The organism is Phytohabitans maris (genome assembly GCF_031085175.1).
GTDB lineage: Bacteria > Actinomycetota > Actinomycetes > Mycobacteriales > Micromonosporaceae > Phytohabitans > Phytohabitans maris.
In genome coordinates this window covers 113350-170118 of record NZ_JAVHUY010000007.1, presented here as the reverse complement: position 1 = coordinate 170118, position 56769 = coordinate 113350, and the positions used below count along the sequence as shown (strand labels likewise).

General features: G+C 71.5%; 52 protein-coding genes (2 of these 52 cut by a window edge). 29 read left to right on the top strand and 23 right to left on the bottom strand.

The window, feature by feature from the left end; translation table 11 throughout:
• The 6 genes in view from RB614_RS09595 to RB614_RS09570 are tightly spaced (at most 46 nt apart) and all read right to left on the bottom strand, a layout consistent with a single transcriptional unit that may run on beyond the window.
• A protein-coding gene (locus RB614_RS09595; RefSeq protein WP_308712041.1) for a YesL family protein crosses the window boundary here: on the bottom strand, nucleotides 1–568 show its 5' portion. It extends 188 nt beyond the left edge of the window; the window shows 568 of its 756 coding nt (coding positions 1–568); the start codon lies at nucleotides 566–568; the stop codon falls past the left edge of the window.
• Nucleotides 565–2088 (bottom strand): GH39 family glycosyl hydrolase, encoded by a 1524-nt coding sequence (locus RB614_RS09590; protein WP_308712040.1) that lies wholly within the window; start codon nucleotides 2086–2088, stop codon nucleotides 565–567. The genes RB614_RS09595 and RB614_RS09590 overlap by 4 nt, the downstream gene beginning before the upstream one ends.
• A gap of 2 nt (nucleotides 2089–2090) precedes the next feature.
• Entirely contained in the window at nucleotides 2091–3734 is a 1644-nt protein-coding gene (locus RB614_RS09585) for an ABC transporter substrate-binding protein (RefSeq protein WP_308712039.1), read from the bottom strand.
• 46 nt (nucleotides 3735–3780) lie between these two features.
• A complete protein-coding gene (locus tag RB614_RS09580; RefSeq protein ID WP_308712038.1) occupies nucleotides 3781–4698 on the bottom strand; it encodes a carbohydrate ABC transporter permease in 918 nt (305 codons plus the stop codon).
• Entirely contained in the window at nucleotides 4695–5684 is a 990-nt protein-coding gene (locus tag RB614_RS09575; protein WP_308712037.1) for an ABC transporter permease, read from the bottom strand. The genes RB614_RS09580 and RB614_RS09575 overlap by 4 nt, the downstream gene beginning before the upstream one ends.
• Nucleotides 5681–8065, bottom strand: coding sequence for a beta-xylosidase/alpha-l-arabinosidase (locus tag RB614_RS09570; RefSeq protein WP_308712036.1), 2385 nt, complete (start codon nucleotides 8063–8065; stop codon nucleotides 5681–5683). The genes RB614_RS09575 and RB614_RS09570 overlap by 4 nt, the downstream gene beginning before the upstream one ends.
• A gap of 258 nt (nucleotides 8066–8323) precedes the next feature.
• Here RB614_RS09570 and RB614_RS09565 point away from each other — a divergent pair, with 258 nt between their 5' ends.
• Together RB614_RS09565 and RB614_RS09560 are read left to right on the top strand one after the other, a co-directional pair.
• Nucleotides 8324–9361 (top strand): LacI family DNA-binding transcriptional regulator, encoded by a 1038-nt coding sequence (locus RB614_RS09565; protein WP_308712035.1) that lies wholly within the window; start codon nucleotides 8324–8326, stop codon nucleotides 9359–9361.
• Nucleotides 9361–10332, top strand: a complete 972-nt coding sequence (locus RB614_RS09560; RefSeq protein WP_308712034.1) for an acetylxylan esterase — start codon at nucleotides 9361–9363, stop codon at nucleotides 10330–10332. Before RB614_RS09565 ends, RB614_RS09560 begins: the two co-directional genes overlap by 1 nt.
• Before the next feature lie 59 nt (nucleotides 10333–10391).
• Here the strand turns inward: RB614_RS09560 and RB614_RS09555 are convergent, their stop codons facing one another.
• Genes RB614_RS09555 through RB614_RS09545 form a run of 3 tightly spaced genes read right to left on the bottom strand, consistent with a single transcriptional unit; the run spans nucleotide 10392 to nucleotide 13895 of the window.
• Nucleotides 10392–11747 (bottom strand): tetratricopeptide repeat protein, encoded by a 1356-nt coding sequence (locus tag RB614_RS09555; RefSeq protein WP_308712033.1) that lies wholly within the window; start codon nucleotides 11745–11747, stop codon nucleotides 10392–10394.
• Between the two features lie 7 nt (nucleotides 11748–11754).
• The gene (locus RB614_RS09550) at nucleotides 11755–12246 is read right to left on the bottom strand and encodes a vWA domain-containing protein (protein WP_308712032.1); all 492 of its coding nucleotides are present in this window, start codon (nucleotides 12244–12246) and stop codon (nucleotides 11755–11757) included.
• Between the two features lie 35 nt (nucleotides 12247–12281).
• Nucleotides 12282–13895 carry an NAD-binding protein gene (locus tag RB614_RS09545; RefSeq protein WP_308712031.1) on the bottom strand — a complete coding sequence of 538 codons (1614 nt, stop codon included), beginning with the start codon at nucleotides 13893–13895 and terminating at the stop codon, nucleotides 12282–12284.
• A 197-nt stretch (nucleotides 13896–14092) separates the two neighbouring features.
• On the opposite strand from RB614_RS09545, the gene RB614_RS09540 reads away from it, so the two are divergent.
• The 8 genes from RB614_RS09540 to RB614_RS09505 all read left to right on the top strand — a co-directional run bounded on the left by RB614_RS09540 (nucleotide 14093) and on the right by RB614_RS09505 (nucleotide 22012).
• A complete protein-coding gene (locus RB614_RS09540) occupies nucleotides 14093–14743 on the top strand; it encodes a helix-turn-helix domain-containing protein (protein ID WP_308712030.1) in 651 nt (216 codons plus the stop codon).
• Nucleotides 14744–14948: 205 nt separating this feature from the next.
• Entirely contained in the window at nucleotides 14949–16262 is a 1314-nt protein-coding gene (locus RB614_RS09535) for a M24 family metallopeptidase (protein WP_308712029.1), read from the top strand.
• Complete coding sequence (locus RB614_RS09530) at nucleotides 16259–17236, top strand: thiamine pyrophosphate-dependent dehydrogenase E1 component subunit alpha (RefSeq protein WP_308712028.1); 978 nt, start codon at nucleotides 16259–16261, stop codon at nucleotides 17234–17236. The genes RB614_RS09535 and RB614_RS09530 overlap by 4 nt, the downstream gene beginning before the upstream one ends.
• Nucleotides 17224–18219 carry an alpha-ketoacid dehydrogenase subunit beta gene (locus RB614_RS09525; protein WP_308712027.1) on the top strand — a complete coding sequence of 332 codons (996 nt, stop codon included), beginning with the start codon at nucleotides 17224–17226 and terminating at the stop codon, nucleotides 18217–18219. Before RB614_RS09530 ends, RB614_RS09525 begins: the two co-directional genes overlap by 13 nt.
• Nucleotides 18220–18232: 13 nt before the next feature.
• Nucleotides 18233–19588 (top strand): amidohydrolase family protein, encoded by a 1356-nt coding sequence (locus RB614_RS09520; RefSeq protein ID WP_308712026.1) that lies wholly within the window; start codon nucleotides 18233–18235, stop codon nucleotides 19586–19588.
• Nucleotides 19585–20478, top strand: a complete 894-nt coding sequence (locus RB614_RS09515; RefSeq protein WP_308712025.1) for a cupin domain-containing protein — start codon at nucleotides 19585–19587, stop codon at nucleotides 20476–20478. The genes RB614_RS09520 and RB614_RS09515 overlap by 4 nt, the downstream gene beginning before the upstream one ends.
• Complete coding sequence (locus RB614_RS09510) at nucleotides 20475–21152, top strand: SDR family NAD(P)-dependent oxidoreductase (RefSeq protein WP_308712024.1); 678 nt, start codon at nucleotides 20475–20477, stop codon at nucleotides 21150–21152. Before RB614_RS09515 ends, RB614_RS09510 begins: the two co-directional genes overlap by 4 nt.
• A complete protein-coding gene (locus RB614_RS09505; protein WP_308712023.1) occupies nucleotides 21149–22012 on the top strand; it encodes an NAD(P)-dependent oxidoreductase in 864 nt (287 codons plus the stop codon). Before RB614_RS09510 ends, RB614_RS09505 begins: the two co-directional genes overlap by 4 nt.
• Here the strand turns inward: RB614_RS09505 and RB614_RS09500 are convergent.
• On the bottom strand, nucleotides 22004–23068 hold the full coding sequence (locus RB614_RS09500) for a DNA polymerase ligase N-terminal domain-containing protein (protein ID WP_308712022.1): 1065 nt from the start codon (nucleotides 23066–23068) through the stop codon (nucleotides 22004–22006). The two genes, RB614_RS09505 and RB614_RS09500, sit on opposite strands and share 9 nt — an antisense overlap.
• Nucleotides 23069–23231: 163 nt before the next feature.
• Here RB614_RS09500 and RB614_RS09495 point away from each other — a divergent pair, with 163 nt between their 5' ends.
• On the top strand, nucleotides 23232–23552 hold the full coding sequence (locus RB614_RS09495) for an STAS domain-containing protein (RefSeq protein WP_308712021.1): 321 nt from the start codon (nucleotides 23232–23234) through the stop codon (nucleotides 23550–23552).
• Nucleotides 23553–23653: 101 nt separating this feature from the next.
• A complete protein-coding gene (locus RB614_RS09490) occupies nucleotides 23654–25366 on the top strand; it encodes an ATP-binding protein (RefSeq protein ID WP_308712020.1) in 1713 nt (570 codons plus the stop codon).
• Nucleotides 25367–25426: 60 nt separating this feature from the next.
• Here RB614_RS09490 and RB614_RS09485 read toward each other — a convergent pair whose 3' ends face one another.
• The gene (locus RB614_RS09485) at nucleotides 25427–26581 is read right to left on the bottom strand and encodes a glycoside hydrolase family 12 protein (RefSeq protein WP_308712019.1); all 1155 of its coding nucleotides are present in this window, start codon (nucleotides 26579–26581) and stop codon (nucleotides 25427–25429) included.
• A 75-nt stretch (nucleotides 26582–26656) separates the two neighbouring features.
• Nucleotides 26657–27412, bottom strand: coding sequence for an IclR family transcriptional regulator (locus tag RB614_RS09480; RefSeq protein WP_308712018.1), 756 nt, complete (start codon nucleotides 27410–27412; stop codon nucleotides 26657–26659).
• Nucleotides 27413–27434: 22 nt separating this feature from the next.
• Here RB614_RS09480 and eda point away from each other — a divergent pair, with 22 nt between their 5' ends.
• The 4 genes from eda to ctaD all read left to right on the top strand — a co-directional run bounded on the left by eda (nucleotide 27435) and on the right by ctaD (nucleotide 32292).
• Complete coding sequence (gene eda, locus RB614_RS09475) at nucleotides 27435–28079, top strand: bifunctional 4-hydroxy-2-oxoglutarate aldolase/2-dehydro-3-deoxy-phosphogluconate aldolase (RefSeq protein WP_308712017.1); 645 nt, start codon at nucleotides 27435–27437, stop codon at nucleotides 28077–28079.
• Nucleotides 28079–29173, top strand: coding sequence for a sugar kinase (locus RB614_RS09470; RefSeq protein ID WP_308712016.1), 1095 nt, complete (start codon nucleotides 28079–28081; stop codon nucleotides 29171–29173). The genes eda and RB614_RS09470 overlap by 1 nt, the downstream gene beginning before the upstream one ends.
• 165 nt (nucleotides 29174–29338) lie before the next feature.
• Nucleotides 29339–30448 carry an FAD-dependent monooxygenase gene (locus RB614_RS09465; protein ID WP_308712015.1) on the top strand — a complete coding sequence of 370 codons (1110 nt, stop codon included), beginning with the start codon at nucleotides 29339–29341 and terminating at the stop codon, nucleotides 30446–30448.
• Nucleotides 30449–30534: 86 nt separating this feature from the next.
• A complete protein-coding gene (gene ctaD, locus RB614_RS09460; protein ID WP_308712014.1) occupies nucleotides 30535–32292 on the top strand; it encodes an aa3-type cytochrome oxidase subunit I in 1758 nt (585 codons plus the stop codon).
• 648 nt (nucleotides 32293–32940) lie between these two features.
• Here the strand turns inward: ctaD and RB614_RS09455 are convergent.
• The 3 genes from RB614_RS09455 to RB614_RS09445 are packed head-to-tail and all read right to left on the bottom strand — an operon-like array spanning nucleotide 32941 to nucleotide 37448.
• Nucleotides 32941–33495 carry an isochorismatase family protein gene (locus tag RB614_RS09455; RefSeq protein ID WP_308712013.1) on the bottom strand — a complete coding sequence of 185 codons (555 nt, stop codon included), beginning with the start codon at nucleotides 33493–33495 and terminating at the stop codon, nucleotides 32941–32943.
• 13 nt (nucleotides 33496–33508) lie between these two features.
• The gene (locus RB614_RS09450) at nucleotides 33509–34783 is read right to left on the bottom strand and encodes a nicotinate phosphoribosyltransferase (protein ID WP_308712012.1); all 1275 of its coding nucleotides are present in this window, start codon (nucleotides 34781–34783) and stop codon (nucleotides 33509–33511) included.
• Nucleotides 34784–34793: 10 nt separating this feature from the next.
• Nucleotides 34794–37448: a helix-turn-helix transcriptional regulator gene (locus RB614_RS09445; protein WP_308712011.1), complete on the bottom strand. Its 2655-nt coding sequence runs from the start codon at nucleotides 37446–37448 to the stop codon at nucleotides 34794–34796.
• 221 nt (nucleotides 37449–37669) lie between these two features.
• Between RB614_RS09445 and RB614_RS09440 the strand changes: the two genes are divergently transcribed.
• From RB614_RS09440 to RB614_RS09430, 3 genes are all read left to right on the top strand, one after another.
• Nucleotides 37670–39031, top strand: coding sequence for a hypothetical protein (locus tag RB614_RS09440; RefSeq protein WP_308712010.1), 1362 nt, complete (start codon nucleotides 37670–37672; stop codon nucleotides 39029–39031).
• A gap of 102 nt (nucleotides 39032–39133) precedes the next feature.
• A complete protein-coding gene (gene clpS / locus RB614_RS09435; protein ID WP_308712009.1) occupies nucleotides 39134–39424 on the top strand; it encodes an ATP-dependent Clp protease adapter ClpS in 291 nt (96 codons plus the stop codon).
• 76 nt (nucleotides 39425–39500) lie between these two features.
• On the top strand, nucleotides 39501–39995 hold the full coding sequence (locus tag RB614_RS09430) for a DUF2017 domain-containing protein (RefSeq protein WP_308712127.1): 495 nt from the start codon (nucleotides 39501–39503) through the stop codon (nucleotides 39993–39995).
• Nucleotides 39996–40059: 64 nt separating this feature from the next.
• Here RB614_RS09430 and RB614_RS09425 read toward each other — a convergent pair whose 3' ends face one another.
• The gene (locus tag RB614_RS09425) at nucleotides 40060–40914 is read right to left on the bottom strand and encodes an aldo/keto reductase (protein WP_308712008.1); all 855 of its coding nucleotides are present in this window, start codon (nucleotides 40912–40914) and stop codon (nucleotides 40060–40062) included.
• A gap of 78 nt (nucleotides 40915–40992) precedes the next feature.
• Between RB614_RS09425 and RB614_RS09420 the strand changes: the two genes are divergently transcribed.
• Genes RB614_RS09420 through RB614_RS09405 form a run of 4 tightly spaced genes read left to right on the top strand, consistent with a single transcriptional unit; the run spans nucleotide 40993 to nucleotide 43734 of the window.
• Nucleotides 40993–41868: a LysR family transcriptional regulator gene (locus tag RB614_RS09420; protein WP_308712007.1), complete on the top strand. Its 876-nt coding sequence runs from the start codon at nucleotides 40993–40995 to the stop codon at nucleotides 41866–41868.
• A gap of 29 nt (nucleotides 41869–41897) precedes the next feature.
• A complete protein-coding gene (locus tag RB614_RS09415; RefSeq protein WP_308712006.1) occupies nucleotides 41898–42386 on the top strand; it encodes a M67 family metallopeptidase in 489 nt (162 codons plus the stop codon).
• A 51-nt stretch (nucleotides 42387–42437) separates the two neighbouring features.
• Nucleotides 42438–42758 (top strand): MoaD family protein, encoded by a 321-nt coding sequence (locus RB614_RS09410; RefSeq protein WP_308712005.1) that lies wholly within the window; start codon nucleotides 42438–42440, stop codon nucleotides 42756–42758.
• 10 nt (nucleotides 42759–42768) lie between these two features.
• Nucleotides 42769–43734 (top strand): PLP-dependent cysteine synthase family protein, encoded by a 966-nt coding sequence (locus RB614_RS09405; protein ID WP_308712004.1) that lies wholly within the window; start codon nucleotides 42769–42771, stop codon nucleotides 43732–43734.
• A 216-nt stretch (nucleotides 43735–43950) separates the two neighbouring features.
• Here RB614_RS09405 and RB614_RS09400 read toward each other — a convergent pair whose 3' ends face one another.
• Nucleotides 43951–44373, bottom strand: a complete 423-nt coding sequence (locus tag RB614_RS09400) for a hypothetical protein (RefSeq protein WP_308712003.1) — start codon at nucleotides 44371–44373, stop codon at nucleotides 43951–43953.
• A 266-nt stretch (nucleotides 44374–44639) separates the two neighbouring features.
• Between RB614_RS09400 and RB614_RS09395 the strand changes: the two genes are divergently transcribed.
• The 6 genes from RB614_RS09395 to rdgB all read left to right on the top strand — a co-directional run bounded on the left by RB614_RS09395 (nucleotide 44640) and on the right by rdgB (nucleotide 50207).
• A complete protein-coding gene (locus RB614_RS09395) occupies nucleotides 44640–45386 on the top strand; it encodes an MBL fold metallo-hydrolase (protein ID WP_308712002.1) in 747 nt (248 codons plus the stop codon).
• A gap of 74 nt (nucleotides 45387–45460) precedes the next feature.
• Nucleotides 45461–46603 (top strand): glycosyltransferase family 4 protein, encoded by a 1143-nt coding sequence (locus RB614_RS09390; RefSeq protein ID WP_308712001.1) that lies wholly within the window; start codon nucleotides 45461–45463, stop codon nucleotides 46601–46603.
• The gene (locus RB614_RS09385) at nucleotides 46600–47748 is read left to right on the top strand and encodes a glycosyltransferase (protein WP_308712000.1); all 1149 of its coding nucleotides are present in this window, start codon (nucleotides 46600–46602) and stop codon (nucleotides 47746–47748) included. Before RB614_RS09390 ends, RB614_RS09385 begins: the two co-directional genes overlap by 4 nt.
• Entirely contained in the window at nucleotides 47742–48605 is an 864-nt protein-coding gene (locus RB614_RS09380; RefSeq protein WP_308711999.1) for an SGNH/GDSL hydrolase family protein, read from the top strand. The genes RB614_RS09385 and RB614_RS09380 overlap by 7 nt, the downstream gene beginning before the upstream one ends.
• 183 nt (nucleotides 48606–48788) lie before the next feature.
• Nucleotides 48789–49514 (top strand): ribonuclease PH, encoded by a 726-nt coding sequence (gene rph, locus RB614_RS09375; RefSeq protein ID WP_308711998.1) that lies wholly within the window; start codon nucleotides 48789–48791, stop codon nucleotides 49512–49514.
• 72 nt (nucleotides 49515–49586) lie between these two features.
• On the top strand, nucleotides 49587–50207 hold the full coding sequence (rdgB, locus tag RB614_RS09370) for an RdgB/HAM1 family non-canonical purine NTP pyrophosphatase (protein ID WP_308711997.1): 621 nt from the start codon (nucleotides 49587–49589) through the stop codon (nucleotides 50205–50207).
• Here the strand turns inward: rdgB and RB614_RS09365 are convergent.
• The 6 genes from RB614_RS09365 to hutU all read right to left on the bottom strand — a co-directional run.
• Nucleotides 50134–50595 (bottom strand): GtrA family protein, encoded by a 462-nt coding sequence (locus RB614_RS09365; RefSeq protein WP_308711996.1) that lies wholly within the window; start codon nucleotides 50593–50595, stop codon nucleotides 50134–50136. The two genes, rdgB and RB614_RS09365, sit on opposite strands and share 74 nt — an antisense overlap.
• Before the next feature lie 84 nt (nucleotides 50596–50679).
• On the bottom strand, nucleotides 50680–52215 hold the full coding sequence (gene hutH / locus RB614_RS09360; RefSeq protein WP_308711995.1) for a histidine ammonia-lyase: 1536 nt from the start codon (nucleotides 52213–52215) through the stop codon (nucleotides 50680–50682).
• The gene (gene hutI, locus RB614_RS09355; RefSeq protein WP_308711994.1) at nucleotides 52212–53432 is read right to left on the bottom strand and encodes an imidazolonepropionase; all 1221 of its coding nucleotides are present in this window, start codon (nucleotides 53430–53432) and stop codon (nucleotides 52212–52214) included. Before hutI ends, hutH begins: the two co-directional genes overlap by 4 nt.
• A complete protein-coding gene (locus RB614_RS09350; protein WP_308711993.1) occupies nucleotides 53429–54730 on the bottom strand; it encodes a formimidoylglutamate deiminase in 1302 nt (433 codons plus the stop codon). The genes hutI and RB614_RS09350 overlap by 4 nt, the downstream gene beginning before the upstream one ends.
• A complete protein-coding gene (locus tag RB614_RS09345; RefSeq protein WP_308711992.1) occupies nucleotides 54727–55881 on the bottom strand; it encodes an allantoate amidohydrolase in 1155 nt (384 codons plus the stop codon). Before RB614_RS09345 ends, RB614_RS09350 begins: the two co-directional genes overlap by 4 nt.
• A 76-nt stretch (nucleotides 55882–55957) precedes the next feature.
• Nucleotides 55958–56769 carry the 3' portion of a urocanate hydratase gene (hutU, locus tag RB614_RS09340; protein ID WP_308711991.1) on the bottom strand. It continues 835 nt past the right edge of the window, so 812 of the gene's 1647 nt are visible here — the last part of the coding sequence; the start codon falls outside the window, past its right edge — the gene reads right to left on this strand; the stop codon is at nucleotides 55958–55960.

The window sequence follows — 56769 nt, the reverse complement described above, 5'->3', positions numbered from 1 at the left end:
CCAGGCGGGCGATGTCGACGGTGCGGAACGAGAAGAGCGAGGTGATCACCAGGGCGTTGCCCAGCCACAGGGCCGTCGCGACCGCGATCGCCACGAGCAGCGCCGCCCACCAGCCGGGCACGTCCGCGGCACCGAAGTTGGCGAGGTTGAGCCCGATGACGGCCAGCCACGCCACACCCGGCACCCAGACCTTCAGGCTGGCCAGGACGTTGAGCCGGTACCCGCGCCAGAACGCCCGGGCCGGATGGAGGTCGGTGATGTCACCGCTGCGCCGGCGCAAGGCGTACAGCGCGGCGGAGACGGCCGGGCCGAGCGGGAGCGCGCACGCGGCGGCGAGCGGGATGTTGCTGCTGTCGGCGGTGAGCAGGAGGAGCGGCACGAGGCCGGGGAGCGCGGTGAGCAGGATGAGCAGCTCGACCACGAGCAGCGTGTAGACCAGGGCCGCACCCTGAGACAGGGGACCGTTGCCGAAGTGGCGCCTCGTACTGGCGCGTGCCTGCCACGCTCCGTCGCTCGGCGCTCGTCCGCCGTCGTGGTCCCGGCCCGTAGCCTCGCGACTCCCGCTCATCTCTCTTCCCTTCCGGTGCCCAGTAGCCGGTCCTCGTCCCACCACGGCGGGGTCTCGTCGGCGACGGCGGTGATCTCCACCAGCGTCACCTCGTGGCGGTCGAGGGTGAGGTCGAGGTCGACGCGGCCGCCCGCGATCGGCAGCGCCTGATGCCGGCGGACCGGCTCGGCCAGCTCGCGCAGCAGGTCGAGCTGGCGCTGGTCGGGGGAGCGCGGGCGGCCCATCGCGGACCAGGCCGCCCAGGCGTTGCCCGCCTCCTCGCTCACCGAGGAACGCAGCGCGAACGCCGTCCTCTGTGGAGCATCGAGCGGGATCGACAGCCGCACGGTGTGCCCGGTCGGGGACGCGTCGCGGCCGCTGATGTCCACCGGCGCCCACGCCAGCACCGTCACCCGTCCGGTGGCGTCGCGGGTGACGAGGTGGTCCAGGCCGCGGGTCAGGAGCAGGTCGCCCATCCGGGCCATGAACGCGTACAGGTGGTAGGTCGGCTTCTTGACCTGGCGGTGGGCGAGCAGGCCGAACCCGCCGTGCAACAGCGCCGTCGGTACGCCCACCTCCTCGAAGACGTCGCTGAACGTCCAGTACGAGAAGGAGTCGACCAGGTCACCGCCGGCGGCCAGCACCGGTGCGAGGTACGCGGCGTTGAGCGCGGTGTCGTGGATCGGGTTGTCCGGCCGGTACGAGGAGTTGAACTCGGTGATGTGCACCGGCAGCCCGGCCAGGGCGGTGCCGCGCAGCTTGCGCCCCGGCCCGGCGAACTGCTCCAGCAGGCGGCTCGACGGCGCCAGCCGCTGGTGCGTGCCGAAGGGCACGTGCTGGGCGGAGCCGGAGGTGTACGCGTGCTGGCTGACGAAGTCGACGGGCACGTCGCGGGCGGCCACGAAGTCGGCGAAGCGGAGCAGCCAGTCGCCGGCGCTCGGGGCCAGGGCCGGGCCGCCGACCTGGAGCTCCGCGTCGACCTCCTTGACGGTGTGCGCGGTCAGCTCGTACAGGCGGTGGTACGCCTCCTGGTCCGCGCCGGCCCAGAACTCCTTGAGGTTGGGCTCGTTCCACACCTCGATCGGCCAGCCGCGCACCTCGGCGAGGCCGTACCGGTCGACGAGGTGGGAGATGGTGGCGCGGACCAGGTCGGCCCACTCGGGCCAGGAGCGCGGGGGCGTGACGTTGCCGTTCCACCAGAAGACCGTCTGGTCGCCGGAGGCCAGCTCGGCGGGCATGAAGCCCAGCTCCAGAAACGGCTTGATGCCCAGGTCGAGGTAGGCGTCGACGACCTGGTCGACGTAGGTGAACGAGTGGTGCACGCGGCGGGCGCCCCGGTGCTCGTACGGCCGGTAGATGCCGACGCCGTCGCTGAGCAGGCCGTGCCCGCGGATGTGGCGGAAGCCGATCTCCCGCTGGACGGTCGCCAGGGAGTCCTGGTAGTCGCGGCGCAGGGCGAGCTCGAACCGGCCGGTGCCGACGCAGTAGCGCCAAGCGTCGGACAACCGGCCGGTCGGCTCTTTCGGTACGGAGACCCGCACGGTCAGCCGTGTTCCTTCTTGTAGCGGTCGTAGGCCTTCTGCTGCAGTTCCATGTACTGGTCCATGTTCTTGCTCTTCAGCTCGTTCACGTACGCGTCCCACTCGCTGAGCGGCCGCTGGCCGAGGATGAACCGTAGCGTCTGCTGGTCGACGTAGTCGCGCAGCGTGGTCTCCCACAGGGTCGCCTGCTCGCGCTCCTCGTCGGTGAACGGCGCCGGCGGAGGCGCCACCCACGGGGCCGGCTGGCGGGCGCCGACGACCGCCTGGTACTCCTGCTCCTCCGGCGAGAAGAACGACTGTACGAGCTCGGGCTTGCCGCCGTACGCGAATATGCCGTTGTAGAAGCCGAAGTCCTTCTGCAGGTGCTTCGGCGCGTTCGGGTGCAGCCCGATCACGTTGACGTCGTCGGCGAGCTGCGGCTTGCCGGAGGCGTCCCGGGTGAACGTGGTGCCCTCGATGCCCCACCTCGCGAACTCCTGGCCGGAGTCCGAGTAGAACAGCCAGTCGATGAACTGCATCATGGCCACGAAGTTCTTGTTGTCCTTGGCCTTCGACGAGATCATGACGCCGTTCTCGGTGCGGGGAGCGGGGTTGACCTCCCCGGCCGGTCCGACCGGCAGCGGGATCTTGACGAGCTTCGCCGCCGGGTTCTTGGAGAGGTCGGGGCGGTAGTCGTTGACGAGCGCCTGCGCGTTGCCGGTGATGACGAACGACTTGCCGGTGGCCAGCTTCGACCGGGCCTGGTCGTCGGTCTGGGTGAAGCTCTCCGGGTCGAGCAGCTTCTCCGACACGAGCTTGTTGAGGTACTCGACCCACGCCTTCCACTGCGGGCTCGCCGCGGTGTAGAAGTACTTACCGGCGGCGGCGTCCCAGGTGGCGTGGTTGAAGCCCCAGCCGCCCGGCGCGCCGTACGACGAGCCGAGGATGTTCCACAGGTTGGCGGTCGGCTTGGGCTGGCTGTACCGGTCGGTGAACGGGTAGAGGTCCGGATACCTGGCCTTCATCGCCTTGAGCATCGTGTAGACCTCGTCCCAGGTCTTCGGCGTCTGAAGCCCGAGCTCCTGGAGGATGTCGGTGCGGACGACCAGCGAGTAGTCCTGCCACGGCTTTTCGTGCAGCCCGGGGAGCAGGTAGAACTTCCCGTCCGACTGGCGCAGCCCGTTGATCTCGGGCGCCATGTTCCACTTTGCGATCTTGTCTTTGAAGTTGGGCATCAGGTCGATGTAGTCGCTGACCGGCAGGATCGCGCCGGAGGAGACGAACGCGTTCTCCTGCGGGTGGTACGTCTTGGGGATGATGAGCGGGGCGTCGCCGGCGCTGATCAGCACGCTGCGCTTCTGCTCGTAGTCGCTCAACGGCACGGCGGACGGCTCCAGCGTGACGTTGGTCCGCTTGGTGAGCTCCTGCCAGAAGAGCCAGTCGTTCTTGAGCGGGTAGTTGGGGTGGTTGTTGTAGAGCATCGAGAAGCTGATCGGCTCCGTGGCCTTGAACTGGTCACCGACGTTGTAGCTTTCCATGGCGCCGGCCCGGTTGGCGGAAAGCTCCTCGGCGGGGTCGCTGTCGTCGCCGCAGGCCGTCAGCCCCAGCGTGAGAGCGAGCGCGCTGGCCGCCGCGGCCACCGCACGACGCCGGGATCGTAGGAACATCGCACCGTCCTTTCTAGACAGTCAATACTTCGAATGAAGCGGACGGCTAGCCCTTCACGGCGCCGAGCATGATGCCGGAGACGAAGTACCGCTGGATGAAGGGATAGACCGTCAGGATTGGCAGCGTGGTGAGCACGATCGTGACGGACTTGATGGTGGCGTCGACCTGCGCCTCGTCCGTTTCGGCGATCGCGCCGGCGAACTCGGCACCGGTCGAGCCGGCGATGAGGTTTCGCAAGTAGACGGTGACCGGGAAGAGCTCCTGCCGGTCCATGTAGAGGAACGCGGAAAACCAGGAGTTCCAGAAGGAGACCGCGTAGAAAAGCACCATCGTGGCGACGATCGCCTTCGACAGCGGCAGCACGATCCGGAGCAGGATCCCGTAGGTACTGAGGCCGTCGACGGCCGCCGCCTCCTCCAGGTCGGTCGGCAGGCTTTCGAAGAACGCCTTCATGACGAGGAGGTTGAAGACACTGATGGCGTTCGGCAGGGCGATGGCCCAGACCGAGTTCTTCAGGCCGAGGCTGGTCACCAGGACGTAGTTGGGGATCAGGCCGCCGTTGAAGAACATCGTGAACACCGCGACGGCGACCAGGAACGTCCGGCCCTTGAGGTGTTTCTTGGACAGGACGTAGGCGTACGTGGTCGTCAGGATCAGGGCGACGCTGGTGGCGACGAACGTGTAGTAGACGGTGTTGCGGTAGTTCCTCCAGAACATCGAGTCGGACATCACGTGCTCGTACGAGGTGACGTTGAACCCCTTCGGCAGCAGGTTAACCTCGCCGGAGATGATGCTGGCCTGGTCGCTCATCGAGCGGGCCACGATGTTGATGAACGGGTAGAGCGTCACGACCACCACGCCGGTCAGGACGATGGCGTTGACCACCTGGAAGGCGCGGTAGCCGCGGGTGGGCCGGATTCCCGGCTTTCGCCGGGTGGGCCGCCGGAGCGCGTCGAGGGTCACCACAGGCTCGTCCCCACTGTGCGACGGGAGATGAAGTTCGCCGACAGCACGAGCACCAGCCCGATGACGGACTCGAAGAGCCCGATGGCGGCGGCGTAGCTGAGGTTGCCGGAGACGATGCCGACCCGGTACACGTACGTGGAGATGACGTCCGCGGTCTCGTAGGTCAGCGGGTTGTAGATCAGCAGGATCTTCTCGAAGCCGACCGCCATGAACGTGCCGATGTTGAGGATCAGCAGCGTCATCATCGTCGGCCGGATGCCGGGCAGCGTCACGTGCCAGGTCTGCCGCCACCGGTTGGCGCCGTCGATCCGCGCCGCCTCGTACAGGTCCTGGTCGATGGTGGTGAGCGCGGCGAGGTAGAGGATCGTGCCCCAGCCGACGGTCTGCCACGCCTCCGACGAGACGTAGATGGTGCGGAACCACTCGGGCTTTTGCAGGAACGCGCTGGGCTCCCCGCCGAGCGCGTTCACGAGCTGGTTGACCACGCCGTCGACCGACAGCATCTGCATGATCATGCCGGCGACGATCACGATGGAGAGGAAGTGCGGCAGGTACGACACCGACTGGACGAAGCGCTTGAGGTAGCGGGTGCGGACCTCGTTGAGCAGCAGCGCGAGCACGATCGGCAGCGGAAAGCAGACGAGGAGGGTCAGCCCGCCCAGGATCAGCGTGTTGGTGAAGACGTCCCAAAAGGTCGGGTCGCTCAGGAACATCTTCACGTAGCGGAGCCCGACCCAGTACTCGCCGAAGATGCTGCCGCCGGGGCGGAACCGCCGGAACGCGATGACGTTGCCGATCATCGGCAGGTATCGGAAGACCACGAAGAACACCAGCGGCAGCAGGGCCAGCGAGTAGAGCTGCCAGTCCCGGCGGAACGCCCGGCGCCAGCTCTGCCGCCCCTTGCGCACCTTGCGGGTCACCGGCGGGAGCGGCGGCTGCGCCAACGTCGTCGGTGGGGGATCCAATATTTTCGGTGTACTCATGCGGTGCCCTCCCGGCCGAGTCCCTCCCGAACGGCGTGCTGCGGTACCGGCGCGGCGCGGTCGACCCGCGCCAGGGCCTGGAAGCGGCGCTCGTGGCCGACCTCGCGCTCGGCACCGGTCAGGCGCAGGGGCACCGCGGCCACCAGGTCGCCGGCCGAGCGGCCGAAGCGGAGCTCCACGTCGCCGGGCTCGACCACGCGCCGGCCGTGCAGCCCGGTGAAGGCGGCGACGTCGGCGGGGACGGTGAACGTCACCCGCGCGGTCTCGCCCGGCGCCAGCGGCACCCGGGCGTATCCCACGAGGCGGATCACCGGCCGGGTGACCTGGGCGACCGGGTCGTGCAGGTAGAGCTGGACCACCTCGGCGCCGGCCCGCGTGCCGGTGTTGCGGACGGTCAGCTGCACGGTCGCTTCGCCGTCGACCGGCCACTCGGCGTCGCCGGCCGCGTCGCACCACTCGAACGACGTGTAGCTGAGGCCGTGCCCGAACGGGAACGCCGGTGTCGGGTCCACTGAGGACACCTGGGTGCGGCGGCCGAGCGGCGGCGCGAGATAGGTGGTGGGGAGACCGCCCGCGTCGCGCGGGATGCCGACCGGCAGCCGCCCGGACGGGTTGACCGCGCCGGTGAGCACCTCCGCGAGCGCCTCCGCGCCCCGCTGCCCCGGGAAGAAGGCCTGCACGATGGCCGAGGCGGTGTCGAACTCGTCGCCGATCGCGTACGGGCGGCCGGAGAGCAGCACCAGCACCACGGGCGTGCCGGTGGCCAGCACCGCGCGTACCAGCTCTGCCTGGACCCCCGGAAGGCGCAGGTCGGCGGCGTCGCAGCCCTCGCCCGACGTGCCCCGCCCGAACAGGCCGGCGCGGTCGCCGACGGCGACCACGCAGACGTCGCTCTCCGCCGCGGCCGTGGCCGCACCGGCGATGCCGGTGATGTCGTCGCCGGTGATCGCGCAGCCCGGCACGTACGTGAGGCCGGGGCGCAGCCGCTCCAGGGCCTCCCGCAGCGTGGGGATCTCCACGCCGACCTCGTGCTCCGGGTGCCGCACGCCCACGTGGGTCGGGAACGCGTAGCAGCCGAGCATCGCCAGCGGGTCGTCGGCGACCGGGCCGACCAGCGCCACCCGCGCGCCGGGCGCGAGCGGCAGCAGGCCGTCGCCGTTACGCAGCAGGACGATCGACTGGCGGGCCAGGCGCAGCGCGATGTCGCGGCCGGTCTCGTCGTCGAACCGCAGCTCGTCGACGCCGTCGGGCAGCGGCTGCCAGTCTTCGTCGAGCAGGCCGAGCTCGGCCTTCTGGGCCAGCACGCGGCGCACCGCGCGGTCGACCAGCGCCTCGTCCACCGCGCCGGAGCTGACCGCGTCGACCAGCGCGGGGCCGAACGCGTCGACCGTGGGCAGCTCGACGTCGATGCCGGCGCGCAGGGCGAGCGCGGCGGCGTGGACCGGGTCGGCGGCGACGGCGTGCAGCGTCAGCAGGAACTTCACCGCGAAGTAGTCGGAGACGACCGTGCCGGTGAAGCCCCACTCCTCGCGCAGCAGGCCGGTCAGCAGGGCCTCGTCGGCCGCGGCCGGGACGCCGTCGATCTCGGCGTAGGAGTTCATCACCGAACGGGCGCCGCCCAGGCGCAGCGCCATCTCGAACGGGGGGAGCACGATGTCGGCCAGCTCCCGGCGCCCCATCGACACCGGCCCGTGGTTGCGGCCGCCGCGGGAGGCCGAGTAGCCGGCGAAGTGCTTGAGCGTGGCGACGACGCCGGCGTCCTCCAGACCGCGCACGTACGCCGCGCCGACGGTGCCGACCAGGTACGGGTCCTCGCCGATGGTCTCCTCGGTGCGGCCCCAGCGGTAGTCGCGGGTCACGTCCACCACCGGCGCGAGCCCCTGGTGCACGCCGGCCGCCCGCATCGACCGGCCGATGTGCCCGGCCATCTCCTCGACCAGGCCCGGGTCGAACGCGGCCCCCCAGCACAGCGGCGTCGGGTACGCCGTCGCGCGCCAGGTGGCGAAGCCGGTGAGGCACTCCTCGTGCACCTGCGCCGGGATGCCGAAACGGCTCGCGGCCGCGATCTCGGCCTGGGAGACCGCCAGCGAGCGGGCGCCCAGCGCCGGGTCGACCGGCGCGGTGCCGAACGGCCGGGTGAGCTGGCCCAGCCCGTGCTGGATGACCTCGCTCCACGGCGCGCCGCCCATCATGTCGGCCTGGTGCGGAGCCACCCCACCGCCCTCGGCGTCGGCGCCCACCCAGACGCCGACGAGCTGGGCGATCTTTTCCTCCAGCGTCATGAGCGGCAGGAGTACCTCGGCGCGCTCGGTCGGCGGCAGCTTCGGGTCGCGCCAGCGCGCGGGTGCGAAGTCCGTCCCGACCGGTACCTGACCTGCCATGCCACCCCTTCGATCGAACGGTGCCCTCCGGGGCTCGGCTGCGCGAAAATTTCCGCAACAACCTCGTTACATATGGCGGCAACATAGGCGTCGTCTGCGATCGATGTCAAGAGGCTCGATTGCGATGCTCAGTAGGTGTTATCGTCCTGTGCGTCATGCCTGGGCGCGGCTGCCCCCGTTCTTGGCGAGGCTGGCCTAGATCGGGTCGTCCACGGCGAAGAATTGCCGAAACTTCCGAGTGGGCTGCGTGAGTTTTCGATGACGGTTCCTCCTCCGGTCGCCAAGCCCGGATCCGCCACGATCGCGACGATCGCCGATGAGGTCGGCGTCTCCGTCACGACCGTGTCCAAGGTCCTCAACGGGCGCGCGGACGTCGCGCCGGAGACCCGCGCGCGGGTCGAGGAGAGCCTGGAGCGCCACCGCTACCGCCGCCGCGCCAACCGCCAGTCGACCACTGCCCAGCAGATCGACCTGGTCTTCCACGAGTTCGACACCGCGTGGGCCATGGAGATCATCAAGGGCGTGGAGACGGTGACCGCCAGCGCCAAGGTCGACATCGTGCTCTCCCAGCTCGACGGCGCGCACAGCCCGTCGCAGCAGTGGCTGGACACCGTGTACGGGCGGCGTCCGCTCGGCGTGCTCCTCGTGCTCTGCCACCTCGCCCAGGCCCAGCAGCGCCAGCTGCAGCGGCAGCGGATCCCGTTCGTCGTCATCGACACCGACAGCGCGACGTCCGCGTCGGTGCCCACGGTCGGCTCCAACAACTGGAACGGCGGCCTGCTCGCCGCCCGCCACCTGCTGGAGCTGGGCCATCGCCGGATCGCGGTGATCTCCGGCCCGGAGGACGTGTTGTGCAGCCGGGCCCGGGTGGCCGGCTTCCGTTCGGCGCACGACGAGGCCGGCGTACCCGTCGATCCGCAGCTGGTGCGGTACGGCAACTTCGCCGCGCACAGCGGCAACGACCACGGTCTGGAGCTGCTCCAGCGTCCCGACCGCCCGACGGCCATCTTCGCCGGCTCGGACATCCAGGCGATGGGCGTTATGCGGGCGGCCCGCCAGCTCGGCCTCGACGTGCCCCGCGACCTCTCCGTGGTCGGCTACGACAACCTGCCGGTCGCCACCTGGATCGGCCCGGCGCTCACCACGGTCAACCAGCCGCTGCGCGACATGGCCGGCACCGCTACCCGGATGCTGCTCGACCTGGCCCGCGGGGAGGAGCTGGCCACCAGCCGGATCGACCTGGTGACGGAGCTGATCGTGCGGGAGAGCACGGCTCCGCTGTCCGGGGTGGCCTGATGGCGCTCTTCGACCTTCCCCTGGACCAGCTCGAGCGGTACGCGCCGGACGTGCGGGAGCCGCTCGACTTCGACGCCTTCTGGCGTTCCACTGTGGAGTCGGCGGCCGCGAAGCCGATCCTCGTCGACGTCCAGCCGTACCGGAACGAACTGTCGCTTGTGGAGACGTGGGACGTCACGTTCGCCGGGTACGGCGGCGATCCGGTCCGGGCCTGGTACACCCGACCGGCCGGTGTGGACGGTCCGATCCCGGCGGTGGTGGAGTTCCTGGGGTACGGCCGGGGGCGCGGGCTGCCGCACGAGCGGCTCACCTGGCCGGTGGCCGGCTACGCCCACCTGCTCATGGACTCCCGCGGGCAGGGCGGGCAGTACGGCACCGGCGGCGACACCCCGGATCCGCACGGCGTCGCGCTGGGCGGGCCCGGGCCGGTCACCCGCGGCATCCTCGACCCGCACGACTACTACTACCGGCGGCTCATCACGGACGGGGTACGCGCCGTGGAGGCGGTCCGCGCGCTGCCCGGCGTCGACCCGGCGCGGGTCGTCGTCGCCGGCAACAGCCAGGGCGGCGGGCTCGCGCTGGCCGTCGCCGGGCTGGTGCCCGACCTCGCCGCGCTGCTCACCACCGCGCCGTTCATGTGCCACGTCCAGCGCGCGATCGACATCACCGACGCCGAGCCGTACGGCGAGATCGTCACGTTTCTGGCCGTGCACCGCGAGGCCGAGGAGGCGGCCCGGCGCACGCTGTCCTACATGGACGGTGTGGCCTTCGCCCGCCGCGCCGGCGCCCCCGCGCACTTCGGGGTGGGGCTGCGCGACACGGTCTGCCCGCCGAGCACGGTGTACGCCGCGTACAACCAGTACGGCGCCGACGACCGGGTGCTCTACGCCTACCCGTTCAACCACCACGAGGGCGGTGAGGCCGTGCACGTACGCCGCCAGCTCCGGTGGCTCCGCTACCACCTGGAGTGATCAAAGCTCCCGTCAAGTCGCTAGAACGACTTGACGGGAGCTTTGATCACAGGCGGGCGCTAGGCGAGCCGTTCCTCGTACTCCTCCAGGATGGCCTTGACCGAGGAGACGCGGTCTTCCGGCAGTGCCGCGGTCACGATGAAGTCGCGCAGCGGCGCGCTGGCGGAGAGGGCGGCGGTCCCCCAGTAGCTCGCCTCCAGATGGGCGAACCCCTGGCTCAGCGCGTCGACCGCCTCCTCCGGCTTTCCGTTTACCGCAAGGATCTCCGCCAGGTCGAACCAGCGCCACGGGTCGTCGGTGCCCTCGGTCCGGGCGGTGTATCGCGCCAGATCCTCCAGCGTCCGATAGGCGTCGAGGGCTTTGTGCTGGAGGACGATCTCCTGCCCGGCCAGCAGCAGATCGATCTTGGCCACGTTTAGCAGTGGATAGGTGTCTCGCGCGTTGATTCTGGCCGCGTTGTGGTAGGCGTCGCGGGCCAGCCGGAGCGTTGTCATGTCGAGCGGCACGGCCGGATCCTCGGACCTGCTCTTGCGGCGGTAGACGCCCCCGAGGTTGGAGTAGGCCTCGGCGGAGGTCGGATCGAACGTCAGCGCCTGCTCTAACGACTCGATAGCGTCATCCAGGTCGCCGTGTTGGCTCTGGGTGACGCCGAGCTCCTGCCAACTGCGTGCGTCTTCTGGGTTGAACCGGGTCGCCCGCCGCAGGTGCGCCAGCGCTCCCGCATAGTCGCCCCGCAGCCGCATGGCGACACCGAGATGGAAATGCGCGCGATAGTTGGCGGGATTGCTGTCGAGCGCCATACCCAGGATTCGGATCCGCTCCTCGTGGTCGGCCCTCAACGCCGCAGCCACGAGCTCCTCGCCGCGCTCTTGACGGAGTCTGGCCACCTCCGACCGTAGGTCGGACAGCTCGATTCGACTCACGCTCACCACAGCCGCATTCTGTCTGACCGGACTGTCGGTGTGCTTGCTTCGCAGACCTTCCACAATCGCGGAGACGATCTGCTGCCGACTCAGCTCTATCTCCGAGGGCCCGCGGCCATACCGAATGACACGGTTGGCGGCGACGTTGAACCTGATGTCGTGCACCAGATCCTGGCAGGTGAGTACCGTTACGTTGTCACGAAGCGCCCAGCGGGCGCCAAGCTCGAGGTAGACGTTTGGGTTTGCTCCGGAAAGGTCCGCGATGTAGACCGGTGCCTCAAGTGCCTCGTTGAACATTGACTGATGGATCATGCCTTGGCTGGTCTTGTCCTTCTCGATCCGCGGATCGACGTGGATGCCAAGCCGTTCGCCCAGATCGCGCGCCACGGGGATATACAGGTGCTGCTTGATCTCCTCGATATCGGTCCACGCGGCATGCGGGCCCATGTCGCTTCCGGGCATCGCGATGAAGAGGACGAGGGGGGAATCCACTGCCGTATTATCCACCGCCTGGCTCCTTTCGTGCCGCCAGGTCCGTCGCGACGAGAGGCTCAGGCAGGCGCCGTGCACCCTCCGGCCAGACGACCACCACCGGCACGCCGAGGCCCCGCGCCACCCGCACCACATCCGCCGTGTCGCCCAGATGGTGGGAGGGCTGCCCGTCCCAGACGGCGAAGAGCACATCGCTACGCCGGAGCAGCTCCTCACTGGCCGCCCGGAAGGCTTGCCGGTTGGAGTACTGGAACGGCATACGTGCGACCTGGATCGCTTTGGAGAGGAAGTGGTCGAAGTCGTCGCGGTCGACGATGCTCTCCCGGTAGTCGTCGGCGGGAAGGACGACCTGGAGAGCGCCGTCGCTCTCGACCACGGCCCGGGCGAAGATCTGGTCGGCGCCGTCACACAGGCAGGTGATGCCGTGAAACGTGGAGCCCGCATAGGGACGGAGGGCGGCGACCACGGCGTCGTAGACGAGCTCCGTGGTCTCGCCCACGAGTCGAGCGTGGCCGGTTATCCCAATGCGCGCCATCAGGAACCTTCCCTCATCCGCACGATGCGGAAGCCGTAGTCGGCGAGTATCCCGGGCAGCTCACGAATGGCGTCTGAGTTCACCCTCCGTATGCTCTCCGGCAAGTCGTCCCAACGTCGGATTCCTGGATGCAGCATACGGTCGTAGTCCGCTGCTTCGGCGAACCGCCAGCCCTCACGCAGCCGGGCCTGCAGCCACCGCTCGTGCTCTGTGATGGCCAGTCGGGTCACCTCCTGCGTCGTAAAGACGTACTCCTGGCCGGCGGCCACGCGTGGCGCGAGGACGCACTCGATCGCGCGCAGCTTGCGGCCGATGTCGGTGGCCTGTGCCCGGTTTTCGACCTTGTACAGGTCGGCCAGCCGCGGCCACGGGGCCAGGGACGGGCTGTCGTCCGGCCCGTCGCCGCGCCGCCGCCGGGCGGCCCGGTAGCTCTCGTGGACCACCCGGGCGAGGCGCTCGCCGAGGTCGTCCCGGATCAGGCCGGGGTCGCAGGCCGCGTCGACCACCCCGAAGAGGCGCAGCGTGCCGGACACCTCGTCGAAGAGCCGCTCGTCGCGGGCGCCGTCGAAGGCGTCCTGGAGGGTGGCGAGCTGGTCCTGCCGGACGATCACCGTGCCCGGCCCGCCCCGCCACAGCCGGTCGGCGATCAGCGCGGTCTTCAGCGCCACCTGCTCGTCGTCGTGGCAGATGAAGACCCGGTCGGGTGCCTCCGGAGCGACCTTTCCCGCCAGCACCGCGAGCAGGTCCCCGTCGTACGGCCGCAGGTCGCAGGCCTTGCTGAGAAACGGGTACCGGAAGCTCAGCTCGTCGATCACCTGGGTGGCCGCGTCGTCGACCACGGCCACCTCGACCCGCCACATCGCGGCCGGCGGCAGGACCCGCCACTGCCGGGCCAGCTCCACGACGACCGCGCGGCCGAACGCCGTGGCGCCGACGACGAGAAACCGCGGCGGCCGGTCGAGCGGGGGAACGATCGGGTCCTTGGCCAGCAGGTGGCGGGCGGCCACGTCGTCGATGTTGAAGAAGTCGAGCCGGATCGTCGGCGGCTCGCTGGTGCCCAGGTGCCGGGCCTGGAGGGCGAGGCAGAGCTCCTGGTCCTGCACCTGGGCGTACACCGCCAGCGGGCGCTCGCCGCGCTGCCGCCGCCCGGCCGCGAGCGCGATGGCCGTATTGGTGGCGCTGTCCTCGGCGCAGGCGTAGAGGGCGCTGGCGCGGGCGACCCCGGCCGCCCGCAGCACCTCCGGGTCGCGGGCGTCGCCGAGCACCCAGAGCAGCGACCGGCGGCTGCCGACCGCCCCGCTGCGGCTGTCGGCGATGTGCACGACCAGGTGGCCGGCGGCGCGCAGCTGCCGGGACAGGGTGGTGGCGACCGGGCCGTCGCCGCAGATCACCACGTGGCCCCGCGCCCGCCGGGCGCGCAGCCGCTCGGCCTCCGCCGCGAAGACCAGCCGGAGCGCCTCCACCAGCGCGTAGAACGTGACGGCGGGTGCGGCGAAGCGCGCGATCTCCAAGGACAACGGGTACGGGCCGCCGTCGTCGGTCGCCGGCGACCCGAGGACGAAGAGCTGCAGGGCGTTGTAGAGGACGTCGGAAAACCGGGCGGAATCCCCCATGTACTGATGTAGACCTATGTATCCAAACAGGAGGGAAAGGAACGCCGCAGCGGTGAAGAAGGCGCGCACGCCGACGACAGGGGTGTATCGCTTGTCGCCCGCCACGCTCACCTCGCCTTCGCTGCGTAGCCATTCTATGACTCAAAGCGATCTATGGCTCTCATGACTTTGTTCAACAGGGCTGTACGATGCGGGACGTGACCACTGCACTCCCGCCGGTCGGCGAGCGCATCCGCGAGGCGCGGCTGCGCCACGGCATGAGCCTGCGCGCCCTCGCGCGGGCGGTGGGCGTGTCGGCCAGCCTGATCTCCCAGATCGAGACGGGCAAGAGCCGCCCCTCGGTCAGCACCCTCTACGCGATCACCAAGGCGCTGGAGATCTCGGTCGAGGACGTCTTCGACGGCACCGAGGCGGAGTCCACCCCGCCACCGGGCCGGCCGGTCGGCGGGCCGCTCTCCGGCGCCGTGCTCCAGGCGGTGCACGGGGTCGCCCAGCCCGCCGGGCACCGCATCGGTCCGATCGTCCGCCCCGAGGCGCGCGAGGTGCTGCAGCTCGACTCCGGCGTCACCTGGGAGCGCCTCGGCCACCTGCCCGGCACGCGGATCGACTTCCTGCTGGTGACGTACGCGCCGGGCGGCACCTCGTCCAGCGGCGACCAGCTGATGCGCCACTCCGGCCTGGAGTACGGCTTTCTGATCGAGGGCGAGCTGACCCTCACGCTCGGCTTCGAGGAGCACCTGCTGCGCCCCGGCGACGCGGTCTCGTTTCCGTCGAGCACCCCGCACCGGTACCGCAACGACGGGGTCACGCCCGCGGTCGGCGTCTGGTATGTGCACGAAGAGCCCTGATCGCGTACCCGAGAAGCGGGGGTGGGAGCACCCCCACCAAGCCTCGGAACGCGGGGGGGGGGGGGGGGTGAACGCCCCCCCCACCACCCCCCCATCCCCCTCTTTGGGGGCCGCACCCCCCACGGCGGCGACCGTTAAGTGACGCTTGACACGGGCCCTTAACACGTCCTTCACTTGGGGGTGTCGCCTCAGTGAGGAGGACGCGGTGGCTATCCGCACGTTCGGGACGAACGCCGTCGACTGGGAAGAGCGGGTCGACCTCGATCGGCTGCGCCGTGAGCGCCTTGCCCGGCTCAAGGCGCAGCTGGACGCGTCGGATTTCGGCGCGCTGCTCACCTTCGACTTCTCCAACATCCGCTATCTGACCTCAACGCACATCGGCACCTGGGCGATGGACAAGCTGATCCGGTTCGCCGTGCTCCCGCGCGGCGGCGAGCCGGTGATCTGGGACTTCGGCTCCGCCGCCCGGCACCACCAGCTCTACAACCCCTGGCTCGACGGTGCCGAGCGGGCCCGGGCCGGGATCTCCACGCTGCGCGGCGCGTTCCATCCGGACGCGGGCATCGCCGCCGACGTGGCCCGGAAGGTCGCCACGGTGCTGCGTGAGCACGGCCTGGCCGACGCGCCGGTCGGTGTCGACCTCATCGAGATGCCGGTGCTCGCCGCGCTGCAGGCCGAGGGGCTGACCGTTGTGGACGGTCAGCAGGTCTTCCTGGAGGCCCGCCGGATCAAGACCGCCGACGAGATCAGCCTCCTGGCGCAGGCGTGCGCGATGGTCGACGCGGCGTACGAGGAGCTGTACGAGTTCCTCCGCCCGGGCGTACGCGAGAACGAGTGTGTGGGCCTGGTCAGCAAGGTCCTCTACGACCTCGGCAGCGAATACGTCGAGGGGGTCAACGCGATCTCCGGCGAGCGGTGCGCGCCACACCCGCACGTCTACAGCGACCGGCTGATCCGCCCCGGCGACCCGGCGTTCTTCGACATCCTGCACAGCCACATGGGCTACCGCACGTGCTACTACCGCTGCTTCGCGGTGGGGAGCGCGTCGCGCGGGATGCGCGACGCGTACACCCGCTGCCGGGAGTACATGGACCAGGCGATCGCGCTGGTCAAGCCGGGTACGACGACGGCCGACATCGTGTCGCTCTGGCCGCGCGCCGAGGAGTTCGGCTTCCCGGACGAGATGGCCGCGTTCGCGTTGCAGTACGGCCACGGGGTCGGGCTCTCCATCTGGGAGAAGCCGGTGTTCAGCCGGCTCGTCTCGCTGGACCACCCCGAGGTGCTCGAAGAGGGCATGGTCTTCGCGCTGGAGACGTACTGGCCGGCCGGCGACGGGTACTCCGCCGCCCGGATCGAGGAGGAGGTCGTGGTCACCGCCGACGGGTGCGAGGTGATCACGAAGTTCCCGGCCGAAAAGCTGCTGATCGCCGGGCGTCGCTACTGGACCGTGGACGGCCCGCTGCCCACCGGCCGCGAGGCACAGTCCCACCTGAACACGCTGAACGGGAGCGGCCGATGACGCCGGAGGAGCTGCTCGACGCGTACTCGGAAATGGTCTTGATCCGGCGCACGGAGAAGGCCGCGCACGACCTGTTCATGTCCGGGCTGGTCAAGGGAACCACCCACCTGGCCGCCGGGCACGAGGCGGTGGCGGTGGGGGCGAGCAGCGCGCTGCGCCCGGACGACTACGTCTTCGCCACGTACCGCGGCCACCACCACGCGATGGCCCGCGGCGCGACGCCGGAGGAGTGCCTCGCCGAGCTGATGAGCCGGGCCACCGGGCTGTGCCAGGCCAAGGGCGGCTCGATGCACCTGACCAAGGCGACCAACGGCATGCTCGGCTCGTACGCCATCGTCGGCGCGCACCTGCCGATGGCGGCCGGCGCGGCCTGGTCGGCGAAGCTGCGCGGCAGCGGCCAGGTGGCGGTGGCGTTCTTCGGCGACGGCGCGACCAACATCGGCGCGTTCCACGAGGCGCTCAACCTCGCCGCGGTGTGGTCGCTGCCGGTGATGTTCGTCTGCGAGAACAACCTCTACATGGAGTACACGCCGATCGAGGCGGTGACCGCGGTGCCCAACCCGGCCGCCGACCGCGCGGCCGGATACAACATGCCGGCCGAGATCATCGACGGCAACGACGTGGTGGTCGTGCACGAGACGATGGCCCGGGCCGCCGAGCGGGCGCGCAAGGGCGAGGGGCCCACGCTCATCGAGGCGCAGACCTACCGCCACTTCGGGCACAGCCGCGCCGACCCGGCCAAGTACCGCCCGGCCGACGAGGTCGAGCGGTGGATGAAGCACGACCCGCTCGACGTGGCCCGGGCGCGGCTGGAGGCGCTCGGCGTACCGCCGGAGACGATCGCGGACCGCGACCGCCGCGCGGCGGCCACAGTGGACGCCGCGATCGCGGCGGCGAAGAACGCGCCAGAGCCGGAGCCGGCGCTGGCCTTCACCGACGTGTGGGCGGACGGGGGAGCGGCATGGCGGACGTGACCAAGGCGGAGAAGTTCACCTACCGGGACGCGGTCGCCGAGGGCATCGCCCGCGAGATGCGCCGCGACCCGAGCGTCGTCTGCCTGGGGGAAGACATCGGCGCGGCGGAGGGCGTGTTCAAGACGACGGTCGGGCTCTTCAAGGAGTTCGGGCCGGGGCGGGTCTGGGACACGCCGATCTCCGAACAGGCGATCGTCGGGGCCGCCATGGGCGCGGCGATGACCGGCATGCGGCCGGTCGCCGAGATCATGTTCAGCGACTTCCTCGCCTGCTGCTGGGACTACCTCGCCAACGAGATCCCCAAGGCCCGCTACATGACCGGCGGCCAGGTGACCGTGCCGCTGGTGGTGCGCACCGCCAACGGCGGCGGGCTGGGCTTCGGCGCCCAGCACTCGCAGGCGGTGGAGAACTGGGCGTTCACCGTGCCCGGTCTCAAGATCGTGGCGCCGTCCACGCCGGCCGACGTGGTCGGCCTGATGTCGGCGGCCATCCGCAGCGACGACCCGGTCGTCTTCTTCGAACACAAGGCGCTGCTCGCGGGCTCCGGGCCGCGCCCACCGGAAGGTCACCTGATCGAGCTCGGCCAGGCCGCGGTGGCCCGCGAGGGCACCGACGTGACCGTCGTGGCGCTGGCCTCCACCGTGCCGCTGTCGCTGAAGGCGGCCGACCAGCTGGCCGGCGAGGGCATCTCGGTCGAGGTGATCGACCTGCGCTGCCTCATCCCGCTCGACATGCGCACCGTCCTGCGTTCGCTCGAACGCACCTCCCGGCTCGTCGTCGTGGAGGAGAATCCGTACCAGGGCGGCTGGGGCGGCACGGTCGTCTCGGTCGTCGCGGACGAAGGCTTCGAACTGCTCGACGCCCCGATCAAACGGGTCGCCGGTGCCAACGTGCCCCTGCCGTTCGCCGACTCGCTCGAAGCCGAGGTGATCCCGACCGTCGACAAGGTCACCGAGGCGATCCGCAGGCTATCCGCCTACTAGGGAGAGACCCGCCATGCCCCACAGAACCCTGCTCCGCGGCGGCCACATCCTCACGATGGACCCCTTGCTCGGCGACCTGCCGAGCGGTGACGTGCTGATCGAAGACGACAAGATCGCGGCGATCGAGCCGCACATCGAGGCGGATGCCGAGGTGGTCGACGCCAGCGGCCGCATCGTCATCCCCGGCTTCGTCGACAGCCACCGGCACACGTGGGAGACGGCGATCCGCGGCGTGGCGCCGAACGCCACGCTGGACGACTACTTCGTGGACATCCTCGACACGTTCGCGCCGGTCTACACGGCGGAGGACGTGTACGCCAGCAACCTGGCCGGCGCGCTTGAGTGCCTCAACGCGGGCATCACGACGCTGGTCGACTGGTCGCACATCAACAACACGCCGGAACACCCGGACGCCGGCATCCGCGGGCTCCAGGAGGCGGGCATCCGGGCCCAGTACGCGTACGGCAGCGCGAACACCTCGCTGGCCGACTACTGGTTCGAGAGCAAGATCGTGATCCCGAAGGACGACGTGCGCCGCATCCGGGACACGTACTTTTCCTCCTCCGACGGTCTGCTGACGATGGCGCTCGCCACCCGCGGCCCCGGCTTCTGCACCGACGACGTGGTCCGCGCCGAGTGGGAGATGGCCCGTGACCTCGGCATCCCGATCACGGTGCACGTGGGGATGGGGCGGATGGCCGGCCGCTTCGGCATGATCAAGCAGCTCGACGGCCTGGGCCTGCTCGGCGCCGACACCACGTACATCCACTGCTGCTACTTCAGCGAGGAAGAGTGGGAGCTCGTCGCTCGCAGCGGCGGCACGATCTGCGTCGCACCGCAGGTCGAGCTCCAGATGGGGCACGGCTGGCCGCCGGTGGCGAAATCCCTCGAGTACGGGCTGCGCCCCAGCCTCTCGATCGACGTGGTAACCACGGTGCCGGGCGACATGTTCACCGAGATCCGGGCCGCGTTCGGTGCTGACCGGGCCCGGCGCAACGAGATCTACTGGGAGCGCAACGAGCCGGCCGAGGGGCACCTCACCGCCCGCCAGATGCTGGAGATCGCCACGCTCAACGGCGCGTTCGTGGCCGGCGTGGAGGACCGCACCGGCTCGCTGACCGTCGGCAAGCAGGCCGACATCGTGCTGATCGACGCGCAGGCGATCAACGTCGCGCCGCTGCACGACGCGGCCACCGCGGTCACCCTCTGCGCCGATGTGTCCAATGTGGAGTCCGTGCTGGTGGCCGGCCAGTTCCGCAAGCGGGACGGCAAGCTGCTGGCCGATGTCGCGCGTGCCCGCCAGCTGGTCGAGAACGCGCGTGACCGGCTCGTCGGCGCGGTCGCCGGCAAGAAGGCGGTCTCGGCGTGACGGTGACGTCGAGGCACGTCGTACGACGGGCGTCGGAGGCGGCTTTCACCGCCGTCTCCGGCGGCTTCTCGCGCTGGTCCATAGTGGACGAGGGCGTGCCCGGCGCGGTGCACACCGGGTTCGCCGTGTGCGAGCTGGCGCCGGGCGCCTCCGTACCCAGCCGGGTCAACTGGTTCGAGGAGTCGGTGTTCCTGCTGAGCGGATCCGCGGTGATGGACACGCCCGGCGGGTCGTACCGCCTGGAGCCCGGCGACTACGGCCTGGTCAACACGGGCGTGCCGTACGCCTGGCGCAACCTCGGCGACGAGCCCGCCCGGTGGGCGCAGATGCAGGCGCCGCAGCCGCGTGGGCGGCTCGACGGCGACACGCTGCCGGCAGCACTGGCGGCCCCCGGGCCGGTGCTGCCGGTCGACCCCCGCGACCCGCGCACCCAGTCGTTCGGACACATCTCGCCGCAGCACATGGACCCGGGCAAGCAGAGCCAGGACCTGCTCGCCGTCTCCGCCAGCATGCGCACCGCGCTGCTGGTCTACAGCGGCATCACGGTGAAGATGATGGTCGACAGCGACCTCGGCGCCGACCTGTCCACGATGTTCATGGTGCAGTACGAGCCGGACGGCGTGGCGGGCGCGCACGACCATCCGTTCGAGGAGACCTACCTGATCCTCGAGGGCGCCACCGACGCTACGTTCGACGGCGAGACGTACCGCCTCGAGGTCGGCGACGTCGCCTGGGCCGGGGTCGGCTGCGTGCACGGCTTCGCGAACGCCGGCGACGGCCCGGTGCGCTGGCTGGAGACCCAGGCGCCGCAGCCGCCGCCGCGGCATTCCTACCGCTTCGCGCGCGACTGGGCGTACCTGCGCGAGGCTTTGCACGAGGAGGACTCATGAGCGTTGTCGTAGTTGGCGGTTCGGCGGGGATCGGGCTGGAGGTCGCCCGGTTCTTCGCCGACCTCGGCGACGACGTCCTGCTGACCAGCCGCGACGCCGGCCGCGCCGAGCGGGTGGCCAAGGAGGTCGGCGCCCGCGGCGTGGCGCTCGACCTGGCCGAGCCGGCGACGATCGCCGACGCGCTCGCCGGGGTGGAGCGCGTCGACCATCTCGTGCTCGCCGCGATCGAGCGGGACCACAACACCGCCGCCGAGTACGTGATCGAGCGGGCGATCCGGCTGGTCACGCTCAAGCTGGTCGGCTACACCGAGGTCGTGCACACGCTGGTGCCGAAGATGCACCCGACCAGCTCGATCGTGGTCTTCGGCGGGCAGGCGATGCAGCGGCCGTACCCGGGCTCCACCACCGTCTCCACGGTCAACGGCGGCGTGGTCGGGCTCGTGCACACGCTCGCCTGCGAGCTCGCCCCGATCCGGGTCAACGGCATCCACCCCGGCATCGTCGGCGACAGCCCGTACTGGGAAGGCAAGCCGCTGGACGCGGTCGTGGCACGTACGCCGCTCGGCCGGCTGGCGGTCATGAACGAGGTCCGCGACGCCGTGGTCTTCCTGCTCCGCAACGGGGCGATCAACGGTGTCAACCTGCCCGTCGACGGCGGCTGGCTGCTGAAGTGAGGGTCGCGATCATCGGCGCCGGGCGGATGGGCGCGGGCATGGCCGGCCGGCTGCGCGAGACGGGCGCCGAGGTGGTGGTCTGGAACCGTACGCGCGAGAAGGCGTCCGCCACGGGCTGTGCCGTCGCGCAGACCGCGGCCGAGGCGGCGGCCTCGGCCGACGTCGTCATCGTCTCGCTGGCCGACGACGCCGCGGTGCTCGCCGCCTACGACGGCCCGGACGGCGTCGCGGCCGGCCTCACCGAGGGCACGGTCGTCGTGGAGAGCAGCACGATCGACCCCGAGACGGTACGCCGGGTCGAGCCGCTGGTCACCGGCCGCGGCGCCGTGCTGCTGGACGGGCCGGTGTCGGGCAGCACCGCGCTGGTGGAGAAGGGGCAGCTGACGTTCATGGTCGGCGGGCCCGCGGCGGGCGTCGACCGGGCCCGGCCCGTGCTCGACCTGCTCGGCCGCCAGGTCTTCCACGTCGGCGACCTGGGCTCGGGCGCGGTCGTCAAGCTCGCCGTCAACACCGTCGTGCTCGCGCTCAACCAGGCGCTCGCCGAGTCGCTGGTGCTGGCCGAGCGGGCCGGTGTGCCGCGCGAGACCACGTACGAGGTGCTCGCCAACAGCGCGGTCGGCTCGGCGTTCGTCTCGTACAAGCGGGCGGCCTTCGAACGCCCCGACGAGGTGCCGGTCGCGTTCAGCCTCGACCTGGTGGCGAAGGACCTCGACCTGGTCCGCCAGCTCGGCGAGCGGGTCGGTGCCCGGATGCCCCAGGCCGACACCAACCTCGGCGTGGCTACGGCCGCGGTGGCCGCCTCCTTCGGCGACCGGGACATGAGCGCGGTGGCGGCATACCTGCGCGGGCTGTCAGGGTAGCTCCAGCCACTGGCGGGTGCGCCTGCCCGGCAGGTACGGCGAGTCCAGGCGCTTGGCCACCACGCCGCCGAGACCCTGGTCGCGACTGGCCTGCCGGGCGAACTCGCCGCCGCCGGTGAAGTGCGGCGGCACCTGCCAGTGGGGCCCGGCCAGGTCGAGCGTGGCCAGCAGCTCGCGCCGCTCCACGTACGGCAGGTCCAGAGTGGACCGGCCCTCGACCCAGAGCAGGTCGAAGACGAGGTACTGCACCGGCACCCGGGATGCCACCCGGCGGGCGGCCGCGCCGTCGGTGACCCGTACCCGCGGGCGCAGCGCCGCCTCGCTCACCCGCCCCGCGGCGTCGAACGCCACGACCACGCCGTCGAGCACGCACTCGGTCGGCGCCAGCGCCTCGGCCATCTCCCGCACCTCCGGGTACGAGGCGGTGATGTCCTTGTCGTCGCCGCCGAGCAGCCGCGGCCGGCCGCCGGACACGTAGGTCACCGCGCGCACACCGTCCCAGGCCAGCTCGTACGCCCAGGCGTCGTCGTCGGCGGGCAGCTTGGCGGCGCGGACCGGCAGCATCGGCGCGACCAGGTCCGGCATCGGGCTGAAGCCGGCCGGCGGCGGGTCCATCCGGTGGATCATCCAGTTCTTGCCGTCGGTGCGAAACAGCACGTACCGGCCGGAGACCCGCTCGCCGTGCAGCGTGACGATCACCTCGCTCTCGCGCCACTTCTCCGTCTCGTACGTGCCGCGGTCGAAGATGGTCATCCGCCCGCCGCCGTACTCGCCGGCCGGGATCTCGCCGTGGAAGTCCTTGTACTCCATCGGGTGGTCCTCGGTCTGCACGGCAAGGTTGTTGCGCGCCGGGTCGCGGGGCACGCCGCGCGGCACGGCCCAGGAGACCAGGACGCCGCCGCGCTCCAGCCGCAGGTCCCAGTGCAGGCTGCGGGCGTGGTGCTGCTGGATCACGAACGTGTCGTCGCCGCCCGCCGCCGGGCGCCGCTCGGGCACCGGCTCCGGCGTCCGCTTGGCGTCACGCTTGCGGCGGTACTCGTCCAGCCGGTCGCCCATATTCGCAATTGTCGCCGCGCCGCGACGGTATCGCATGGGCTCGATCTGGGTACCGTGGAAAGTACTTCGCGAACGTGGCCTCGGGCGCTGCCGGTGAAGCCAGCGACCGGGACCAGGCGAGCGGAGCGAGCGCCAGCCCAACTCAGCCCCGGGGGTGAGGGCGTTGTCCCACTTCACCGTCGTCCGTCTCGGCGAGGCCGCCCTGGTCTACGCCGAGGGTCCCCTCGACGCCACCGTTGCCGCCACCCTGCACGACGCGCTCGCCGACATCGTCGACGAGCGGGCCACCCCGATCGTCATCGACCTTGTCCGCGTGCCGAGCGTCAACGACAGCATCGTCACGGCCCTCGCCGCGGCCGCGTCCCGCGCCGCCCAGCAGGGCCGGGGCCTGGAGCTACGCCTGGCCGCCGGCCAGCGCTTCACCGTGACCGGCGCGGCCCAGCTACGCCAGGTGATGGGACGCGCCTACCCCACGATCGCCTGACCACTCTCCAGGAGCCAAAACAAACGCGCGGCGATGCCCACGCGGGACCGACGTGCCTGATAAAGTCTTTATCACGAAGTCTTTATCGGGGTCGTGGTGGTGTGGATACAGTCGAACTTCGTGGGCTCGTCACATTACTGCGTGCCCGTGCCACGGATCTCACCGACCTGGAAGCCAAGACCGCCGTCGGCGGTCTGCCGAAGTCTGTCCGCGAGACCATCAGCGCCTTCAGTAACGGACGAGGAGGCACAATCCTCCTTGGCCTGGACGAGCGGGCCGACTTCGCGGTCGCGGAGGGCTTTCAGGCTGCCCGGATCCGCGACGATCTTGCGAGCGCGTGTTCAAGCGACCTCGAACCACCGGTCCGCGCCGAGATCGACATTGTCGACATCGGCGAGGGAGCCATCGTGGTCGCCGAGATTCCGGAGTTGGACCCGCGCTTCAAGCCCTGCTTTGTGAGGAGCCGGGGAGAGTACAACGGATCCTTTACGCGTGGCGGAGACGGTGACCGAAAGCTGACCGACTTCGAGATCCATCTTCTGCACACCAACAGAGGCCAGCCCGACGACGACAGGCGGTCCGTAGACGGCGCGAGCGTCGAGGATCTCGACGGCCTGTCCGTTAGCTACCTGCTGCGGCGGGTGCGGCAGCGGCAGCGACGGGCGTTTGATGGACTCGATGACGAGGGTGTCCTTCGTCGCCTGAACGTTCTGGCTCCGGACGTTGACGGCCGTCTCGTTCCGACTCTTGGCGGCATGCTCGCGCTGGGGCAGTATCCGCAACAGTTCTTTCCGCAGCTCAACGCGACGTTCGTCGTCTACCCCGGCGTCTCGGCGGAGGATGTTCCCGCGGGCGGCCCCCGGTTTCTCGACAACCGGACCTTTGAGGGCTCCATCCCCAACATCGTCGACGAGGCGGTAGCGGCGGTGCTCCGCAACACCTCGGTACGTTCGTTTGTCGAGGGCGCTGGGCGGCGGGACGTTTACGACTATCCGGTCGAGGCACTGCGTGAGGTGATCGTCAACGCCCTCGTGCACCGCGACTATTCGCCGTACTCCCGTGGGACGCCGGTGCAGATCGTGCTCTATGCGGATCGGCTGGCCGTGGCCAACCCAGGCGGGCTGTTCGGCGCGGTGACCGAAGACGACCTGGGCGGCGAAGGTGTGTCTTCTACCCGAAACCCGGTGCTGGTCAAGTTGCTGCAGGACGTGCAGTTGCCGGACAGCGACCGCACGGTCTGCGAAAACCGCGCTAGCGGCATTCCCACGATGCTGCGTGAGATGAGGAGGGCAGGGTCGGCGCCGCCAGAGTTTCACAACCGGATCACTCGCTTCAAGGTCGTTTTCCCGCGACACGCACTGCTGACCGCGGAGACGATGGCCTGGATCGAAGGGCTGGGTGCGACTGGCCTGACCGCTACACAACAGATGGCCCTCGCGCAACTGCACGAAGGCCGGGCCATCACGAACCAGTCCATGAGGAACCTCGGCCTTGACGGGCGACGGGCCACGGTGGAGTTGGCCGATCTGGTCGGGCGTGGGCTGGCGGCGAGGATCGGAGAGCGGAGACACGCCCGCTACGTTCTCGTACCGTCGGCTGGGCGTGCTCTGGCCGAGGCGTCGCAGGGCGACCGTGAAGGAGCTGTGCTCGCCGCCCTTTCCGGGCGGGGCGAAATGTCCCGGCGCGATATCGAGCTAGCGACTGGACTCGGACAGATCACCGTGCTCCGGGCGCTCGAGTCCCTCATCGCCGTGGGCAAGGTTGAGGCGACGGCGCCGCCGCGGTCGCCGCTGCGGCGCTATCGACGGATCTGACGTTCGATGAGAGCGATCGGGGCGCCCCGGAGGGCGCCCCGATCTGTGGAGGGAGCGAGGTCAGGAGGAGCAGGCGGTACCGTTCAGCGTCCAACCGGTGGGCGCTGTGTTGGTGCCGCTGTGCGTGCCCTGGAAGCCGAACGACTGGCTGGCTCCCGGCGCGATGGTGCCGTTGTAGTTGACGTTCCGCGCGCTCACGGACGAGCCGCTCTGCGTCACGGTCGCGTTCCAGCTGTTGGTGATCTGCTGGCCGCTCGGGAACGAGAAGCCCAGCGTCCAGCCGTTGACCGTGCTGGAGCTCGTGTTGGTCACCGTGACGTTGCCGGTGAAGCCGTTGTTCCACGAGTTCGCCGTGTACGCGACCCGGCAGGCGCCGCCACCGCCCGGCGGGGGCGTGGTGACCGGGGGCTGGGTGGTGGCCGGCGGGCTGGTCGACGGGTTGCTGGGCGGCGTGCCCTGGTTGACCGTGGTCGAGAACGAGTTGACCGCGAGGCCGGTGCCGCCGATCCAGGGCTCGAAGCCGGCCTGGACGCTGGTCAGGTACCACGAGTTGGTGATGGCGCCGCGGTTGCGGATGTCGTTGATGAAGTCCAGCAGGCTGAAGCTCCAGCTGTTGATCGGCGACGGCGCGACGTACGAGATGACGTTGTTGGAGCCGTTGCTGCCGCGCCAGACCTCCCAGGTCCGGCCGCCGACCGTGGCGTTGCCCTGCACCGAGCCGATCGGCTGGATGTTGCCCTGGCGGTTGAACCAGATCATGATCTCCATCTGGTTGACGCCGTCGCGCTTGGGCGTCGGGTCGAGCCAGATGTCGAACGCGGCGTCATACGTGGCGCCGCTGACGTAGCTGTAGCTGACGCTGCTGTTGGCGCTGCTGATCTGGCTGACCTGCAGCGGCAGGTTGGTGCCCGGCGAGCAGTTGGTGTAGTGGCAGCCGTAGTAGACGGCCGGGTACGACACCGGGGCGCCGCTGGTGTTGCCGGTGCCCTGCTGGCTCACGATCGAAAAGCCGGTGTCGGTCACGTTGATGCACTGCTCGGCGCTGGTGCCCCAGCGGTTGTTCATCACCACGTAGCGGCCCTGGATCGTGGTCGTGCCGTACTGCTCGCAGATGCGGACGTCGGCCTGGGCCGGTGCGGCGGCCACGGTGATCGCCGTCGCGGTGCCCGCGATGAACAGGCCGATCGCGGCCAACGCGCGTATCGGGCGTTTCATGGGTGCTCCTTTTCGTGGGTGGGGTCCGGGTGGGTCGGACGGGAGCGCTCCCATGAGGTTAGGACATATTCACGGTTATGAAAACATGCTGCGCGCGGCCCGTAACTGGTCCATGGCTCGGGCGAGCGCCCCGGTGATCCGCTCCTCGCTCTCCGGGCCGATCCGGGCGGCCGGTACGGAGATGCTGATCGCGTCGGCGGGCGGGTCGGTGAGGGGTACCGCGATCGCGAAGCAGACGATGCCGTCGGTGTTCTCCTCGCGGTCGAGCGCGTACCCCCGTTCCCGCGTCCGCTGGAGCTCGGTGTGGAGCGCGTCCCGGTCGGTGATCGTGCGGTCGGTCAGCGCGGGGAGCGGCCAGCGCAGCTGGCCGTCGGGGTCGGGATGGTGGGCGAGCAGCGCCTTGCCCAGCGCGGTGGCGTGCGCGGGCAGCTTGCGGCCGATCGCGCTGTACAGCCGGAGCCGGTGGGTCGACTCGCGTTTGGCCAGGTAGACCACGTCCGGGCCGTCGAGCCGGCCGAGGTGGGTGGCCTCGCCGAACTGCCGGGAGAGGTCGTCGAGCACCCCGGCCACCAGGCCCACCGCGTCGTCCGCGTCGAGGTACGCCGCGCCTACCTCGAGCGCCCGCACGCCCAGGCCGAAGCGGGTGCCGGTCGGGTCGGTCTCCACCCAGCCGCGCCGGGCCATCGTGCGGAGGATGCCGTGCAGGCTGCTCTTGGGGATGTCGAGCGCCCGGGCGAGCTCGATCAGCGAACGGCGGTTAGGGGAGGCGGCGAGGGCCTCCAGCACCTCCAGGGTGCGGTCGGCCGACTTGACTGGCTGGCCAGGGGTCATGCTTTCGATTATGGTCGAGGATGTGACCAGCGTTCATCATGTTGAACAAGCAATTGGCGCCGCCCGGCTCCTGCCGGTGGTGGTCCTGGAGGACGCGGCCGGTGCCGAGCCGCTGGCCGCCGCGCTGACCGCGGGTGGCCTGCGCAGCGTGGAGGTGACGTTCCGCACGGACGCCGCCGCCGAGGCCATCCGGATCATGGCGGAAAACCCCGAGCTGCTGGTCGGCGCCGGCACGGTGCTCTCCCCGGCCCAGGTCGACGCGGCCGTCGAGGCGGGGGCGAAGTTTGTGGTCAGCCCCGGGTTCAGCCCGGCGGTCGTGGAGCGCTGCCGGGAGGCTGGCCTGCCGGTCTACCCGGGCGCGGCGACCGCGACGGAGATCCACATGGCGCTCGACGCGGGGCTCTCGATCGTCAAGTTCTTCCCCGCCGAGCAGATCGGCGGGGCCAAGATGATCAAAGCGCTGGCCGCACCCTTCCGGTCCGTCCGGTTCATCCCGACCGGTGGGGTAAACACCGCAAATCTGCCTGACTACCTCGCGCTCGGCGCGGTCTTCGCGGTCGGCGGCACCTGGATGGTCGCGCCCGACCTGCTCGCCGCCGGCAAGTGGGACGAGGTCACCCGGCTCACCGCCGAGGCGGTCGCGCTGGTCGCCAAGGGAGGCAAGTGATGTTGCGTATCCGGCCGGCCGAGGAGTGCCGCTACGACCTGGTCTCGCTCGGCGAGGTCATGCTCCGGCTCGACCCGGGTGAGGGGCGGGTCCGCACGGCCCGCAGCTTTCGCGCCTGGGAGGGCGGCGGGGAGTACAACGTGGCCCGCGGGCTGCGCCGCTGCTTCGGCATGCGCACGGCGGTGGTCACCGCGTTCGCCGACAACGAGGTGGGGCGGCTGCTCGAAGACCTCGTGCTGCAGGGCGGCGTGGACACCTCGTTCGTGAAGTGGCTGCCGTACGACGGGATCGGCCGCGCCGTGCGCAACGGGCTCAACTTCACCGAGCGCGGCTTCGGCGTGCGGGGCGCGGTCGGCACCTCGGACCGCGGGCACACCGCGGCCAGCCAGCTCCGCCCCGACGACGTCGACTGGGACCACCTCTTCGGCACGCTGGGCGCGCGCTGGCTGCACACCGGCGGCATATATGCCGCCCTTTCCGAGACCACCCCGGCCGTCATCGAAACGGCCATGTCCGCCGCGCGCCGGCACGGGACGATCATCTCGTACGACCTGAACTACCGGCCCAGCCTGTGGAAGGCGGTCGGCGGCAAGGAGCGGGCGCAGGAGGTCAACCGTCGGCTCGCGCGCTACGTCGACGTGATGATCGGCAACGAGGAGGACTTCACCGCCTCGCTCGGCTTTGAGGTGCCGGAGACCGACGAGTCACTGTCCACGCTGGAGGTTGCCAACTTCCGCCGCATGATCGAAGAGGTCACGAAGGAGTATGCCAACTTCGCCGTCGTGGCCACCACCTTGCGTACTGTGCGCACCGCGACGGTCAACGACTGGGGCGCGATCGCCTGGGCCGACGGCGCGTTCGCCGAGGCGACCCACCGGCCCGGGCTGGAGATCCTGGACCGGGTGGGCGGCGGCGACAGCTTCGCGTCCGGCCTCGTCTACGGGCTCCTCACGAGCGGAGACCTCGCCACCGCCGTCGAGTACGGCGCGGCGCACGGCGCGCTCGCGATGACGACACCCGGCGATACGTCGATGGCCAGCCGCAAAGAGGTGGAGGCGTTGATGCGCGGCGCCGGTGCTCGGGTGCAGAGGTGAGGGCCTCCACTACGTGAGACTTGCGTAGCGCAATTGCGTGTTCGGGGGACTACCCTTAGACGCGATCGGGGCCTACCCTTGGCCGGTCGCTCCGAGTAGTCTCTTGGCTTCAACGCGTTGCCCTTCCCCGGCGCCGGGGCTAGAAACCTCCGGAGGCGTTCGCACATGCTTGGATCCACCCTGCGGATCCTCGTTGTCGGAGCCGGCATCGCCGGCCTGGCAGCCGCCCGCGCACTGCGCCTTGCCGGGTTTCGGCCCGAGGTGGTCGACAAGCTCCCGGCGTCCACTGTGGCGGGTGCCGGCATCTTCCTGCCGGGCAACGCGACCCGGGCGCTGCGCGAGCTCGACCTCGACGCGCCGGTGCGGCCGTGCGGCGAGGTGGTGACCCGCCAGCGCTTTCTCGACGCGCGCGGGCGGGAGCTCTGCGAGGTCGACCTGGTCGAGCTCTGGGACGGCGTGGGCGAGTGCCGGGCCCTGCCCCGGGCCGACCTGCACCGGGTGATGCTCAGCGGGGCCGGCGGCGCGGTGCGGCACGAGACCGAGGTGACCCGCGTCGAGGCCGTGGCCGGTGAGACCGCCAAGGTGGAGTTCGGCGACGGCTCCAGCGCGGAGTACGACCTGGTGGTCGGCGCCGACGGCCGGCGCTCCCCAGTGCGGTTGATGACCGCGCTGGGCAGCGCCGCGGCGCCGGTCGGCCAGGTGATGTACCGGAGCGTGGTGACCGGCGGTCCAAAGGTCTCCGAGTGGACCGCGGTGCTCGGCAAGCGGGCCGCGTTCGTCGTGATGCCGATGGGGGCGGGGCGGCTGTTCTGCTACGCCGACGAGGCGGCCACCGCCGCGCCGCCCGACCCCGTGGCGCGGGTCCGGGAGGTCTTCGGGGGCTTGGGCGGCCCGGTGCCCGCCGTCCTCGACGCGATAGAGAAGGTGCAGGTCGCGGTCACCGACGAGGTCGAGATCGGCTGCTGGTCCCAGGGGCCGGTCGTGCTGGTCGGCGACGCCGCGCACGCCACCGCGCCGACGCTCGCCCAGGGCGGCGCCATGGCCCTGGAAGACGCCGTGGTGCTCGCCGACTCGCTGCGCCGGGCCGGTTCGGTGACCGAGGCGCTCTCCGCGTACGAGCGGCGCCGCCGCCCGCGCACCCGCTGGGTCCTGGAGCGCACCCGCGACCGCGACCGGCTCCGCGACATGTCGCCGTCCCTGCGCGACCCGCTGCTGCGCCGGCGCGGCGGCGCCATCTTCGCGGACCACTACCGGGGTCTGGTGGCTCCCTACTAACCCCCGTAGTTGATGGCCGCTGGCGGAGGGCTATCCTGCCCGTTGGACTGCCAGATCAAGAGCCAGCACACATCCGGAGGCCCTGCGTGACCACCGTCGCACCGAAGCCGATCGTGACGCGGCCGTGGCCGGTCCGGGAGCCGGTCAAGGGTTCCGCGTTCGCTCGCATCCTCCGCACCACGGACGCGAAGCAGATCGGGATCATGTACATGGTCACGTCCTTCGTGTTCTTCATGATCGGCGGCCTGATGGCGCTGATCATGCGCGCCGAGCTGGCCCGGCCGGGCATGCAGTTCCTCTCGCCCGAGCAGTACAACCAGCTGTTCACGATGCACGGCACGATCATGCTGCTGTTCTTCGCGACGCCGATCGTGTTCGCGTTCGCCAACTTCGTCGTGCCGATCCAGATCGGCGCGCCGGACGTGTCGTTCCCGCGGCTCAACTCCTTCGCCTACTGGCTGTACGCGTTCGGTGGCACGCTCGCCATCGCCGGCTTCGTCACGCCGGGTGGCGCCGCCGACTTCGGCTGGTTCGCGTACGCCCCGCTCAACGACGCGGTCAACTCGCCCGGCGTGGGCGCCAACATGTGGATCGTGGGCCTGGCCATCTCCGGTCTGGGCACGATCCTCGGCGGCGTCAACATGATCACGACCATCCTCACGCTGCGCGCGCCCGGTATGACGATGTTCCGGATGCCGATCTTCACGTGGTCGATCCTGATCACCGCGCTGCTCGCGATCCTGATCTTCCCGCTGCTGGCCGCCGCGCTCTTCGCGCTCGCCGCCGACCGCATCCTCGGCGCACACGTGTACGACGCGGCCACCGGCGGCCCGCTGCTGTGGCAGCACCTGTTCTGGTTCTTCGGGCACCCCGAGGTGTACATCGTCGCGCTGCCGTTCTTCGGCATCATCAGCGAGGTCGTGCCGGTCTTCAGCCGCAAGCCGCTCTTCGGCTACAAGGGCATGGTCGGCGCGATGATCGCCATCGCGGCGTTGTCGATGAGCGTGTGGGCGCACCACATGTTCGCCACCGGCCAGGTGCTGCTGCCGTTCTTCAGCTTCCTGAGCTTCCTGATCGCCGTGCCGACCGGCATGAAGTTCTTCAACTGGATCGGCACCATGTGGCGCGGCCAGCTGACGTTCGAGTCGCCGATGCTGTTCGCGATCGGCTTCCTGGTGACGTTCCTCTTCGGCGGCCTCTCCGGGGTGCTGCTGGCCAGCCCGCCGGTCGACTTCCACGTCTCCGACTCGTACTTCGTGGTGGCCCACTTCCACTACGTGCTCTTCGGCACGATCGTCTTCGCCGTGTACGCGGGCGTGTACTTCTGGTTCCCGAAGATGACCGGCCGGATGCTCGACGAGCGGCTCGGAAAGATCCACTTCTGGCTGACGTTCATCGGGTTTCACACCACGTTCCTGGTGCAGCACTGGCTCGGCAACGAGGGCTTCCCGCGCCGGTACGCCGACTACCTGCCGGACGACGGCTTCACCACGCTCAACACGATCTCCACGATCGGGTCGTTCGTGCTGGGCGCCTCGACGCTGCCGTTCCTCTACAACGTGTGGAAGTCGTACAAGGCCGGCCCGGTGGTCGAGGTGGACGACCCGTGGGGCCACGGCAACTCGCTGGAGTGGGCCACGTCCTCGCCGCCCCCGCTGCGCAACTTCGACCGGATGCCGCGGATCCGCTCCGAGCGGCCCGCGTTCGACCTCAAGTTCCCGCACCTCGCGGCCGGCTCCCGCCAGGTGGCCGCCCCGCCGGAGGGTGGCGCCAAGCCGCTGACCAGCGAGTCCCGCGGCGGCGCCTCGTACCACGAGGACACCGCGAGCGAGCTCGACCGCTAGCGGGCGTGGAGTTCCCCGGCCTCCGCTGCCGGGTCCGCGCGAGGCCGGTGCCGCTGGATCCGGGCGTCCGTGCGCGGAGCTCTCGAGCTGCCCGCACAGACGGGGCACCCCCGACCGTCTCCGGACCGCTCCGCTGGCTTGGTGGGCCGTCGTGCGGTGGGCGAAGTCCCCGACATTGCCCACTGTGCGTCGCGGCGCGGGGATTGCGTCGCGTTGTGGGCCGCGGAGGGGTGAGGCCGCGGGAGCAACGGTCTGGGTCGATCCCGCTCACCGTCATTTGATCAAGGCCGGTGGGCGGGGCACCTGCCGTCCGCGGTCACCAGCCCGTCCGCCGGCCCGGGGCCGGCGAACGATCAAGGACACGACCACCGAGGCGTGCATCCGCATGGACGGCGACCGGGGTGGCCAAGCCGTCCGTCCTGGTCCAAGCCGCTGCTCCCGCGCTCCGCGGTCGCACAACCCCGGCCCGTCAGGCTGCCGTTCCCATGATCGGTGCTCGGAGACCAGCCCAAGGCAGAGATCGTGGTATGAAGGTGCCCTTGGATAGGCACCGAAATACCACGATCCGCCAGCGTTGGCGCCGATCAAGGGCCGGTCCGCCCGTTGGGTGGGGCGCGGCGGCCGAACCGTGGGACGAACCGGCGCTGATCAGGGGGTCAGGGTGACGCCCGCGGCCTTCATCTCGCGCAGCGCGGCCTCCGTCGTCGCCGGCGCCACCCCGGCGGTCAGGTCGACCAGCACCGTGGTCTGGAAGCCCTCGCGGACCGCGTCCAGCGCGGTCGCCCGTACACAGTGGTCGGTGGCGATGCCGACCACGTCGACCTGGGTCACGTCGTGGGACCGGAGCCAGTCGGCGAGGCCCGTGCCCTCGTCGTCGTGGCCCTCGAAGCCGGAGTACGCCGCCGCGTGCTCGCCCTTGCGAAACACCGCCTCGATGCGGCCGGTGGCCAGGGCCGGGTGGAACTCGACGCCGGTCGTGCCGACCACGCAGTGGCGGGGCCAGGAGTCGACGTAGTCCGGCGAGTCGCTGAAGTGGGCGCCGGGATCGACGTGGTAGTCCTTCGTCGCCACGACGTGCTCCCACGGGCCGTTGGTCAAGGCGCCGGAGATGCCGGCCGCCACGGCGGCACCGCCGCTGACGGCCAGGGAGCCACCCTCGCAGAAGTCGTTCTGTACATCCACGATGATGAGCGCGCGGCTCATGCGAACACCCCTTCTAGGACGCGGAGATCATGGTGACCGGGATGGCCGGGTCACCGGCGGAGAGCTTGAGACCCTCCCAGGGTATGGAGATCAGGCACTGCCGCAGGTGTGCCCGCGACTCGGCCAGCGTGGGGAGGTCGGCGGGCTCGCCCGCGGTCAGGTAGGAGCGCTGGAGCGCGCGGTCACCCAGCTGCTGCTCGGGCGCTCCCTGGGATACCACGATCTCCTCGGTCGCGGTGCCGGTCGGCTTGTGGCGGCGGACGGCGGTCTTGCGCCCACCGACCGTGGCCTTGTTTTCCGAGCGCTTGACCACCGGCCGCCCGTCGACCTCGACGAGCTTGTACACCAGGCCGGCGGTCGGGGCACCGGAGCCGACGACGACGGCGGTGCCGGCGCCGTACATGTCGACCGGCTCGGCGGCGAGCGCGGCGATCGCGTACTCGTCGAGGTCACCGGAGACGATGATCTTCGTCTCCGTGGCACCGAGCGAGTTGAGCAGGTCGCGGGACTGCTGGGCGAGCACCGAGAGGTCGCCCGAGTCGAGGCGGACGGCGCGCAGCTCCGGGCCGGCGACCGCGATCGCGTTGCGGATGCCCTGGCTGATGTCGTACGTGTCGACGAGCAGCGTGGTGTCCTTGCCCAGCGCCGCCACCTGCGAGGCGAACGCGGCCGGCTCGTCGTCGTGCAGCAGCGTGAACGCGTGCGCGGCCGTGCCGGCGGTCGGGATGCCGTAGCGGAAGCCGGCCTCGAGGTTGGAGGTGTATTCGAACCCGGCCAGGTAGGCGGCCCGCGCGGCGGCGACCGCGGACTCCTCGTGGGTGCGGCGGGCGCCCATCTCGATAACGGCCCGGCCGCGGGCGGCGGTGACCATGCGGGCGGCGGCCGCGGCGATCGCGCTGTCGTGGTTGAGCACCGAGAGGGTCAGCGTCTCCAGCAGCACACACTCGGCGAACGTGCCGCTCACGGTCAGGATCGGGGAGCCGGGGAAGAAGAGCTCACCCTCCGCGTACCCCTCGATGTCGCCGGTGAAGCGGTAGGCCGACAGCCACGCGGCGGTCTCGTCGTCGACCACGCCGTGGCTGCGCAGGTGCTCGACCTCGGCTTCGCAGAAGCGGAAGTCGCGGACCAGGTCGACCAGCCGCGCGGTGCCGGCGACCACGCCGTAGCGGCGGCCGGCGGGCAGGCGGCGGGCGAAGACCTCGAAGACGCACTGGCGGCTGGCGGTGCCGTCCTTGAGCGCGGCGCTGAGCATCGTCAGCTCGTAGTGGTCGGTCAGGAGCGCGGTCACGCCCCACAGCCTATTGTTCGGGCAGGGCCCGTAGGGCGTGAGCAAGCTCGCTCCGATTGGTGACGCCGAGCTTGCCGTACACCCGTTGGAGATGGTTTTCGATCGTGCGGGTGGAGAGGAAGAGCTGGTCGGCGATCTGCTTGCTGGCCACACCGGCCGCCGCCAGGCGGGCGATCTGCCGCTCCCGCTCGGTGAGCGCCGGGCGGGCCGCTCGCAGCGCGGGCGTGCGTAGGGCGTCGCAGCGGGCGAGCAGGTCGCCGAGGCGGGCGCTCGCCTCGGAGCGCTCGGCGCCGGTCGTGGCCCGCAGCCGGACCACCGCCATCGCGGCCGCGTCGGCGGCGAAGAGCAGCAGCCCCAGCTCGGCGAACGCGTCGGCGACCGCCAGCAGTTCGGCGCCGTCGCTCACGGCCGCCGCGTGCCGGGCCATCAGCGCGGTGAGCGGGCCGTCGACCACGCCGGCCAGCTCGGCGAGGCGGTCGGCGACGGTCTGTGCCTGGCTCGCGCCGGAGGGCCAGCCGATCGGCAGCGTGGCGCAGCCCAGCCGGACCAGGTCGTGCAGGATCAGTGCCTCGTGGGCCGCGAAGCCGTCGTCGCGCAGCCGCTCGACCAGCCTGACCAGCCCGGTGATCGCCTGCTCGACGTCGCCGCCGCAGGCCGCCACCCAGGCGCGGGCCTGCTCGCGCCACGGGTAGAGGATGGCCATGCCGGGGCGGTGGGTCTGGTCGGAGTCGGCCATCGCCGCCTTCGCCTCGTCGGCGTCGCCGATCAGGGCGGCGGCGTGCGCCCGCTCGGCGTGCGCGAGGCCGGCGAACACCCGGCTGCTGGCGAGCACCGCGCACGCCTGCAGGCTCCCCCGGAGGGCCTCGGCGGTGCGCCCGCGCAGGCGGGCCGACTGGGCGCGGACCACCGACAGGTAGCCGGAGCCGAGCCGGAAGTCGCCCGCGTCGGCCAGGTCGGCGAACTCGTCCGCCACGATCGCGTCGATCCCGGCCAGGTCGCCGGCGATCGTGAGGCGGGTGCCGCGGGCCAGTTCCAGGGCGAGCTGGAGGTAGGGCATCTCGGCCCGCCACAGCGGCGCGTCCGCCTGCACCTGGTCGGTCAGCCGGGCGCTCGTGGCGAGCTGGCCGCGGGCGGCGTGGGCGTGGGCGAGTACGCACTGGGCGAGCCCGTGGGCGGAGGGTGTCGCGGTGGGACTGTCCACGGTCGACTGCGCGAGCTGGCACGCCGCTGCCGTCTCCAGCCGGTGCAGCCGCATGATCGCCTCGAACGAGTGCACCCGGGCCCGCAGCCCCGGGTCGTCCACCGTGGCCGCGTCCTTGGCAATCTCGTCTACAGCGGACTCCCGCCCCAGCCCCCAGTACGACACCAGGCCGCGGACCACCAGCCACCGGCTGCGCCGCTGGTCGGAGTCGATCTCGCCGCGCACCGACTCGAGGACCGGGAGCGCCTCCTCGGACCGGTCCATGAACATCAGGATCGCGGCGAGCAGGTCGGCCGCGTCGAAGCCGCCGCCGATGTCGAGCGCCGCCCGCGCGAGGCGGGCGCCGAGATGCATGTTGAACCGGCCGAACGCCTGGGCGCCGGCCAGCAGCAGCATGACCGGGTCGGTGGCGGTGCCGGAGTCCAGCCGCCACTCCGCCACCCGCAGCAGGTCGTCGCGGCGGCGGGTGCCGGCCCCCTCGACCAGCGTGGCGAGGCGCGCCTTGAGCCGCATGGCCCGGGTGACCGGGCAGCGCTGGCGGACCACCTCCCCGTACAGCGGGTGGGCCAGCCGCACGTGGTGGCGGCGGTCGCTGGCCGCGACCCGGATCAGTCCCCGCTCCTCGGCGCTCTCCACCGGCGCCTCGCCGGCCGCCTCGATCAGCAGCGAGAGCCCGATCGGCTCGCCGAACGCGACCAGCTCGATCACCTCACGCACGTCGTCGCTGAGGTCGCCGATGCGGGCGTCGATCAGGTCGGTGAGGCGGGGTGCCAGGTCGAACTCGCCGGTCCAGCGCCACACCCCGTACGGCCGGGTGAGCTCGACGCTCGTCGACGCGGCGATCACCAGCTCGCGCAGCAGCAGCGGGTTGCCCGCCGAGAGGCGCCAGAGGCGGTCGGCCGAGCTGGTGTCGACCGGGCCGCCGAGCATCTCCACCAGCAGGGCGTGGGTGTCGGCGGCGGAGAGCGGGGCGAGCTCGTCGTGGTCGACCAGGTCGTCGGTCCACAGTGCACGCACCGGCAGCGGCACCTGCTCGCCGGTGCGCAGGGTGCCCAGCACGGTGGCGCGCGCGTCGCGGGCGACCAGGTAGACCAGCGCGGCCGAGGACGGGTCGAGCAGGTGCGCGTCGTCGATCGCGAGCACCATCGGGCGCCCGGCGGCCTGGCGGTGCAGCGCGTCGACGGCCCAGCGCAGCAGGCCGGCCGGCGAGACGCCGACCGGCTGGTCGCCGGGGAGCACCTGGGCCATGCCGCCGAAGGGCAGCCCGGCCACCGCGATGCTCGCCGTGGCCGTCCAGACCGCGTATCGCTCGGGAGCCAGGATGCTCACCGCCTCGCGCAGCAGGCGGGTCTTACCGATGCCGGCGGTGCCGCTCAGGATGAGGCCGCGGCGGTCGCCACTCGTGGCCGAAGCGACGATGCGGCCAAGCTCATCAGCCCGGCCGACGAATTGCCACGGGCCCACCCGCGGAGCATATAGAGCCGGCCAACGACGCGTGGACCACCAGATGTGCCAACTTGAGTAGCGGACCGGTCAGCGGTGAGTAGCGGCCGGGCTGCCGTATGCCGCCGCGGGCAAATACCGTTCCGGTGCGCGGACCGCGCGCTTCTCGCGTACGGGCCGCACGAGTCGTGGGCGAAGCGGAGCGCGAGTGTTCGGCCGCTCCTGGAAGGCGAGGCTGGCAGATGACGGCAGCAGTTGGCGCGGTGGGCTCGGTGGGGGTCGAGTCCGACGCCGGGGGACGGCGCGGGATCCGGCTCCGTGACGATCCGGTCGACCCCTTGCCGGACGAGCCGACGGCGGTGGTGGTGGCCGGGGGTGGCCGCGCCGCCCTCCTCGACGCGCTGCTCGGCAGCTCCGGACCCGCGCCGGACGTCCCGGCGAGCGCCTACCTGGTGGTGCAGCCCGGGCTGCGGGTGGCCGCCTGGGCGTACCTGCCGGGTGCCCGGCTGCCGCAGCCGTACGACCTGGCGGGACCCAGGTCGGGCGGCTTCGTGCGGCCGCCGCGGCGGCTGGAGCTGTCGTTGCCCGATCCGCTGCTACGGCACTTCACGCTGATCCGCGCGCCCGATATGTCCACACTGGACGTGGCCGGCAGCCGGATCCTGCTCGACGTGGTCCGCCGCGCCGGCGCCCTGGTCTACGCCGGAGACGGCGGGCAGGACCTGGTCGCCCGCGTCGCCGAGTCCGGGGCGGCGGTGTTTCGCGCGCTGCCCGGTGGAGCCGCCGGCGACCGGGCGTTCGACGCCGGTCCCGGCATGGCCGACATCGGTGGGCTGCGGCGTGCGCTGGTCGAGTGGGCGGGTGCGGAGGCGCTGGCCCGGGCCAGCGCAAACCCGCCGATGCTCCCCGGTGCGTACGGGACGGTCCGGGTCGCCGACGGCGCGCACGAGTCGGGGTGGGCCGAGCGGCTCGACCGGGCCTGCGTCGCGGCCGCGCGCACGGTGCGGCAGCGGCTCGCCATCGAGCTGGCCAACGTGCACCTGCGGGGCACCCAGGAGATCGTCTTCGGGGTCGGCTCGGCCGGCCTGCCCGACGTGCTCGACCGGGAGATGCACGCGGTGTCGCTGCGGGCCGTCGCCGAGTGCGACGCCGCCGTCGACCGCATCCTGGACGACGCGCTCACCCAGGTGCTCGGCGAGATCCCATCCGAGGGGGTACGCCGGCGCGTGGCGCTCGCCGTCCGCCACGAGGTCACCGGCGAGGGCGACGTCGCCAACCCGGCCCGGGTCCTGCTGGTCACCAGCACCGCCGGCGTCGCCACGATCGTGGGTACGGGGGCGGTCACCGCGCTGGCCGCGTACCGCGACGAGACCGACCGCGCGCTCCTGCCGCCGCTCGGCGTGGGGCTGTCCGGCGCCTGCTACCAGCACTGGGCCGCGCCCGACCGGGCCGACCAGGGGAACGCCCGCACCTGGCTGCAGCAGGCCGTGCGCGGCGTGGAGCTGGAGCTGCTCTCCGAGGTGTCGCGGCGGTTCGAGGCGGTACGGCACGCGCTCAACACCCTGCTGACCGACGCCGTCGATCACGGGATCCTGCTGGCCTGAGCGCGGTATCCGGCCGACTTGGGGCCGCCAAAACGCTCATTAGGCACAAAGCAGGACGTTGGCGTTCCTCGGTTCCGCGAAAGCGGTGGCACGATGGGGGGCATGGCGGCTCCACAGGTTGCGCCGGTCGAGACTCCGGACGTTGACGAGGTGCCGGTCGCGGACCGGGCATGGGTGACGATCGTGTGGGACGATCCGGTCAACCTGATGTCGTATGTCACCTGGGTCTTCCAGAAGCTGTTCGGCTACAGCAAGGACAAGGCCGAAAAGCTGATGCTGGACGTGCACCACAAGGGCAAGGCCGTGGTGTCCAGCGGCGCCCGGGAGCGGATGGAGCACGACGCCTCACAACTGCACGCGTACGGCTTGTGGGCCACGGTCGACCAAGCCTGAAGGGCCAACTGGTTTCCGGCGCTGGTCCTCGTTTCGCGAGACGAGGACCAGCGCTGAGTGAGGGATATTCGTGAGCATGTTCCGCCGGCACGGAGAGCACTGTGTCGCCACGTTCGCCCCGGACGAGGTGCGCGTGCTGCGCAAGGTCGCCTCGGAGGTCGTGGGGCTGCTCAGCGAGGGCTTCGACCACGAGGACCCGGTGGTCGAGCGGCTCTTCCCCGACATCTATCCCGAGGACCCGCACAACTCGGCCGAGTTCCGGCGGTACACCGAGGGCGACCTCAAGACCAGCAAGATCGACCAGGCCGGCGCGATCCTGGCCGTGCTCCCCTCGGACGGGGGCGGCGAGGTGCGGCTCGACTGGGACACCGCCGAGGCCTGGCTGCGCGCCCTCAACGACGCGCGGCTCGCGATGGGCGTGCGGCTGGAGATCAAGGCCGACACCGACCTGGGCGAGGAGCTGGACGAGGCCGTGCTGCGCGACCCGACCTCGTCCCGCGTCTTCCAGCTCTCCGTCTACGCCTACCTCGGCTACCTGCAGGAGTCTCTGCTCAACGCCCTCACCGACTAGCCCCGTCCGTGATCGAAGCTCCCTCCACGTCGTTCTAGCGACATGAAGGGAGCCTTGATCACGGTCAGCCGAGGAGGGCCAGCTCCTCGCCGGTCAGCCGCAGGTCGACGGCGGCCACCGAGTCCCGGATGCTCTCCGGGCGGCTGGCGCCGGGGATCGGGACGACCACCGGTGACTTCGCCAGCATCCAGGCCAGGCAGACGCGCTGCGGGCTGACCCCGCGCGCCTCGGCCACCTCGGCGAACGGGGCGAACCGGCTGCCCAGCTCGCCGGCCTGCGCGATGCCGCCCAGCGGCGACCAGGGCAGGAACGCGATGCCGAGCTCGTGGCAGAGCTCCAGCTCCGGCTCGGAGCCGCGGAAGGCGGGGGAGAACTGGTTCTGCACGGAGACCAGCCGGCCGCCGAGGATCTCCTGGGCGAGCCGGATCTGCTCCGGGTTGGCGTTCGAGATGCCGGCCATCCGGATCTTGCCGGCGTCCAGCAGGTCGCGGATGGCGCCGACCGAGTCCTCGTACGGGGTGCGCGGGTCGGGGCGGTGAAACTGGTACAGCCCGATCGCGTCGACGCCCAGCCGCTTGAGCGACGCCTCGCACGCCTCGCGCAGGTAGCTCGGCGAGCCGTTGAGCGTCCAGCTGCCGTCGCCGGGACGGAGGTGCCCGCCCTTCGTGGCGACCAGCACGCCCGAGGTGTCCCCGCCGTAGCTGGCCAGCGCCTGGGCGATCAGCGTCTCGTTGTGGCCGTCGTCGTTGGCGTACAGGTGGTAGGCGTCCGCGGTGTCGATCAGCGTCACGCCGGCGTCGAGCGCGGCGTGGATCGTACGGACGGAACGCTCCTCGTCGGGCCGCCCCTCGATAGACATCGGCATGCCGCCGAGCCCGATCGCGCTTACCTCGACATCTCCGATACGGCGATACTCCATGGCAACCACCCTGGCCCGCCTCGCGCGCGCGATCCAACAGAAGAAACTGCTGAGATTGAGCGCATAGACTGCTCAATCGTGGAGCTGCGCCATCTCGAATACTTCGTCGCCGTCGCCGAGGAGCAGCACTTCACCCGGGCGGCGGAGCGGATGCGGGTGGCCCAGTCCGGGCTCTCCGCGTCGATCCGCTCGCTGGAGCGGGAGCTGGGCGCGCCGCTGTTCGTCCGGTCCACCCGGCGGGTCGAGCTGACCGAGGCGGGCCGGGCGCTGCTCGCCGAGGCGCGGCGCACGCTCGCCAGCGCCGACGCGGCCCGGCAGGCGGTCGCCGCGGTCAAGGGGTTGCTGCGCGGCACGCTCGCGGTCGGCGCCGAGCAGTGCCTGGGCGTGGTCGACGTGGCCCGGCTGCTCGCCGACTTCCGCGACCGCCACCCCAACGTCGAGATCCTGCTGCGCCAGGGCGCCTCCGGCGATCTCTGCACCGAACTGCAGGCCGGGCGCCTCGACATGGCGTTCGTCGCCGGCGACGGCAAGCCCCCGCTCGACCTGATCCCGCTCGCGGCCGAGCCGATGATGGTGGTCTGCCACCCGGCGCACCGCTTCGCCGACAGCGCGGCGGTCGACTGGGACGAGCTGGAAAAGGAGATCTTCGTCGACTTCCACCGCGGCTTCGGGGCCCGCGAGGTGACCGAGGAGGAGTGCGCGGAGCGGCGGCTCTCCCGGCGGGTGGCGGTGGAGGTCAACGACGTGCACAGCCTGCTCGACTTCGTCGGTGCCGGGCTGGGCGTGGCCGTCGTGCCCCGGCCGATCGCGTACAAACGCCCCAACCAGGTGCGCGCGGTGCCGCTGACCGGCCCCTCGGCGTACACGTGGCGGGTCTGGGTGGCACTGCCCGCCGGCCGCCCGGCCAGCCCGCCCGCGGCGGCGCTGTTGCGCCAAGCACAACTCACCGAGTGACCACCGTGGCACAGGGTAGGCTGTTGGGCGTGCTGACCATCGATCGGGCGATCGTCGACGCGATCCTCGCCCACGCTCGCCGGGACCACCCGGACGAGGCGTGTGGCGTCGTCGCGGGCCCGGTGGGCAGCGACACGCCGGTCCGGCACATCCCGATGCAAAACGCGGCCCGCTCGATGACCTTCTACGAGTTCGACTCGATGGAGTACCTGAAGGTGTGGCGGGAGATGGACGACCGTGACGAGGAAGCGGTGGTCATCTACCACTCGCACACCGCCACGGAGGCATACCCGTCCCGCAGCGACGCGTCGATCGCCGGCTGGCCCGAGGCGCACTACCTGCTGGTCTCCACCCGCGATCCGGCGGTCGAGGAGATCCGTTCATTCCGCATCGTGGACGGTGCCGTAACCGAGGAGCCCGTCCGGATCGTTGATGCGACCGTGGATCCGCACGCCGTGCAGACGTACATGTTCGGGCAGAGCCCGGCGACGGTCGACTACGAGTGTTCCGGCCGCTGAGCACTCGCGCCGTCCGCCCGTTGTCGATCTTTCTCCGAGGAGTTTTCCGCCATGGCCATCGAGGTTCGCATCCCCACCATCCTGCGCAGCTACACCGGCGGCGCCAAGGTCGTCGAGGGCAGTGGAGACACGCTCAGCGATCTCCTGTCCGACCTTGACGCGCGCCACTCCGGCCTGCGCGGCCGGCTCGTTACCGAAGAGGGTGGCCTGCACCGCTTCGTCAACGTGTACGTCAACGACGAGGACGTCCGCTTCCTCGGCGCCCTCGACACCAAGCTCTCCGACGGCGACACCGTGACGATCCTGCCGGCTGTGGCTGGCGGGGCGTTCGGGTTCGCGGCCGCCGCGGCGATGCTCGGCAACCCCCTCTAGGGGCGGCGCCATGGCGCGATACGACAGCCTGCTGGACGCCTGCGGTGGCACGCCGCTGGTCGGCCTGCCCCGGCTGTCACCGGTGGTGCCTCCGGGGGCACCACCGGTGCGCCTGTGGGCCAAGCTCGAAGACCGCAACCCGACCGGCTCGGTCAAGGACCGGGCGGCGCTGTTCATGGTGCGCGCCGCCGAGGAGTCCGGCGGGCTGCGCCCAGGCGACACGATCCTCGAGCCGACGAGCGGCAACACCGGCATCTCGCTGGCCATGGTGGCCAAGCTGCGGGGGTACCGGCTGGTCTGCGTGATGCCGGAAAACGTCTCGACCGAGCGGGTGCAGCTGCTCCGCATGTACGGCGCTGAGATCATCTTCTCGCCGGCGGCGGGCGGCTCCAACCAGGCGGTGGCGACGGCCAAGCAGATCGCGGCCGAGCACCCCGACTGGGTCATGCTCTTCCAGTACGGCAACGAGGCCAACGCCCGCGCCCACTACGAGACCACCGGTCCGGAGCTGCTGCGCGACCTGCCGTCGATCACCCACTTCGTGGCCGGGCTGGGCACCACCGGCACGCTGATGGGCACCGGTCGGTACCTGCGGGAAAAGGTCGACACGATCGACATCGTGGCGGCCGAGCCCCGGTACGGCGAGCTGGTCTACGGCCTGCGCAACATCGACGAGGGCTACGTCCCCGAGCTGTACGACGCGACCGTGCTCACCCGCCGTTTCTCGGTCGGCACCCGCGACGCGGTGCTCCGCACCCGGCAGCTCGTCGAGGTCGAGGGCCTCTTCGTCGGCTTCTCCACCGGAGCGGTGCTGCACGCCGCCCTGGCGATGGCCCACGAGGCGGTCAAGGCCGGCCGGCGCGCGGACGTGGCGTTCGTCGTCGCCGACGGCGGCTGGAAGTATCTGTCGACCGGCGCGTACGGCGGCACCCTCGCGGACGCCGAAGAAGCCCTCGAAGGCCAGCTCTGGGCCTAAGCCTCGCCAGGCCCGCAGGGCCGCCAGCGTCGTGGCGAGCACCAGCGGTACCCCAGATACCTTATGGGGGCGCCATAACGTACTTCCGGTACCGCTGGTGCTCATCCCGGCGGCTGACCGCGCTATGACCCGGGCCGCACCGTTCGGGGATGGACCACCCTGGCCGGCACTCGCGTCAGTGCCGGCCCGGGCGGTAGAACCTGGGCATCGCGCTCGCTAGATCGCGCGTACCGTAAGCACGATCGAAGCGACCAGAGGGATCGTGGCGAGGGCCAGCATGATCCAGGGGAGGCGGCGGCGCTGGATGGACATGAACGCGCCCACCGTCAGCCCGATCCCGACCAGGCCGATGGCGATGAACGACGGCTCGTACCAGGTGGGTGGGTTGCCCCGCCACAGGGCCAGCAGTGCCCGCGTCGCCACGAGCAGGCCCACCAGGCCGAGGGCGGTCGCCCAGGCGCACATCGCGACGAGCTTGCCGCTCGGTGGCGAGGGGTCGGCGGAGCCGGGTAGGCGAAAAGCCCGGGACGTCCCGGGCTGGGTCGAGTCGGGCTCCGGCCGGGGTTCGCGCTGGATGCGCAGGCCGAGGCCCTCGACAAAAGAACGTTCCGGGTTCGACTCGTCAGCCTCGGTCGACACGTGGTTACCGTCCTGTCGCGGGTTGGGGATGCGGGCTCACCGTGTGCAACGGGGCCGTATCACTCCGCGTAACGGCGACAGTGGAGGACCACACGAATCCCACGATCCTCACGCCCAATGTCACCTTGGCGACATGTTGTATCAGTTCTTTCTGTCGCGCCCTGGTCACGGCGTAGGCTGCGCACCGTGACTGACTCGACGGTAAGGATCTTCGGGCCAACCGCCGAGGGCCTCTCGATAGCCGAGCGTGAAGCCGGGACCGCAGGATGCGACTGACGGTGCTTGGCTGCGCCGGCAGTTTCCCGGGCCCGGAGTCCGCCTGCTCGGCATACCTCGTCGAAGAGGACGACTTCCGGCTCCTGATCGACTTCGGGTCTGGCTCGCTCACCGCCCTCCAGCGGTACGCCGGGCTGCACGCCATCGACGCCATCCTCATCACCCACCTGCACTGCGACCACATGCTCGACGCCTGCACGTACGTGGTGGTGCGGCGCTACGACCCGTCCGGCCCGCTGCCGCCGATCCCGGTGTACGCCCCGGCCGGCGCGCCGGACCGGATCGCCGCCGCGTACAGCCAGGAGGAGGGGCCGGTCGACGACGTGTACACGTTCTACGGCCTGCAGCCGGGCACGTTTCCGATCGGGCCCTTCACGGTCACCGTCGACCGGGTCAACCACCCCGTCGAGACGTACGGAGTGCGACTGGAGTCGAAGGGGCGGGTGCTCGCGTACTCGTCCGACACGGCCCCGTGCGAGGCACTCCTGCGGCTCGCCCTCGGCGCCGACCTGTTTCTCTGTGAAGCGAGCTACCTCGATGGCATGGACAATCCGCCGGACCTGCACCTGACCGGTCGGGAGGCCGGTGAGGTCGCCACCAAGGCCGGGGTTGGCCAGCTATTACTGACGCATCTCGTTTCCGCCTGGGGCAGCGAGGCGGACACGTTCGACGCCGCGTCCGCCGCCTTCACCGGACCGCTGGAGATCGTCAGGCCTGGATCCCGGTACGACATCTGAAGTTTGCACCACTGTTCGCCGATGCGTCAGTTGGGTGTAGCCTGCCGCACCGGCGCGAACCTCACGGTGAGCGCATGCGTATCGCGATCATCGCGGAGTCGTTCCCCCCGGACGTCAACGGCGTCGCGCACTCCGTCGTCCGCATCGCTGAGCACCTGGTCAGGCGCGGTCACACCCCCCTGGTCATCGCTCCGGCCCCGTCATCGTCGACCCGGGGCCTCACCGGCGTGCATCCGTTTCCCGTGATCCGGGTACCGAGCATGCCGTTGCCGCGTTACCGCAGCCTCCGGCTGGGACTGCCCGGCCCCAAGCTCACCGAGGCGCTGGTCTCGCACGCCCCTGACATGGTCCACCTCGCCTGCCCGTTCCTGCTCGGCGCGCGCGGCGTCGCCCTCGCCCAGCAGCGGCGGATGCCCTGCCTCGCCGTGTACCAGACCGACGTGGCCGCCTACGCGCGCACGTACGTCGGCTGGGGCGAGGCCGCCGTCTGGAAGTGGATGCGCACGATCCACAACGGCGCCGACCGGACTCTCGCGCCGTCCACCCGATCCGCCGCCGACCTGGTCGCCCATGGGATCCAGCGGGTATGGCTGTGGCAGCGCGGCGTCGACACCGTCCGGTTCGACCCGGCCAAGCGCAACGATCTGGTACGCAAGGCGCTGGCCCCGAACGGCGAGGTGCTCGTCGGGTACGTGGGCCGCCTCGCCGCCGAGAAACGGGTCGACCTGCTCGCCAAGACGTCCGAACTGCCCGGGGTACGCGTGGTGATCGTCGGCGACGGCCCGGCCCGGCGCGACCTGGAGAAGGCGCTGCCCACGGCGGTCTTCCTCGGCGCCCGGCACGGCGGGCAGCTGGCGCGGCTCTTCGCGAGCTTCGACATCTTCGCGCACACGGGGCCGCACGAGACGTTCGGCCAGACCATCCAGGAGGCGCTCGCCAGCGGCCTCCCGGTGGTCGCGCCGTCCGCGGGCGGTCCGCTCGACCTGGTCACGCCCGGGGTGAACGGCACGCTGGTACCCCCCGAGGACGCGGACGCCCTCGCGGGCGCGGTCGCCGAACTCGCGACGGACGGTGAGCTGCGCCGCCAGTACGGCACCAACGCCCGCTCGGGCGTCGAGGGCCGCACCTGGAGCGCGGTCGGGGACGAGCTGATCGCTCACTACGAGTCGATCCTGGCCAGCCCCGGCGTCACCCGCCACGTCCGAGTCGCGGCATGAGGATCGTCCGGCTGGCGAACTTCGTCATGCCCCGTTCCGGTGGCCTCCGTACCGCACTCCGCTGCCTCGGTGAGGGCTACCTCGCCGCGGGTCACGAGCCGGTGATGATCGTGCCCGGCCCCGAGATGTCCGACGAGATGACCCCGCACGGCCGGGTGATCACGCTGCCCGGACCGGAGGTGCCGGGCAGCGGCGGGTACCGCCTGCTGATCACCGGCCGGCGGCGGCTGACCAAGCTGCTCGACCGCTTGGAGCCCGACCACATCGAGGTCTCCGACCGCTCGACGCTGCGGTGGACCGGGCGGTGGGCCCGCGACCGCGGCGTGCCGTCGATGATGGTGTCGCACGAGAGCCTCGCCGGGCTGCTGACCGTCTGGGGTGTGCCGGAGTCGATCCGCGTGGGCTTCGCCGACCTGGCCAACAAGCGCACCGCCCGGGCGTACGACACGATCGTCTGCACCACCGCGTGGGCGGCCGCCGAGTTTCGCCGACTGGGCGTGGAAAACCTGGTCGAGGTGCCGCTCGGCGTCGACCTGGAGACGTTCCACCCGAGCCGGCGCGACCACGAGGTGCGGGCCCGGTACGCCGCCGACGACGAGGTGCTGCTCGTGCACTGCAGCCGCCTCTCCGGCGAAAAGCACCCGGAGATCGCGGTCGACACGGTGGCGGCGTTGCGGGCCGCCGGCGTACCCGCGGTGCTCGTGGTGGTCGGGGACGGGCCGCGGCGCGAGGCGCTCGAAAAGCGGGCCGCCGACCTGCCGGTGCGCTTCCTCGGTTTCGTGGCCGACCGAAACGACGTGGCCAACCTGCTCGCCTGCGCCGACGTGGTGGTGGCGCCCGGGCCGGTGGAGACGTTCGGCCTGGCGGCGCTGGAGTCCCTGGCCTGCGGCAGCCCGGTCGTGGTGAACGCCGCAAGCGCGCTCCCCGAGGTGGTCGGCCCGGCGGGCATCGGGGCCGACGGCACCGGCGCCGACTTCGCCGAGGCGGTACTCCGGCTGCTGGACCGCCCGGAGAGGCGGCGGCGGGCGGCGGCGCGGGCCCGGGCCGAGCAGTTCTCCTGGCCCGCCGCGGTGGAGGGCTTCCTGCGCGCGCACGGCGCGCCGGTGACGGCCGGGAGCACGGCCTCGGGGAGTTCGGTGTGTTGACCTTCGTCGCCCTCGGCGACTCCACGACCGCGGGCTTCGGCGACCCGATGCCCGACGGCAGCTGGCGCGGCTGGGCCGCTCTGCTCGCCGACGGTCTGGCACCGCCCGGGCAGGTCGCCTTCCACAACCTGGCCGCGAGCGGCGCGCTCTCCGCCGACGTGGCCCGCGACCAGCTACCGGCGGCCCTGGATCACAAGCCGGACGTCGCGGCCGTACTCGTGGGGGTCAACGACACGCTGCGGCGCGGCTTCGACGTGTCGGCGATCGGCAACGCGATGGACCACACGATCGGGTCGCTGCACCGCGCCGGCGCGCTCGTGCTCAGCGCCTGCTTCCCCGACCCGGGGCGGCTCTTCCGGCTGCCCGCGCCGCTGGCCCGCCCGCTGTCCCGGCGGATCGCCGCGGTCAACGCGGTCACCCACGCCGTCGCGGCCCGGGTGCCCGGCGTGCATCTCGACCTCAACCTGCTGCGCGACGCGTACGACCCTCGCATGTGGAGCGTCGACCGGCTGCACCCCGGCGAGCGCGGCCACCGCCTGCTGGCCGGCTCCTTCTACGACCTGCTCGCCGTCCGGGGCGGTCCGGCCCACCGGCGCCCCGATCCCGAGCCGGGCAACCCGCAGCCGACCCGCGCCGCCCGGGTCTGGTGGATGGCCACGCAGGGTAGCGCCTGGCTGTACCGGCGCTCGCGCGACCTGGTCCCGTCGCTGGCCCGCATGGCGATCGCCGAGTGGTGGTACGACCTGCGCGGCATCGCCAGCGACATGGACGAGGCGATCCAGAAGGAGATCAGCACGGCGGTCGCGATGTTTGCCGACGGGCATCAGGCCGGCGCGACCACCGGCAAGCCCAGCTGACCAGCCCGATCGGAAACGGCGTCGGTGGCAGTAGGCACGATCCGGGCAGTCGGCGCCCGCGGCTCCGGGGCCCCCGCGCAAGCGGTCTGCGGCCGGTGCGGACGGGGCAAAGAAACTGGAACGCCGTGAGCCACGCCCGGGGTGGCGGGAAGAGCGGTCGAAGGGGGCACATAAGGTGTGCGCATGGGACGACCGGACGGGCGCGCGCCCGACGAACTGCGGCCGGTGACGCTGACCCGCCGGTGGAGCATGCATCCTGAAGGCTCGGTCCTCGTGGAGTTCGGCGCGACGCGCGTGCTCTGCACGGCGAGCGTGACCGAGGGTGTGCCGCGCTGGCGCAAGGGCTCCGGGCTCGGCTGGGTCACGTCGGAGTACTCGATGCTGCCCCGCGCCACCACCACCCGCTCCGACCGGGAAAGCGTCAAGGGGCGGGTCGGCGGGCGCACCCACGAGATCTCCCGGCTGATCGGTCGCAGCCTCCGGGCCTGCATCGACCTCAAGGCGCTCGGCGAAAACTCGATCGTGCTCGACTGCGACGTGCTCCAGGCAGACGGCGGCACGCGCACGGCGGCGATCACCGGGGCGTACGTGGCGCTGCACGACGCGGTCACCTGGATGGCCAAGCGCGGGCTGCTGGCCGGCAAGCCGGCGGACGCGGTGCACCGTTCGGTCGCCGCGGTGAGCGTCGGCGTGATCGACGGCCAGCCGCGCCTCGACCTCTGCTACGACGAGGACGTGGCGGCCGAGGTCGACATGAACATCGTCTGTACCGGCGCGGGTGACTTCGTCGAGGTGCAGGGGACCGGCGAGTCCGGGGTGTTCGACCGGGCCCAGTTGGACGCGCTGCTCGACCTGGGCGTGGCCGGCTGCGCCCAGCTGGCCGACCTGCAGAAGGCGGCGCTCGCATGACCGGGCCGCTGCTCGCCGGGGAGGGCGCGTCTTGATGACCAGGCTGCTGCTCGCCGGGGAGGGCGCGCTCTCATGACCAAGCTGCTGCTCGCTACGCGCAACGCGAAGAAGCTGCTGGAGCTGCAGCGGATCCTGGACAAGGCGCTCGGTCCGCATGCGGTCGAGCTGGTCGGCCTGGGCGACGTGCCCGACTACGTCGAGGCGCCCGAGACCGGTCTCACCTTCGGCGAAAACGCGCTGCTCAAGGCGCGCGAGGGGGTCAGATACACCGGGCTGCCCACGGTCGCCGACGACTCCGGCCTGGCGGTCGACGCGCTCTCCGGCATGCCCGGCGTCTTCAGCGCCCGCTGGTCCGGCCGGCACGGCGACGACAAGGCCAACCTCGACCTGGTGCTCGCCCAGATCGGCGACGTGCCCGACGAGCACCGCGGTGCGGCGTTCGTCTGCGCGGCCGCGTTGGTGCTACCCGGCGGCAAGGAGCACCTTGTCGAGGGGCGCCAGCTGGGCCGGCTGATCCGCACTCCGCGCGGCGAGGGTGGCTTCGGCTACGACCCGATCTTCCTCGGCGACGGCCAGGACCGGACGAACGCGGAGCTGACCGCCGAGGAGAAGGACGCGATCAGCCACCGCGGTAAGGCGTTCCGGGCACTGGCGAAGGTCGTCGCGAAGACGCTTCCCGTGGCGCCTCGATAGGCACCGTGGGGAGCACGGCGGTGCGGGGCCGGCGGCGAAACGTCCACCACCGGTAGAGCACGTAGTTGAAGACCAGGTTGGTGCCGCCGGCCACGATCCGGGCGACGGTGAGGTTGAGGCCGAGCGCCTGGAGCGCGAGCACCGCGGTGAGCGTCAGCACGTAGTCGCCGAGCACCTGCGGCACGAACCGGGCCAGCTGCGGCCCGACCGCGTGCCCGTGCGCCCGGAACGCGACGTGCCGGTTGAGCGCGAAGTTCAGCGCGTACGTGGCCCAGAAGGCGAGCGTGACCGAGACCGCGTTGGGCAGCGGCGTGAGCCGGTGCAGGAGGGTCAGCAGCGTCAGGTCGAAGGTGAAGCCCACGCCCGCGAGGAGCAGAAACCGTGGCAACGAGTGGCGCGATACGGCGGCGACGCGTCCGCGCCAGCGAGGACCCACAGGGGGCAACCTTACAACCCGACCTCCGGCGGGCCTCTATGTCAGCGGGCCGACGCGGGCCTCGACGGCGGTGAGTAGCGTGCGGTCGCGCACGGTGTGCCGGGCCTGTTCGAGTACGGGCGCCAGGAACATGTCCGGGCCCGGCTCGCCGGCGAACTCGCCCACGGCCGCGATCGCGACCTCGCCGGCCGGTGAGGGGCGCAGCGGGCGGCGCAGTTGCAGGCCGCGTACGGCGGAGAGCAGCTCGACCGCGAGCAGGCTGGTCAGGTTGTCGAGCACCCGGCGGAGCTTGACCGCGGCCGCCCAGCCCATCGATACGTGGTCCTCCTGCATGCCTGAGGTCGGCAGGGAGTCGACCGAGGCGGGCGAGGCGAGCCGGCGGTTTTCCGCGACGATGCCGGCCGCCGTGTACTGGGCGATCATCAGGCCGGAGTTGACGCCGGGGTCCGGCGAGAGGAAGGCGGGCAGGTCGCGTGACCGGCAGACGTCGAGCAGCCGGTCGACCCGCCGCTCCGAGATCGCACCCACCTCGGCCGCCGCGATCGCCATGAAGTCGGCCGCGAAGCCGAGCGGCGCGCCGTGGAAGTTGCCCGTGGACTCGACCCGCCCGTCCGGCAGTACCACCGGGTTGTCCACCACGCTCGCCAGCTCGCGCTCGGCCACCTGCGCGGCGAAGGTCAGCGTGTCGCGGGCCGCGCCGGCCACCTGGGGAGCGCAGCGCATCGAGTACGCGTCCTGCACCGCGTGGGCCAGGTCGTCGCGGTGCGAGTCCATGATTTCCGAGTGCTGGAGCAGGCGGTGGATGTTGGCCGCGGAGACCGCCTGGCCGGGGTGCGGGCGGATCGCGTGCAGCTCCGGCTGGAACGGGCGGTCGGTGCCGAGCATCGCCTCGATGGCGAGCGCAGCGGTCAGGTCGGCCATCGTAAGCAGGTGCGCCGCGTCTTCGATCGCCAGCAGCAGCATGCCGAGCATGCCGTCGGTGCCGTTGACCAGCGCGAGCCCCTCCTTGGCGGCGAGCGTGACGGGGCGCAGCCCGGCCCGGTGCAGCGCCTCGCCGCCGTCCATCCGGGCGCCCGACTTGTCGAGCACCCACCCCTCGCCGAGCAGCACCAGCGCGCAGTGGGCGAGCGGCGCGAGGTCGCCGGAGGCGCCGAGCGAGCCGTGCTCCGGCACCCACGGCGTGACGTCGTGGTTGAGCAGGTCGACCAGCGCCTGCGCGACCAGCGGGCGCACCCCGGAGCGGCCGAGCGCGAGGGACCGTACCCGCAGCAGCATCATCGCCCGGACCACCTCGCGGGGCATCGGGTCGCCGACCCCGGCCGCGTGCGAGCGGATCAGCGCGTGCTGGAGCTCGGCCCGCCGCTCAGGCGCCACGAACGTGTTGGCGAGCGCGCCGAAGCCGGTCGAGACGCCGTAGACCGGCCGCCCCGCGCGCTCGATGCCGTCGACGATCGCGCGGCTGCGTTCCATGGCGTCGATTGTGGAGGGTGCGAGGCGGACCGGGGTCTGGGCGCGGGCGACGGCGGCGACGTCGGCGGCGGTGACGCCGGTGGGCTGGACGGTGACGGTCATCGCGAAGGCACTCCATTGTGCACGGTGTGGCGGACGAGTGGCACGCCTGGCCGGTAGGCCAGGTGCAGGTGGGACGGCGCGTCGAGCACGACCAGGTCGGCCCGGGCGCCGGGCCGCAGGACGCCGATGTCCGTGCGGCGCAACGCCCGCGCGCCACCCGCGGTGGCGGCCCAGACCGCCTCCGCCGGGGTCATACCCATCTCGCGTACGGCGAGTGCAATGCAGAACGGCATGGAGGTGGTGTACGAGGAGCCGGGGTTGCAGTCGGTGGCGAGCGCGACGGTCACCCGTGCGTCGAGCAGGCGGCGGGCATCCGGGTACGCCGAGCGGGTGGAGAACTCGGCGCCGGGCAGCAGCGTCGCCACCGTCGCCGAGCCGGCGAGCGCGTCCACATCGGACTTGTCGAGGTGGGTGCAGTGGTCCGCGCTGGCCGCGCCGAGCTCCACCGCCAGCCGTACTCCCGGGCCGGGGCCGAGCTGGTTGGCGTGCACGCGTACGCCGAGCCCGGCGGCCTGGCCGACGGTCAGGATCGCCCGCGAGTGGTCGGCGTCGAACGCGCCCCGCTCGCAGAAGACGTCGATCCAGCGGGCGTACGGCGCGGCGCCCCGGAGCATCGGCCCGCAGACCAGGCCGACGTAGTCGTCCGGGCGGTCGGCGTACTCGGCCGGCACCACGTGCGCGCCGAGGAACGTCGTCTCCTCCGTGAACTCGCGGGCGATCCGCAGGGAGCGGGCCTCGTCGGTGACGCTCAGCCCGTACCCACTCTTGATCTCGATCGTGGTGGTGCCCTGCCGCAGCGCCTCGCGGCGCAGGCGCCCGACGGTGGCGCGGAGGTCGTCGTCGCTTGCCGCGCGGGTGGCCGCGACGGTGGTGCGGATGCCGCCGCCGGTGTATGGCTCGCCGGCCATGCGCGCGGCGAACTCGGGTGCCCGGTCGCCGGCGAAGACGAGGTGGGCGTGGCTGTCCACGAAGCCAGGCAACACAGCCGCGCCCTCGGCGTCCAGGCGGCGATCCGCGGGTTGCGCATAGGCCGCCCGGCCCACCCAGGCGACCATCCCGTCCTCGATGAGGAGCGCGGCGCGCCGGACGATGCCGAGCGGCCCGCGCCCGAGGGCGGGGTCGTTGGTGACCAGCTCGCCGATGTTGTCGACCAGGAGGTTGCGGGGGCCCCGGGTAAATGTGGAGCGCAGCGGAGCATTTTCCTGGGGTGCGTTCATCTGATGGTGTCCTCGAGTGCGCGGGCCACGTCCAGGTGGCTGTGCCGTCCATCATGGACAATATGGCGACCGTCCACGATGACCTGTGCCACGTCGGCGGCGGTGGCGGCGAAGAGGGCGCCGTGCGGGCCGGTGCCGGCCGTGCGCACGCTGTCCAGCCGGACCGTGACGAGGTCGGCCCGCTGGCCCACCGCGATCGTGCCGGCGTCGTTCCAGCCGAGCGCGGCGTGGCCGGCCGCGGTGGCGGCGTGGACGATTTCGGCAGCGGAGAAGTGGCCGCGCCGCTCGGTGCGCAGCCGCTCGTCCATCTCGACGGCCCGTGCCTCCTCGAATACGTCGATCACCGCGTGGCTGTCGCTGCCGAGGCAGAGCGGGCTGCCCGCGTCGGCGAGCGCGCGGGCCGGGCCGATGCCGTCGGCGAGGTCGCGTTCGGTGGTGGGGCAGAGGCAGACGGCGGTGTCGGTGTCGCCGAGCTCGGTGCGGTCGGAGTCGCTGAGGTGGGTGGCGTGCACCGCCGTCGTACGTGGACCGAGCGCGCCCGCGTCGGCGATCAGCTCCGTGGGCGTGCGGCGGTGGTGGGCGAGGCAGGCGGCGTTCTCCGCGCGCTGCTCGGAGAGGTGGACGTGCAGCGGCACCCCGCGTGTGGCCGCCCACTCGACCACCGTGGGGATCTGCCCGGCCGGTACCGCGCGTACAGAGTGGACGGCCGCGCCGACCCGCGCGTGGGCCGGCGGGGCGAACGCGGAGACCCGCTCCGCCCAGCGCGTCGCATCGCCGTCGCCGAAGCGTTCCTGCGCACCGGCGAGCGGCTTGCCATCCACAGTGGACGTGAGGTAGCAGGCGTCGAGCAGCGTGATCCGGATGCCGGCCTCGGCGGCCGCCTCGACGAGCGCGCCGGACATCTCGTTGGGGTCGGCGTAGCGGGTGCCGCCGCTGTCGTGGTGCAGGTAGTGGAACTCGCCGACGCAGGTGACGCCGGCGAGGGCCATCTCGGCGTACACGGCGCGGGCGAGCGCCCGGTAGCTGTCCGGCGTGAGGTGGGCGGCGACCGCGTACATGGCGTCACGCCAGCTCCAGAACGTGCCGCGGGCCTGCGTCCGCCCGCGCAGCGCGCGGTGGAAGGCGTGCGAGTGCGCGTTGGCGAGGCCGGGCAGGGTGAGGCCGGCGAGGCGGGCGGCGCCGTCAGGGCGGGGCGAGCCCGCAGCGACGGTCGAGAAACGGCCGCCGTCCACCTCGATGAGCACGTCGGCGGCCGGCCCGTCACCTAGCCAGGCCCACTCGGCGTGGTAGGCGGTCATGTCAGCTCGTCCAGGACGCGGGCCAGCGCCTCGACGCCGGCCGCGCAGTCGGCGTCGGTGGCGTGCTCGGCGGGGGAGTGCGAGACGCCGGTCGGGTTGCGGACGAAGAGCATGGCGGTCGGCACGTGGTTCGACAGTACGCCCGCGTCGTGCCCGGCACCGGTTGGCAGCACCGGCGCGTCCAGCACCCGGGCGAGGCGGGCGACCAGCCCACCGTCGAAGGCGACCTCGGGCGTGACTGACTCTTCGGTCAGGGTGACGGCGGTGCCGTCGCGGGTGGCCCGCTCCACCGCCCGCTTGTGGATGGCTTCGACCATCGCGTCCAGTGTGGACGCGTCCGCTGCCCGGGCGTCGAGCCAGCCGCGGACCAGTGTGGGAACGGCGTTCGTCGCGTTGGGCTCCACCGCCACCCGCCCCACCGTCGCGTGCGCGCCGCACAGCCGGGCTTCCTTGTTGGCGGCCAGCACCGTGTACGCGTACGTGAGCATCGGGTCGCGCCGGTCGGACATCCGCGTGGTGCCGGCGTGGTTACCTTCCCCGGTGAAGTCGAACCGCCACCGGCCGTGCGGCCAGATCGCGCTCCCGACGCCGACCGCCGCCTCACCCAGCGCCCGGCCCTGCTCGATGTGCAGCTCGACGAAGCAGCCGACTCTCGTCAGAAGGTCGGTGCGGCCGGCGGGCTCCCGGCCCAACGCGTCGCGGAGCGTCAGGCCTGAGCGGTCGGTCAGCGCGGTGGCCCGCTCGGGGGCGAGCGCACCGGACAGCAGCCGCGAGCCGAGGCACGGCACCCCGAAGCGGGCTCCCTCCTCCTCGGCGAAGGCCGCGACGCCGATCTTTTTCCGGGGCCCCAGCTGGTCGAGTGCCAAGAATGCACTCACTATGCCCAGTGGACCGTCGTACGCCCCGCCGTGCGGCACCGAGTCGAAGTGGCTGCCGGTCAGGACGGCCGGGCCCTCGCCAGCGCCGCGCCAGGCCACGAGGTTGCCGTTGCCGTCCTCCTCCACCGGCATGTCCCGCGCGTCCGCCTGCGCCCGAAACCACTCGCGGCAGGCCAGCTCGGCCGGCTCCCACGCGTACCGCAGGTAGCCGCCGCTGCCCGGGTCGCGGCCGATCGGGGCGAGCTGGTCCCACAGCTCCCGGAACTCGCTCATGCCCGTCCTCGCTTCGCTGCGGGCGGGCACGAGGCTCCAAGCGGGCTGAGTTTGATGGTTCGCTCGCTACGCTCGCTCACGACTCGCCCATCGGCACGCGGACGCCCTTGTCCGCCGCCACGTCCGCGGCCAGCTCGTAGCCGGCGTCGACGTGGCGGATCACGCCCATCCCGGGGTCGTTGGTGAGCACCCGCTCGATCTTCTGGCCGGCGAGCGCGCTGCCGTCCGCGACGCAGACCTGGCCCGCGTGGATCGACCGGCCGATACCGACCCCGCCGCCGTGGTGGATGGAGACCCAGGAGGCGCCGGAGGCGGTGTTGACGAGCGCGTTGAGCAGCGGCCAGTCGGCGATCGCGTCGGAGCCGTCGGCCATCCCCTCGGTCTCCCGGTACGGCGAGGCGACCGAGCCGCAGTCGAGGTGGTCGCGCCCGATCACGATCGGCGCCTTGAGTGTGCCGTCGGCCACCATCTCGTTGAAGCGGACGCCGGCGCGGTCCCGCTCCCCGTACCCGAGCCAGCAGATGCGGGCCGGCAGCCCCTGGAACGCCACCCGCTCGCCGGCCAGGCGGATCCAGCGGGCCAGCGACTCGTTCTCCGGGAAGAGGTCGAGCACCGCGCGGTCGGTGGCGGCGATGTCGGCCGGGCCGGAGAGCGCCGCCCACCGGAACGGCCCCTTGCCCTCGCAGAAGAGCGGCCGGATGTACGCCGGTACGAAGCCGGGGAACGCGAACGCGCGCGGATATCCGCCCAGCTGCGCCTCGCCACGGATCGAGTTGCCGTAGTCGAAGACCTCGGCACCGGCGTCGAGGAAGCCGACCATCGCCTCGACGTGCTTGGCCATCGAGGCGCGGGCCCGGTCGGTGAACTCCTCCGGTTTCCGCGCCGCGT

What these genes read in the sequence shown, in the direction of transcription:
- RB614_RS09585 (WP_308712039.1), bottom strand. Translation starts at nt 3,734, where the DNA reads ATGTTCCTACGATCCCGGCGTCGTGCGGTGGCCGCGGCGGCCAGCGCG.
- RB614_RS09575 (WP_308712037.1), bottom strand. Translation starts at nt 5,684, where the DNA reads ATGAGTACACCGAAAATATTGGATCCCCCACCGACGACGTTGGCGCAG.
- RB614_RS09570 (WP_308712036.1), bottom strand. Translation starts at nt 8,065, where the DNA reads ATGGCAGGTCAGGTACCGGTCGGGACGGACTTCGCACCCGCGCGCTGG.
- RB614_RS09565 (WP_308712035.1), top strand. Translation starts at nt 8,324, where the DNA reads ATGACGGTTCCTCCTCCGGTCGCCAAGCCCGGATCCGCCACGATCGCG.
- RB614_RS09560 (WP_308712034.1), top strand. Translation starts at nt 9,361, where the DNA reads ATGGCGCTCTTCGACCTTCCCCTGGACCAGCTCGAGCGGTACGCGCCG.
- RB614_RS09545 (WP_308712031.1), bottom strand. Translation starts at nt 13,895, where the DNA reads ATGGGGGATTCCGCCCGGTTTTCCGACGTCCTCTACAACGCCCTGCAG.
- RB614_RS09530 (WP_308712028.1), top strand. Translation starts at nt 16,259, where the DNA reads ATGACGCCGGAGGAGCTGCTCGACGCGTACTCGGAAATGGTCTTGATC.
- RB614_RS09525 (WP_308712027.1), top strand. Translation starts at nt 17,224, where the DNA reads ATGGCGGACGTGACCAAGGCGGAGAAGTTCACCTACCGGGACGCGGTC.
- RB614_RS09520 (WP_308712026.1), top strand. Translation starts at nt 18,233, where the DNA reads ATGCCCCACAGAACCCTGCTCCGCGGCGGCCACATCCTCACGATGGAC.
- RB614_RS09510 (WP_308712024.1), top strand. Translation starts at nt 20,475, where the DNA reads ATGAGCGTTGTCGTAGTTGGCGGTTCGGCGGGGATCGGGCTGGAGGTC.
- RB614_RS09500 (WP_308712022.1), bottom strand. Translation starts at nt 23,068, where the DNA reads ATGGGCGACCGGCTGGACGAGTACCGCCGCAAGCGTGACGCCAAGCGG.
- RB614_RS09485 (WP_308712019.1), bottom strand. Translation starts at nt 26,581, where the DNA reads ATGAAACGCCCGATACGCGCGTTGGCCGCGATCGGCCTGTTCATCGCG.
- RB614_RS09480 (WP_308712018.1), bottom strand. Translation starts at nt 27,412, where the DNA reads ATGACCCCTGGCCAGCCAGTCAAGTCGGCCGACCGCACCCTGGAGGTG.
- RB614_RS09470 (WP_308712016.1), top strand. Translation starts at nt 28,079, where the DNA reads ATGTTGCGTATCCGGCCGGCCGAGGAGTGCCGCTACGACCTGGTCTCG.
- RB614_RS09465 (WP_308712015.1), top strand. Translation starts at nt 29,339, where the DNA reads ATGCTTGGATCCACCCTGCGGATCCTCGTTGTCGGAGCCGGCATCGCC.
- RB614_RS09455 (WP_308712013.1), bottom strand. Translation starts at nt 33,495, where the DNA reads ATGAGCCGCGCGCTCATCATCGTGGATGTACAGAACGACTTCTGCGAG.
- RB614_RS09440 (WP_308712010.1), top strand. Translation starts at nt 37,670, where the DNA reads ATGACGGCAGCAGTTGGCGCGGTGGGCTCGGTGGGGGTCGAGTCCGAC.
- clpS (WP_308712009.1), top strand. Translation starts at nt 39,134, where the DNA reads ATGGCGGCTCCACAGGTTGCGCCGGTCGAGACTCCGGACGTTGACGAG.
- RB614_RS09430 (WP_308712127.1), top strand. Translation starts at nt 39,501, where the DNA reads ATGTTCCGCCGGCACGGAGAGCACTGTGTCGCCACGTTCGCCCCGGAC.
- RB614_RS09425 (WP_308712008.1), bottom strand. Translation starts at nt 40,914, where the DNA reads ATGGAGTATCGCCGTATCGGAGATGTCGAGGTAAGCGCGATCGGGCTC.
- RB614_RS09410 (WP_308712005.1), top strand. Translation starts at nt 42,438, where the DNA reads ATGGCCATCGAGGTTCGCATCCCCACCATCCTGCGCAGCTACACCGGC.
- RB614_RS09405 (WP_308712004.1), top strand. Translation starts at nt 42,769, where the DNA reads ATGGCGCGATACGACAGCCTGCTGGACGCCTGCGGTGGCACGCCGCTG.
- RB614_RS09395 (WP_308712002.1), top strand. Translation starts at nt 44,640, where the DNA reads ATGCGACTGACGGTGCTTGGCTGCGCCGGCAGTTTCCCGGGCCCGGAG.
- RB614_RS09390 (WP_308712001.1), top strand. Translation starts at nt 45,461, where the DNA reads ATGCGTATCGCGATCATCGCGGAGTCGTTCCCCCCGGACGTCAACGGC.
- RB614_RS09385 (WP_308712000.1), top strand. Translation starts at nt 46,600, where the DNA reads ATGAGGATCGTCCGGCTGGCGAACTTCGTCATGCCCCGTTCCGGTGGC.
- rph (WP_308711998.1), top strand. Translation starts at nt 48,789, where the DNA reads ATGGGACGACCGGACGGGCGCGCGCCCGACGAACTGCGGCCGGTGACG.
- rdgB (WP_308711997.1), top strand. Translation starts at nt 49,587, where the DNA reads ATGACCAAGCTGCTGCTCGCTACGCGCAACGCGAAGAAGCTGCTGGAG.
- hutH (WP_308711995.1), bottom strand. Translation starts at nt 52,215, where the DNA reads ATGACCGTCACCGTCCAGCCCACCGGCGTCACCGCCGCCGACGTCGCC.
- hutI (WP_308711994.1), bottom strand. Translation starts at nt 53,432, where the DNA reads ATGAACGCACCCCAGGAAAATGCTCCGCTGCGCTCCACATTTACCCGG.
- RB614_RS09350 (WP_308711993.1), bottom strand. Translation starts at nt 54,730, where the DNA reads ATGACCGCCTACCACGCCGAGTGGGCCTGGCTAGGTGACGGGCCGGCC.
- RB614_RS09345 (WP_308711992.1), bottom strand. Translation starts at nt 55,881, where the DNA reads ATGAGCGAGTTCCGGGAGCTGTGGGACCAGCTCGCCCCGATCGGCCGC.